At 47.3% G+C, this 57,671-nt stretch carries 48 protein-coding genes and 1 pseudogene (2 of these 49 cut by a window edge); 37 read left to right on the top strand and 12 right to left on the bottom strand.

Features of this window, described 5'->3' with window-relative positions:
- Positions 1-862, bottom strand: partial view of a ketoacyl-ACP synthase III gene (locus tag ACESLK_RS10965; protein ID WP_373229471.1) — the 5' portion only. It extends 107 nt beyond the left edge of the window; only the first 862 of its 969 coding nucleotides appear in the window; its start codon is at positions 860-862; its stop codon lies off the left edge, out of view.
- A gap of 302 nt (positions 863-1,164) precedes the next feature.
- On the opposite strand from ACESLK_RS10965, the gene ACESLK_RS10960 reads away from it, so the two are divergent.
- The 7 genes and pseudogenes from ACESLK_RS10960 (at position 1,165) to ACESLK_RS10930 (ending at position 12,545) form a co-directional block, all read left to right on the top strand.
- A complete protein-coding gene (locus ACESLK_RS10960; protein WP_373229470.1) occupies positions 1,165-7,254 on the top strand; it encodes a rhamnogalacturonan lyase family protein in 6,090 nt (2,029 codons plus the stop codon).
- Between the two features lie 222 nt (positions 7,255-7,476).
- Positions 7,477-8,055, top strand: a complete 579-nt coding sequence (locus ACESLK_RS10955; protein WP_373229469.1) for a YhcN/YlaJ family sporulation lipoprotein — start codon at positions 7,477-7,479, stop codon at positions 8,053-8,055.
- Between the two features lie 223 nt (positions 8,056-8,278).
- The gene (locus ACESLK_RS10950; RefSeq protein WP_019422432.1) at positions 8,279-8,503 is read left to right on the top strand and encodes a helix-turn-helix domain-containing protein; all 225 of its coding nucleotides are present in this window, start codon (positions 8,279-8,281) and stop codon (positions 8,501-8,503) included.
- Between the two features lie 308 nt (positions 8,504-8,811).
- Positions 8,812-9,270: a hypothetical protein gene (locus ACESLK_RS10945; RefSeq protein WP_373229468.1), complete on the top strand. Its 459-nt coding sequence runs from the start codon at positions 8,812-8,814 to the stop codon at positions 9,268-9,270.
- Positions 9,271-10,162: 892 nt separating this feature from the next.
- Positions 10,163-10,255: pseudogene (locus ACESLK_RS10940) on the top strand (LuxR C-terminal-related transcriptional regulator); the annotation flags it as partial.
- Between the two features lie 173 nt (positions 10,256-10,428).
- Positions 10,429-11,097 (top strand): hypothetical protein, encoded by a 669-nt coding sequence (locus tag ACESLK_RS10935; RefSeq protein ID WP_373229467.1) that lies wholly within the window; start codon positions 10,429-10,431, stop codon positions 11,095-11,097.
- A gap of 104 nt (positions 11,098-11,201) precedes the next feature.
- Positions 11,202-12,545 (top strand): DRTGG domain-containing protein, encoded by a 1,344-nt coding sequence (locus ACESLK_RS10930; RefSeq protein WP_373229466.1) that lies wholly within the window; start codon positions 11,202-11,204, stop codon positions 12,543-12,545.
- Between the two features lie 18 nt (positions 12,546-12,563).
- Here ACESLK_RS10930 and ACESLK_RS10925 read toward each other — a convergent pair whose 3' ends face one another.
- The 3 genes from ACESLK_RS10925 to ACESLK_RS10915 all read right to left on the bottom strand — a co-directional run bounded on the left by ACESLK_RS10925 (position 12,564) and on the right by ACESLK_RS10915 (position 13,815).
- A complete protein-coding gene (locus tag ACESLK_RS10925) occupies positions 12,564-12,857 on the bottom strand; it encodes a YtpI family protein (protein ID WP_373229465.1) in 294 nt (97 codons plus the stop codon).
- 127 nt (positions 12,858-12,984) lie between these two features.
- On the bottom strand, positions 12,985-13,479 hold the full coding sequence (locus tag ACESLK_RS10920; protein WP_373229464.1) for a sporulation membrane protein YtrI: 495 nt from the start codon (positions 13,477-13,479) through the stop codon (positions 12,985-12,987).
- A 9-nt stretch (positions 13,480-13,488) separates the two neighbouring features.
- A complete protein-coding gene (locus ACESLK_RS10915) occupies positions 13,489-13,815 on the bottom strand; it encodes a YtrH family sporulation protein (protein WP_373229463.1) in 327 nt (108 codons plus the stop codon).
- Positions 13,816-14,011: 196 nt separating this feature from the next.
- Here ACESLK_RS10915 and ACESLK_RS10910 point away from each other — a divergent pair, with 196 nt between their 5' ends.
- The 7 genes from ACESLK_RS10910 (at position 14,012) to ACESLK_RS10880 (ending at position 22,756) form a co-directional block, all read left to right on the top strand.
- The gene (locus tag ACESLK_RS10910) at positions 14,012-17,602 is read left to right on the top strand and encodes a DNA polymerase III subunit alpha (RefSeq protein ID WP_373229462.1); all 3,591 of its coding nucleotides are present in this window, start codon (positions 14,012-14,014) and stop codon (positions 17,600-17,602) included.
- Between the two features lie 162 nt (positions 17,603-17,764).
- On the top strand, positions 17,765-17,953 hold the full coding sequence (locus tag ACESLK_RS10905; protein ID WP_373229461.1) for a glutamate decarboxylase: 189 nt from the start codon (positions 17,765-17,767) through the stop codon (positions 17,951-17,953).
- 207 nt (positions 17,954-18,160) lie between these two features.
- A complete protein-coding gene (gene accD / locus ACESLK_RS10900; RefSeq protein WP_373229460.1) occupies positions 18,161-19,024 on the top strand; it encodes an acetyl-CoA carboxylase, carboxyltransferase subunit beta in 864 nt (287 codons plus the stop codon).
- The gene (locus ACESLK_RS10895) at positions 19,017-19,982 is read left to right on the top strand and encodes an acetyl-CoA carboxylase carboxyltransferase subunit alpha (RefSeq protein WP_373229459.1); all 966 of its coding nucleotides are present in this window, start codon (positions 19,017-19,019) and stop codon (positions 19,980-19,982) included. Before accD ends, ACESLK_RS10895 begins: the two co-directional genes overlap by 8 nt.
- Positions 19,983-20,032: 50 nt before the next feature.
- Positions 20,033-21,787: a pyruvate kinase gene (pyk, locus tag ACESLK_RS10890; RefSeq protein ID WP_373229458.1), complete on the top strand. Its 1,755-nt coding sequence runs from the start codon at positions 20,033-20,035 to the stop codon at positions 21,785-21,787.
- Between the two features lie 95 nt (positions 21,788-21,882).
- Positions 21,883-22,347 (top strand): acyl-CoA thioesterase, encoded by a 465-nt coding sequence (locus ACESLK_RS10885; RefSeq protein WP_373229457.1) that lies wholly within the window; start codon positions 21,883-21,885, stop codon positions 22,345-22,347.
- Between the two features lies 1 nt (position 22,348).
- On the top strand, positions 22,349-22,756 hold the full coding sequence (locus ACESLK_RS10880; RefSeq protein ID WP_373229456.1) for an FxsA family protein: 408 nt from the start codon (positions 22,349-22,351) through the stop codon (positions 22,754-22,756).
- A gap of 2 nt (positions 22,757-22,758) precedes the next feature.
- Here ACESLK_RS10880 and ytvI read toward each other — a convergent pair whose 3' ends face one another.
- Positions 22,759-23,877 carry a sporulation integral membrane protein YtvI gene (gene ytvI / locus ACESLK_RS10875; RefSeq protein ID WP_373229455.1) on the bottom strand — a complete coding sequence of 373 codons (1,119 nt, stop codon included), beginning with the start codon at positions 23,875-23,877 and terminating at the stop codon, positions 22,759-22,761.
- A gap of 214 nt (positions 23,878-24,091) precedes the next feature.
- On the opposite strand from ytvI, the gene ppk1 reads away from it, so the two are divergent.
- Positions 24,092-26,179, top strand: a complete 2,088-nt coding sequence (gene ppk1, locus ACESLK_RS10870; protein WP_373229454.1) for a polyphosphate kinase 1 — start codon at positions 24,092-24,094, stop codon at positions 26,177-26,179.
- Positions 26,180-26,185: 6 nt separating this feature from the next.
- On the opposite strand, the gene ACESLK_RS10865 is transcribed toward ppk1, so the two are convergent.
- Positions 26,186-27,721: a Ppx/GppA phosphatase family protein gene (locus ACESLK_RS10865; protein WP_373229453.1), complete on the bottom strand. Its 1,536-nt coding sequence runs from the start codon at positions 27,719-27,721 to the stop codon at positions 26,186-26,188.
- Between the two features lie 385 nt (positions 27,722-28,106).
- On the opposite strand from ACESLK_RS10865, the gene citZ reads away from it, so the two are divergent.
- The 9 genes from citZ to ACESLK_RS10820 all read left to right on the top strand — a co-directional run bounded on the left by citZ (position 28,107) and on the right by ACESLK_RS10820 (position 38,033).
- Complete coding sequence (citZ, locus tag ACESLK_RS10860) at positions 28,107-29,222, top strand: citrate synthase (RefSeq protein WP_373229452.1); 1,116 nt, start codon at positions 28,107-28,109, stop codon at positions 29,220-29,222.
- 103 nt (positions 29,223-29,325) lie between these two features.
- Positions 29,326-30,618, top strand: a complete 1,293-nt coding sequence (icd, locus tag ACESLK_RS10855) for an NADP-dependent isocitrate dehydrogenase (RefSeq protein WP_373229451.1) — start codon at positions 29,326-29,328, stop codon at positions 30,616-30,618.
- Positions 30,619-31,488: 870 nt separating this feature from the next.
- Complete coding sequence (gene mdh, locus ACESLK_RS10850; protein WP_373229450.1) at positions 31,489-32,433, top strand: malate dehydrogenase; 945 nt, start codon at positions 31,489-31,491, stop codon at positions 32,431-32,433.
- 148 nt (positions 32,434-32,581) lie between these two features.
- A complete protein-coding gene (locus tag ACESLK_RS10845; protein WP_373229449.1) occupies positions 32,582-33,007 on the top strand; it encodes a DUF2269 family protein in 426 nt (141 codons plus the stop codon).
- Positions 33,008-33,153: 146 nt separating this feature from the next.
- Positions 33,154-33,798 (top strand): LysE family translocator, encoded by a 645-nt coding sequence (locus tag ACESLK_RS10840; protein ID WP_373229448.1) that lies wholly within the window; start codon positions 33,154-33,156, stop codon positions 33,796-33,798.
- Between the two features lie 31 nt (positions 33,799-33,829).
- Entirely contained in the window at positions 33,830-35,065 is a 1,236-nt protein-coding gene (locus ACESLK_RS10835) for an MDR family MFS transporter (protein WP_373229446.1), read from the top strand.
- Positions 35,066-35,090: 25 nt separating this feature from the next.
- The gene (gene rbsK / locus ACESLK_RS10830; protein WP_373229445.1) at positions 35,091-35,999 is read left to right on the top strand and encodes a ribokinase; all 909 of its coding nucleotides are present in this window, start codon (positions 35,091-35,093) and stop codon (positions 35,997-35,999) included.
- A gap of 64 nt (positions 36,000-36,063) precedes the next feature.
- Positions 36,064-37,212 carry a glycerate kinase gene (locus ACESLK_RS10825; protein WP_373229444.1) on the top strand — a complete coding sequence of 383 codons (1,149 nt, stop codon included), beginning with the start codon at positions 36,064-36,066 and terminating at the stop codon, positions 37,210-37,212.
- A gap of 509 nt (positions 37,213-37,721) precedes the next feature.
- Complete coding sequence (locus ACESLK_RS10820) at positions 37,722-38,033, top strand: hypothetical protein (RefSeq protein ID WP_373229443.1); 312 nt, start codon at positions 37,722-37,724, stop codon at positions 38,031-38,033.
- Positions 38,034-38,124: 91 nt separating this feature from the next.
- Here ACESLK_RS10820 and yfbR read toward each other — a convergent pair whose 3' ends face one another.
- Positions 38,125-38,727: a 5'-deoxynucleotidase gene (gene yfbR / locus ACESLK_RS10815; RefSeq protein ID WP_373229442.1), complete on the bottom strand. Its 603-nt coding sequence runs from the start codon at positions 38,725-38,727 to the stop codon at positions 38,125-38,127.
- Between the two features lie 90 nt (positions 38,728-38,817).
- On the opposite strand from yfbR, the gene ACESLK_RS10810 reads away from it, so the two are divergent.
- The 3 genes from ACESLK_RS10810 to ACESLK_RS10800 all read left to right on the top strand — a co-directional run bounded on the left by ACESLK_RS10810 (position 38,818) and on the right by ACESLK_RS10800 (position 43,045).
- The gene (locus ACESLK_RS10810; protein WP_373229441.1) at positions 38,818-40,362 is read left to right on the top strand and encodes a fumarate hydratase; all 1,545 of its coding nucleotides are present in this window, start codon (positions 38,818-38,820) and stop codon (positions 40,360-40,362) included.
- A 34-nt stretch (positions 40,363-40,396) separates the two neighbouring features.
- On the top strand, positions 40,397-42,196 hold the full coding sequence (gene pnpS / locus ACESLK_RS10805; protein WP_373229440.1) for a two-component system histidine kinase PnpS: 1,800 nt from the start codon (positions 40,397-40,399) through the stop codon (positions 42,194-42,196).
- A 120-nt stretch (positions 42,197-42,316) separates the two neighbouring features.
- Entirely contained in the window at positions 42,317-43,045 is a 729-nt protein-coding gene (locus tag ACESLK_RS10800) for a response regulator transcription factor (RefSeq protein ID WP_373229439.1), read from the top strand.
- Between the two features lie 310 nt (positions 43,046-43,355).
- On the opposite strand, the gene ACESLK_RS10795 is transcribed toward ACESLK_RS10800, so the two are convergent.
- Together ACESLK_RS10795 and ACESLK_RS10790 are read right to left on the bottom strand one after the other, a co-directional pair.
- Complete coding sequence (locus tag ACESLK_RS10795) at positions 43,356-44,063, bottom strand: DNA-binding response regulator (RefSeq protein ID WP_373229438.1); 708 nt, start codon at positions 44,061-44,063, stop codon at positions 43,356-43,358.
- Positions 44,064-44,256: 193 nt separating this feature from the next.
- The gene (locus ACESLK_RS10790) at positions 44,257-45,129 is read right to left on the bottom strand and encodes a helix-turn-helix domain-containing protein (RefSeq protein ID WP_373229437.1); all 873 of its coding nucleotides are present in this window, start codon (positions 45,127-45,129) and stop codon (positions 44,257-44,259) included.
- Between the two features lie 147 nt (positions 45,130-45,276).
- Here ACESLK_RS10790 and ACESLK_RS10785 point away from each other — a divergent pair, with 147 nt between their 5' ends.
- The 6 genes from ACESLK_RS10785 to tatC all read left to right on the top strand — a co-directional run bounded on the left by ACESLK_RS10785 (position 45,277) and on the right by tatC (position 51,534).
- Positions 45,277-46,329: a Gfo/Idh/MocA family protein gene (locus ACESLK_RS10785; RefSeq protein ID WP_373229500.1), complete on the top strand. Its 1,053-nt coding sequence runs from the start codon at positions 45,277-45,279 to the stop codon at positions 46,327-46,329.
- A gap of 173 nt (positions 46,330-46,502) precedes the next feature.
- Entirely contained in the window at positions 46,503-47,465 is a 963-nt protein-coding gene (locus ACESLK_RS10780; protein ID WP_373229436.1) for a sugar phosphate isomerase/epimerase family protein, read from the top strand.
- 20 nt (positions 47,466-47,485) lie between these two features.
- The gene (locus ACESLK_RS10775) at positions 47,486-48,622 is read left to right on the top strand and encodes a Gfo/Idh/MocA family protein (protein ID WP_373229435.1); all 1,137 of its coding nucleotides are present in this window, start codon (positions 47,486-47,488) and stop codon (positions 48,620-48,622) included.
- 165 nt (positions 48,623-48,787) lie between these two features.
- Positions 48,788-50,461 (top strand): PhoX family protein, encoded by a 1,674-nt coding sequence (locus ACESLK_RS10770; RefSeq protein WP_373229434.1) that lies wholly within the window; start codon positions 48,788-48,790, stop codon positions 50,459-50,461.
- A 36-nt stretch (positions 50,462-50,497) separates the two neighbouring features.
- Positions 50,498-50,758, top strand: coding sequence for a twin-arginine translocase TatA/TatE family subunit (gene tatA / locus ACESLK_RS10765; protein ID WP_373229433.1), 261 nt, complete (start codon positions 50,498-50,500; stop codon positions 50,756-50,758).
- Between the two features lie 41 nt (positions 50,759-50,799).
- Entirely contained in the window at positions 50,800-51,534 is a 735-nt protein-coding gene (gene tatC / locus ACESLK_RS10760; RefSeq protein WP_373229499.1) for a twin-arginine translocase subunit TatC, read from the top strand.
- Between the two features lie 157 nt (positions 51,535-51,691).
- Here the strand turns inward: tatC and ACESLK_RS10755 are convergent, their stop codons facing one another.
- The 3 genes from ACESLK_RS10755 to ACESLK_RS10745 all read right to left on the bottom strand — a co-directional run bounded on the left by ACESLK_RS10755 (position 51,692) and on the right by ACESLK_RS10745 (position 53,745).
- Complete coding sequence (locus ACESLK_RS10755) at positions 51,692-52,297, bottom strand: type 2 periplasmic-binding domain-containing protein (protein WP_373229432.1); 606 nt, start codon at positions 52,295-52,297, stop codon at positions 51,692-51,694.
- Between the two features lie 84 nt (positions 52,298-52,381).
- On the bottom strand, positions 52,382-53,266 hold the full coding sequence (locus ACESLK_RS10750) for a PstS family phosphate ABC transporter substrate-binding protein (RefSeq protein WP_373229498.1): 885 nt from the start codon (positions 53,264-53,266) through the stop codon (positions 52,382-52,384).
- Positions 53,267-53,334: 68 nt separating this feature from the next.
- Positions 53,335-53,745 carry a stalk domain-containing protein gene (locus ACESLK_RS10745; RefSeq protein ID WP_373229431.1) on the bottom strand — a complete coding sequence of 137 codons (411 nt, stop codon included), beginning with the start codon at positions 53,743-53,745 and terminating at the stop codon, positions 53,335-53,337.
- A 302-nt stretch (positions 53,746-54,047) separates the two neighbouring features.
- Here ACESLK_RS10745 and ACESLK_RS10740 point away from each other — a divergent pair, with 302 nt between their 5' ends.
- The 4 genes from ACESLK_RS10740 to pstA all read left to right on the top strand — a co-directional run.
- A complete protein-coding gene (locus ACESLK_RS10740) occupies positions 54,048-55,229 on the top strand; it encodes a methyl-accepting chemotaxis protein (RefSeq protein WP_373229430.1) in 1,182 nt (393 codons plus the stop codon).
- A gap of 112 nt (positions 55,230-55,341) precedes the next feature.
- On the top strand, positions 55,342-56,298 hold the full coding sequence (locus ACESLK_RS10735) for a PstS family phosphate ABC transporter substrate-binding protein (RefSeq protein WP_373229497.1): 957 nt from the start codon (positions 55,342-55,344) through the stop codon (positions 56,296-56,298).
- 138 nt (positions 56,299-56,436) lie between these two features.
- Complete coding sequence (pstC, locus tag ACESLK_RS10730) at positions 56,437-57,390, top strand: phosphate ABC transporter permease subunit PstC (RefSeq protein ID WP_373229429.1); 954 nt, start codon at positions 56,437-56,439, stop codon at positions 57,388-57,390.
- 2 nt (positions 57,391-57,392) lie between these two features.
- Positions 57,393-57,671: the 5' end (the start) of a phosphate ABC transporter permease PstA gene (gene pstA / locus ACESLK_RS10725; RefSeq protein WP_373229428.1), read on the top strand. It continues 597 nt past the right edge of the window; the window shows 279 of its 876 coding nt (coding positions 1-279); the start codon lies at positions 57,393-57,395; the stop codon falls past the right edge of the window.

The following is a 57,671-nucleotide window of genomic DNA, read 5'->3' as shown; positions in this document are numbered from 1 at the left end:
CCAGAGCGAGCGGAATGGATGCTGCCGATGTATTGCCATTAATCACAACGCTTTGCAGCACTTTCTCGGAAGGGAGCTCCAGCCGCTCGCAGATGGCCTCGATCATCCGCAGATTCGCGCTGTGCGGAACAAACCAATCCAAGTCACTCAGCTCTAAGCCTGTTTTCTTAAGAAGATCGCGCACGCCGTCGGGAACCGTCGATAGGGCCCATTTGTATACCTCTCTCCCATTCTGAAAGATATTGCCGTTATGTTGACAATAAACCTGCATACCGCCCTTACCGTCCGTTGTGGCATTGGAGGCGAGAAAAGCGCCTTTCTCATTCGCTTCCACCAGAACGGCACCTGCGCCGTCACCGAACAGAATGCAAGTTGAGCGGTCTGTATAATCGGTTATTTTGGTAATTGTCTCCGCCCCGATTACGATGATTTTACGGTATGCACCCGTCAGAATTAATCCATTGGCCAGCTGGAGAGCGGATACGAAGCCAGCGCACGCGGCACTGACATCGATTGCAAAACAGTTTGCCGGTCCAATCGCTTGTTGGACTTGAGAAGCGACAGAAGGAAAGGGCATATCCGGAGTCGATGTCGCGACAAGGATGGCATCAACATCATCTGTTCTAATTGGAAAGCTATTTAATAAATCCTGAACGGCAGCAATGGCCAGATGGCTGGTAAGCTGCTCATTGGCGGCTTGGTGTCTCTGCTCAATACCGGTACGCCTAATGATCCATTCATTGTCAGTATCAACCAACTTCTCAAGGTCTGCGTTAGTGATGATTTGTTGGGGTACATAACTGCCGATTGCAGTAATCTGCGCCGTAGAAACAAATGCGGGAAGCGCGGCTGCTAAGGTCAAGGTAATCCCTCCATTTATCGAAATTTTTTATTAGAACTAAGTATTAGTACCTGGTATTAATATTATTATCATCATACTACTTCCCCGTCTTTGCATTGTCAAGGATGAAGTCATATTCGTTTGCCCGAACAGGTCTGATTTTTATACGGAATACACGGAAAAGTTGAAGGTGGAGGAGAAAAAGAATTGGTACAATATGTATTGTAAGGGCTTACATTTGTAGAGGAGGTTATTTAGGAGCTTAGTTGGAGGAACCGTCGGTGATTGTAGATGGAAAATAACGATGAAAGCGGGAGGTATTCATGAAGAAGTTAACGCAAAGAGGACAACGCGGCATTGCCGCCTTGTTGAGTGTGCTCATGCTCTTCTATGCAGTGGTGACAGGAGTTACGATGGGAGCGTTGCCGGTACAAGCACAAGGGCAGACGCTCAAGTTCGACTTCGGCACGGAAACAAGCCCGGTTATGGAAGGTTTCCAGCAGGTTCACAACAACTTGCTGTATACCCCTGAAAGAGGGTACGGGCTGACATCTCCGACAAATGCGAGAGACCGTTCGGGCGGGGACGCGCTTACGAATGACTTCATCATCCCAGCCGCAACCAACCCGTATACGTTTCTAGCGAATGTGCCAAACGGGAATTATGATGTTACCGTGTACTCCGGCGATCTGCTTGTCGGAACAAGCACAACCAAAACATCAGTTACGATCGAAGGCGAGCTGAAAGGAACAATCCAGACGAGACAGGCCGTAACGTCAGCCCAATACCGCGCGACCGTGGCTGATGGGCAAATGACGATCGACCTCGGCACGAACGGATACTTGAATGGCGTCATCATCGAACCGGTAATTGATGCGCCTCCGGCCGTACCCGAAGGGCTAGAGGTAACCGGCGTGAATGCATCTGAGAACACACCGAGCGTGTCCCTGAAGTGGAACAGCGTAACGGATGCGGTTGCTTATGATTTGTACCGCAATACGGTCAGCGAATCGACGTACGGGGTGATCGCACGCTTGCCGGGGACAGACTACACCGATACGGGTGTCCTGCTTGGAAGCAGCTATGAATACCGGGTCGCTTCCGTAAGCGCCTCCGGCTTGTCCTCCGAGCTCAGCGCACCGGTCATTGCACAAGTGAAACTGCCTGATGCCCCGCCTGCCGCGCCGACCAATCTTACGGTAAGCAGCGTTGGTGCCCAGTCGGTTACATTGCAATGGACGGCAACCGAAGGGGCCGATGGCTATACGCTGCTTCGCTCGGCGTCCGAGGATGGAGCTTACTCGGTAATCGATACCGTCATTTCCGGATCAACGACGAGCTATACGGACACAACAGCGGATACATCCGCATTACAGTACTATCGGGTGCAGGCTTTCAACGCATTTGGTGTGTCGGCCATGTCCACCACATCGGCGAGCCCGGTGTATACGCCTCCTCAGCCTCTGCCGGACGGAGACACCTATCGCTTTGACTTCGGATCTGGTGCGTTGGCAGACGGATACATAAGGGTTGGGGCATCCAGCCCGTACAGTTCTGAACTAAAGTACGGATTTGCTGATATCTCAAAGGTTGTCGCAATAGATCGCGGAACGGCTGATCCGCTGAAATCCGACTTCGTCTCACCGGTTGGGACCTCCTTCGCGATTGACCTGCCGAATGGTGATTATGCGATTTCACTTATCTCTGGTGATGAGGCGGAAGCTGCGCAAACGGCGGTTAAGGTTGAATCCATACCTAAGGTGCTGCTGACGGATAAACCGGCCGGCCAATACTTGGAAATTAACTTTGAAATTGCCCTTGTGGACGGTCAATTGAATTTCGATTTCTCGGGTGATGCGCCGAAGATCAACGCGCTGGTTATTATTAGGAAACCAGATAAGACGCCCGGCGAACTGCCGACCGTCTATCTTGCCGGAGATTCCACCGTTCAGACATACGACGAATATTGGAAGCCCGAGGCGGGATGGGGTCAAATGATCCCGCGCTTCTTCACCGACCAAGTGATTTTCAAAAATCATGCGATCGGAGGCCGCAGCTCGAAGACGTTCATTACAGAGGGCCGTCTGGACGAGGTGCTTCGGGCGATTATGCCCGGCGATTATTTCATGGTGCAATTCGGACATAACGATGCAACGATCAGCGTGCCGGAGCGATATGCTTCCGTTCCAGATTACAAAAACTATCTCAAAACGTATGTCAATGGCGTACGCCAAAGAGGGGCTACACCGATTTTGGTTACTCCTATGGGACGCCGCAGCTTCGATGCTGCAACAGGTAAGTTCAACGTCAGCTTCGCTGAATATGTTCAGGGTATGAAGGAAGTGGCGCAGGAGCTGAACGTCAGCTTAGTCGATCTGTCGACTTTGAGTATCGCCTACTACGATTCTATCGGGCCGGAAGCGGCTAAATCCGTATTCCTGCATGTGGAGCCAGGCATTTATAACGCATGGCCGAATGGGGTTGCAGACGATACGCACTTCCAAGAATACGGCGCGATCCAATTGGCAAGAATGCTGTCGGGCGCGATTGAAGAGCTTAATCTGCCGATATCGGCCTATGTGAAGGATGCGGAATTGCCGCCTTCCGTACCCGCGAAGCCGACTGGCTTGACTGCTGGCAGCGTAAGTAATGCGGGAGCGGTGCTCAGCTGGGATGCCGTGGAAACGGCAGAGATTTATAAGATTTACCGCAAACTGTCCACTGATACAGACTATGCGATGGCGGGTACTGCAAGAGTCCCGACATTCAGCGCGGGCGGCATGCAGGAAGGGCAATCCTACGACCTGTATGTAACGGCGGTGAACGGGCGCGGAGAGTCCGAGCCTTCCGATTCCGTTACGATTACAACCAAAGCCGCGCAATATCGGTATGACTTTGGACCGGTTGGAAGCCCGGTTGAGGAGGGTTATACCGGTGTCTATCTAACATCGCTATATACGCCTGAACAAGGCTACGGGATTAAATCGAATGCTAACATGATCACCCGCGACAGGGGATCAGCTGGAACGGACCTCACTCGCGATTGGCTCGGTTACTTCAATGCCGGCTGGGAATTCATGATCGATCTTCCGAACGGTGCATATGCTGTCAAGCTCTATGTCGGCGACTTGCTTGGTACAGCAAGAACGGACGTGACGATCGAAGGTACAGGTTATGGTACTGTAAACGCCGGCCGGAATGCGGTCGCGGAGAAGTCGATCAATCAAATTCAAGTCAAGGACGGTCAGATGAACCTGTTCTTCGGCGGATCCACCGGGATCGTGAACGGCTTGGAAATAACACCGATTCTGCAGGCACCGCTGCATCTGAAGGTCGACGACATGAATTTGGAGCTTGACCAGCCTTACGTGAAACTGTCTTGGTCGCCTGCGGATAATGCGGTTCATTATCGCGTATATCGCCGTGCTGCCGAGGCAAGCAAAGCTGAACTTATGGGAACGGCAGCGTCAACCGAGTTTACAGACAGCACGGTTGATGTCGGGATCGATTACGAATATTCCGTATCTTCTCTCGATAGCAGCGGCTTCGAAACCGTGCCGTCTATACCCCTGAACGTCTCAATGATTGATCCGACAGTACCTGTGACGGCAGCGCCGGGCAATCTTACGCTGGGTGCTGTCAACAAGCATGACATCTCCTTCTCGTGGGATACTGTTGCGGAGGCCAGAAAGTATAACGTCTATCGTGCCGAAGATGCGGCGGGTCCGTACGAGTTAATCGGCAAATCAAGCGCGGCCTCGTATACCGATGCAGCCGTTCTGACGACGATTCCTTATTATTACAAAGTGGCTGCCATTAACGCCGGCGGAATCTCGCAGAAGTCGGAAACGTTGGCTACGCCTGCAGTGACGAAGCTGGTGCGGCAGATGGAGTATATTGACCGTGCGCCGGTTGCAATCGAAACGGATGCAGGCATCTATATCGGTTGGAGACTGTTGGGGCTCGATCAGGAGAACATTACGTTCAACCTCTATCGGGATGGCGTGAAATTGAATGCGTCTCCGATTCGGGACAGCACCAACTTCACGGATGCGGAAGGCACGCCGCAATCGACATACAAGGTGTTCGCCGTTCTTGACGGAGTAGAGAAAGCAGCATCGAGCGAGTTCGGCGTGTGGCAGCAGAATCATCTGTCGGTTCCGCTGCGGAAACCGGCGGATGACGTGACCAAGGATGGTCAGCCATACACGTACAGCGCGGGTGACGCAAGCGTCGCCGATCTGGACGGCGATGGCAAGTATGAAATCGTCATGCTGTGGAATCCGTCCAATGCGAAGGATAATTCACAGGGCGGCTATACCGGAATTGTCTACATGGATGCCTATAAGCTGGATGGAACAAGGCTGTGGCGCATAAATATGGGGCCGAACATCCGGGCGGGGGCGCATTATACCCAGTTCATGGCCTATGACCTGGACGGCGACGGCAAAGCGGAAATCGCTTTCAAGACGGCGGACGGGACCGTGGACGGACAGGGCAATGTCATTGGGAAAGCGGATGTCGATTACCGGAACAGCGGCGGTTACGTCCTTCTCGGGAACGAATATTTGACTGTCTTTGACGGCATGACCGGCAAGGCGCTGGCTACGACGGACTATGATCCGCCACGCGGCGATGTGGGCGCATGGGGCGACGCATACGGAAACCGCGTCGACCGTTTCTTAGCGACAGTCGCATACTTGGATGGGGAACGCCCGAGCTTGGTTATGAGCCGGGGTTATTACACCCGCACCGTGCTCGCGGCTTACAACTATCGGGATGGTCAGTTGACGAAGGTATGGCGTTTCGATACGAATGATGAAGGCAACGCAAGCTACGCCGGTCAAGGAAATCACAACTTGTCGGTCGGCGATGTTGACGGCGACGGCAAGGACGAGATCAACTTCGGCGCCATGGCGTTAGACGATGATGGAACCATTCTGTACAACACCGGTCTCGGACATGGTGACGCCTTGCATTTCGGTGATTTGGATCCGGCTCGTCCGGGACTGGAGTTATTCGATGTGCACGAGCATACCGATTCGCCGTATGGCTACGAGATGCGCGATGCCAAGACAGGGCAAATTCTATGGGGCGTTCATACGGGACTCGATACCGGCCGAGGCATGTCGGCGGATATCGATCCGAATCATCTGGGAGAAGAAGTCTGGTCAGCCAATATCACGGACGCGCAGCATATCCCAGTTAGCGCTCTGCACAACGCTCAAGGGGAAGTCATAAGCAGCAAGATTCCAACCTCCACGAACTTCGGCGTATGGTGGGACGGAGACCTGCTGCGCGAGCTTCAGGATTATAACCGGATCGACAAGTGGGATTACGTGAATGAGACGACTATGAACCTCTTCACAGCTGAAGGAAGCTCATCCAACAATTCGACCAAAGCGAATTCCATGCTGCAAGCCGATCTATTCGGTGACTGGCGGGAGGAAGTGATGTGGCGGGCAGACGACAGCTCGGAGCTGCGGATCTACTCGACGACGATTCCGACCGAGTATCGTATTCGCACGCTGATGCACGACCCGAATTATCGACTCGCGGTCGCCTGGCAGAACGTTAGCTATAACCAACCGCCCCATCCGGGCTTCTACTTAGGGGAGGGCATGGTGACGCCGCCGAAGCCAAGCATCTATCTGACGACTCAACCCGATGAGAACGCTCCGACCACAACACATACGGTTGTCGGCGAGGAACAGAACGGTTGGTATAAAGCGCCGGTTATGGTTAGCTTCACTGCGGTTGATGACGTATCGGGCGTGGCATCGACGTACTATCGAGTTAGTGACAGTGCCGTACAATCCGGTATGTCAGTTGAACTGCAAGACGAAGGCCGGCACACGATCGGGTACTGGAGCGTAGATCAAGCTGGCAACACGGAGAATGAACGAACAGTGGCGATTAACCTGGACCTCACGGCACCCGTTATCTCGTTCTCCGTAGCTGATGGAGCACAGATTGTTGTAGATCAGCTGCTGGAAATCTCATGTGAAGCATCGGATGCGTTATCCGGTATTGAAACCTCCACGTGTGAGAACATCGCGAAGCCTGCTTACGAGCTTGGACTCGGGGCTCACGTGTTCTCGGCGGAGGCAGCAGACCAAGCCGGTCACATTACGAATGTATCGGTGACGATTCAGGTTGGCGTTGATTATGAAAGCTTAAGCCGCTTGACTAGCCAATTCATTGATTCGAATAAGGGTGACAGCGGGATCGCACAATCCTTAATCAACAAACTTAACGCAGCCCATGCTTCCGAAAAGAAAGGCGATGAGAAAGCAAAGAACGGGCAGCTTGGCGCCTATATCAATCAAGTGCAAGCGCAGAGCGGCAAGGCGCTTACCGTTCTACAGGCTGAGATCCTTATCGGATTGGCGCAAGCGTTGAAGGGCGAATAATAATTATAATACGGACTTATGGAAAGGCTGTTTTTCGCTTCGAGCGAGAAGCAGCTTTTCTTTTTAAGATAGGGGGAAAGATTATATTTGCTAAGATCGCGTAAAAGTGGTTTTTTTCTTTTGTTCTTTCATCCCATTATTAGTATAAGTTAACAACCCTTGGCTAATCCTACCTTTTGCGGAACCTCGATTATCCAACAAACAAAAAGGGGCGTTATTCTCATGCGCAAAAGGTTAATTCTAACGACCATTTTACTGTCTTCAGCAATTACTTTAACGGGCTGTATGGAAAAAACGGGGGATGTCGGGAATAAGAATATTCGACCGAACTCTATCAACAACAACAGGACGAGATTTGCTAATGATCAGGACAATGAGCAGAATCGAATGTACGGGGAAAGAAGAGAAAACAACAATATAATCGGGATGCACGGGAATTCACATATTGAGCTTAGTGACGAGGTTGCTGAGCAAATATCCTCGCTGCCTGAGGTCGATTCCGCATTTGTAGCAATAACAGACCATAACGCTTATGTAGCGGTCATTCTGGACAATAAAGCAATGACTAGCAATAGTATGGAGATTCCGGATATGCAAAAGGACAAAATAGCGGACCGAATTAAATCGCTGTCGCCGTCTACAGAGAATGTATACGTGTCGACAAACCCTGACTTCGTAAGCCGGATGCAAGGTTACGCGAACGTTGTACAGCAAGGACATCCTATACAAGGCTTGATTGTTGAATTTAATGCGTTAGTCGAGCGGGTTTTCCCAGCGCCATCCGGAACAAGAGCACGGTAACCTTCAAACATAAAACAAGCTGAGTGCAGTCTCCTAGAATATTGCACTCAGCCTTTTTTTATTTTAGACTCGACAATGGCGTGCGACAGTGCACTAACCTGGTGTTTCCTCGCCTATTTTCTCCATCCTCCGCACCACACGAAAAGCCCTTTCATATGATAAAGTTGACTGTATCCCTATACCTTGTAATCACACATTCCCGGGCAAGGAGGGGTGACAAACGTTGAAAGGCAGCGACCATAAAAGTAAATTCCTTCTCACAAATCGGGAACGCGAAGTCTTCGAACTGCTTGTGCAGGATAAGACGACCCGCGACATTGCGCAGCAGTTGTTTATCAGCGAGAAAACGGTACGCAACCACATCTCAAACGTGATGCAAAAGCTGAATGTCAAAGGTCGTTCGCAAGCGGTTGTCGAGCTAATTAAGCTCGGGGAGCTCAAGATTTAAATCAGCTCTTCTGCAGGTCATTGTTGCCGAATCATTTGGCGCAAGCCTTCTTTTTCGCTTCCAAGTCGGGTGCGGGGGAGAAGGCTTTTTGATGTTAAAAATTTTAAAAAAACAATCGTGAGTAGTCACGGCATACCTCTTCCTTACCTAGAGGTCAAATAATGACATAAAAAATATTCTTTTTAAGAAATATACCTACATAATCAATTAAACTAATTTTTTTACAAATTTTTCTTGACAATACGACAAAGTATAACATAAAATTTGTATTGTTAATACACAATTTACCATTTTAGGGGGAGTTAAGAATGAATCAAGTGAGCGCAGGCGTAGGCGGCAGTTCTTCTGCCAAAAGCATAACAAATCAGTCATATAACAACCTAAGCACTCTTATTAAAAATCAAAAAAGTTTATCTACTCAGGTTGCAAGTAATCCCGTGGTAAAAGCAACGGCAGCTGCCACTGTGGCAATTGCCCCCATCAGTAAGCCTGTTGCTGCGGTAGTGGCTGCTACCGATGCATCAACGAAAGCTACTGCAGCAAAGGTTGCAGGTTCATGGGGAGTAAGTTATGCAACAGTGGCTGCTGGACAAGCGGTGCAAGGAGATGTTACCAAACAGATGATTAGCAATGCATATAACTCTGTAGCTACAAGTGTTAAGACCACTGCTACCAACATTTCCAATAATATTTCCAATAGTGTAAATTCGGCTATTAAGACAGTGAACAATCTAACAAATCCGAAAACATGGGGAATTCATTGGTAAAAATTAATGATCGAGATTATAAGTTCATCAGATTGTGGAATATTTACAAATTTTGATTCAGAAGGTAATCCAGAGCCGATTACAAAAATATACAGTGAGACAATCAATATTCCTCAAGCATATTTGAGTAGTAGATTCTTTAAGAGTAACGATTTTATTGGTTTATATATTTTTATTGATCGAAGTTTTTTAGATTGCGTTCATTTTAGAATTGATGATGAGATTTTGAAACACAAATTTATCTATACACCGCTGCTTTCTTCATCGCACATGGTTTCAAAATCGGGGTCATTAAAGTCACTTTATTCATGTGCTATCGGGATTACAAGGAATACATTGCAAATTGGAAAAATTGAGTTTAATATTGAACAAAAGATTAATGTATATAAAAGGTAAAGACTACTTACCCGGATATTTCGGGTTTCTTTTTTTATTCATATTTCGTAAATGGGTGATTAAACTTTGAATGTAAAATACAAGATCAAAATGAATGCAATTTACATAATCTATTTACTAATTTTCCTTTTTCCCTCAGCGTTGTTTATTTCAAATGGGGTTGATAGTAATAATTACATTATTCTCTTTGTTATATTTTTCGTTGCACTCATTAGATTAAATTTTGAATTAATGCACAAGCATAGGTTTATTTATACTAAAAAGGATATTATATATGGCTGTTTAATAATTCTTTTTCTTATGATATACCTTATCATTTCTTATGATTTGAATTGGTTAAAAGCTTTGATCACAATCGTTTATAATGTTATCGGGTTTTTCATATTAGCCTACATATTAAAAAAATACAATAAAGATAATATTTGACTTTGAGATTATTATTCAATAATAACGGCAACCGCTTTTTTTGCCGGGCTAATGTTTTTTGTGTGCTTAAAACCACATCTCAAACGTGATGCAAAAGCTGAATGTCAAAGGTCGTTCGCAAGCGGTTGTCGAGCTAATTAAGCTCGGGGAGCTCAAGATTTAAATCAGCTCTTCTGCAGGTCATTGTTGCCGATTCATTTGGCGCAAGCCTTCTTTTTCGCTTCCAAGTCGGGTGCGGGGGAGAAGGCTTTTTGATTTGCACTGCTTGCGTCTAGTGAAACATAATGAATTTAGTTTGCGTCAGGAGGTTGTAAGGATAAGAAGGAGATGAGGATATTGATTAAGAATTCAATTAAGATCGCTTATATTGGTTTAGCGGTATTCGTAAGTGGTTGCGGTACTGCTAATATGGATGAATTGCAGGGTGCAACGCAGCAATCCGAGCAATCGCAGACATTACAGCCAACCCAGTTATCACCGAAGGTTAGTCCTAGTCCAACCGTTATACCCAAAGGGCAATCATTCTTGCCAGATGGCCATCTGATATCCGAGGAGCAGGAGGGAGATTTCGTTCTGCAGATCGTTGCGGACAAGAGCGACTACACTATAGATGAGCCGGTTAAGCTGAAGGCGCGCTTGAAGTATGTCGGCGAGCTTCCCGAAGTGAATATTTCCCATGCAGCATCCGCATTTTCATTTCTCATTACTGAAACGACTCACGATATCGGAATCGGGTACGTCATGAACCAGCCCTTAATTCACACGCAGCTTAAAAAAGGGGAATGGCTAGAGGAGACTTATACTAAAACAGGCGGATATGGAGAAACGGATCCGCATAAAGAATTCATAATGAAGTTTCTGCATGGAGAGGCTTTTCCTGAAGGGGCCTACAATATAGTCGGGCAAGCCGATTTCACCTTCTACCAAGGCGAGCCGGAGCAACCAGAAACGAAGGAAATGGATATTCATTTTTCTACTAAGCCAATACACATCGAAGTGAAGTGAGAAATCGGAGTTAAGGTTGCCCATAATCTTGACAAGGGCGACCAACTTTATCTAGGATTCGAGTAGCAGCATATCCGCAAAAATGAAGATGGAGGGGCATCCGAATGACTGGGAATGATAATAACCCGAACGATTCCACAAAACACGAGCAGCTGCTCCAGCACATTCGCGAGCTCCCGATCGGCATGAAGGTATCGGTTCGTCAGATGGCCAAGGACCGCGGGGTATCGGATGGAACGGCATACCGGGCATTGAAGGAAGCAGAACAATTAGGTTTGGTTAGCACGAAGGAGAGAATTGGTACCGTTCGTGTGGATAAGAAAAAGCGTAATAATCCGGAGCAGCTAACGTTTGCGGAGGTTTTGGAAATCGTTCAGGGGAGCTTGCTTGGCGGAGAAGATGGACTGGAGAAATCCCTTCACAAGTTAGTCATCGGAGCTATGGAGCTGGATGAAATGATGGCTTATATCGATGCAGGCAGCTTACTCATCGTAGGTAATCGGGAAAATGCGCATAAACGTGCGTTGGAGTACGGAGCGGGTGTGCTTGTAACGGGGGGCTTCGGGACCAGTGAAGAGGTCAAGCGGCTGGCTAACGAACGCCAGCTTCCCATTCTGAATTGCCGCCACGATACGTTTACCGTCGCTTCGATGATTAACCGCGCGATGTACGATAGGCTGATCAAACGAAAAATTATGATCATTGCCGATTTAATAGAGCCATCCTCCCGAAACAGAGTACTGAAGCAGTCAACAGAGGTTGCGGATTTCCTGAAACTAAGCGCAGAGACGGGGAGCAGCAGATTTCCTGTTACCGATGAGTGGAACCGAGTGGTTGGAATGGTTACATCGAAGGATGTAATCGGGTCTCCGTCCGGTCAGGCGCTGGACAAGCTGATGACGCGCCGTCCGATGACCGTCACGTTGAATACGCCTGTCGCTTCTGCAGCACATCGGATGGTATCAGAAGGAATTGAGCTGCTTCCTGTGGTTGATCGTCAGCGTAAGCTAGTCGGAACGATTAGCAGAAGCGAGGTGCTTCGGGCTATGCAATTCGCGAATCGGCCTGCTCATTTAGGAGAGACATTCGATGCATTGATGTGGGGTGGATTTGCGGAGCAGAGAGACAGCGAGGGCAGATTATACTTCACTGGACTAGCAACGCCCCAGATGTCAGGAACGCTGGGGACAATATCCGAGGGTGTGCTGACAGCACTCATGCAGCAGGCGGCGAGCCGATCGGTTGAGGATTTGCGCAAGAGGGAGCACGTACTGGACAATATGACCACGTATTTCCTGCGTACGGTGCCTATCGATGCGGGAATCTCGATTGTCCCTTATATTATTGAGGCAAGCAGGCGATATGTGAAGGTAGAGGTCCAGGTTGTTCAAGAGGGTGACGTTGTTGCAAAAGCGATGCTTACCGCGCAAACTATCGACCCTTCGTAAGCAGATTGCATAAAATGGCTATTGCAAACGGGTGAAATGAGAATGATTGCGCAGACCTGCGAACAGGTTAAACAAGCCGAGCAAGATAAATAATGCGCCGACGACAACTCTAAGGCTCGATCCGCTGAACATAAACATTTGGATCAAAGCAATGAAAATAAGCATAATGCCCATGCTAATATTCATTCTCGAGGTATATAAGCCGCGGAGTTTGGCATTAGTTTCACGGCGGGCTCGGAAGCTATAGAGAGCAGAGAAGACGGAAGACAGCATAATGATGACGCCAAACACCCATTGCAATAGATTGACCATGTAAAATAAACAGCTCCTTTGACAGTCAGTAACGTTCCCCATTGTACCATAAACGAAGGGAGTTGCTTAGTCGGAGGGTCTCTTTACTTCTTTGTGACGATATCCCCTTCGCTCAGCATCGATCCGTCTACTTCGGACGATGAATCTTTGCTTCTACCCAGACCTGCAGCACTCCGTCAACCACGAGTATGGTTTTGACGTTGACCTCGTAATCGTTATCTCCGATATGGTCGTAGATTTTATGCTCTAATAGGTTCCGAGCGATCATCGACTCCGAGCCAATCTTATAAATACTTCGACCGATGAATATTTTCAAATCATCCTTCAGCCTCTTCTTAAGCTCCTTTTGTGTCACAACATCAATTACAGCTTCACCTTGCGGCTCCTCGATAAACGGAACAATATTTCGAATGACATTCCGATTGCGAAGCTCCTGAATCTGCTCCAAGTCTTTCTTAGTCGTCGACAATTGATCTTTAAGTCCGTAATTCTCGTGAATAAGCCGGTCAACCTCATCATTCTCTAAAGCGCTATACACAGCACTTCCTACGACCATCCCGCATACGAAAAAAGCGATCACCTGCATGAACCGCCCAAAGCGTTCAAACGAAGGAATTCGCATAAATGTGTTTCACCCCCCGGTTCGGTTCATCCACTGAATGAGCTCCGTGCCCATATGCGCGCCAAGGAAAGCAAATAAAATGTAACCGATTTGTTGGACGGCAGGGGAGAAATACCCGGCTGACAAGTGGGATTCAATTACTCTGATGGGATCGATCGTTCCGCCGACGGCAGCGACGAGCGCCCAAATTTTCAAATTACTCGCAACCTGTATCATCTTCTCTTTGGGCGGAGTCATCAGAAACACCGATCCTATCCCGGCCAGCAACGTACCGCCGAGCACGACTCCGAATGCGATAAAGAAGCTGAAGGCGGCCTTCGTATAAAAATCACCCATGAAACATCCCTCACAGTGCAGTGAATTGTCAAAAACGCAAACATTTGTTCCCTTATTTGTGATATACTTAACGCGATCAGCGAATTCCTGCGCTCAATCAAACAAGTTCTCGTACTACCATATGTATGGGACGGGTCCACCCCCTTATGATACAATTAGAGAAAGAGATTTTTACCGGAAAAGAAGGGATATGCGTATGTGCGATTTCGTTCATCTTCACGTTCATAGCGAATACAGCTTGTTGGACGGCGCGGCTCGCATTAAGGAGATGGCAGCCAGAGCAGCAGAGCTTGGCATGAAGTCTCTTGCCCTTACGGATCACGGCGTGATGTATGGGGCGATACCTTTCTATAAAGCGTGCCGAGAGCACGGCATTAAACCTATTATTGGAATGGAAGCCTATATTACTGCCGGCTCGCGTCATGAGAAGCATTCACGCAAGGAGCAGCCTATCTATCATCTGACGCTCCTCGCCAAGAATGAGATCGGCTACCGGAACCTGATGAAGCTGAGCTCGATCGGTCATTTGGAGGGCTTCTATTATCGTCCTCGTATTGATTTTGAAGCGCTGACTGAGCACGCAGAAGGACTGGTTTGTCTCAGCGGCTGTATGAGCAGCGAACTTTCCCGGCAATTGCTAGACGATAACTATGATGCCGCCAAAGCGACGGCTTTGCGATACAAGGAAATATTCGGGACTGACTATTACTTAGAACTTCAGGATCATGGCATTTTGGAACAGAAGAAGGTATCCGCCGGTGTACTGAGATTATCCGAGGAAATCGGGATTCCGCTGGCGGCTACGAATGACTCTCACTATATGTGCGAGGATGACAATTCCCTGCAAGACGTCCTTATTTGTATCGGAACAGGGAAAACGATAGATGATCCGGATCGATTGAAAATGTCCACGAACCAGCTCTATCTCAAAAGCGGCGAGGATATGAGTGCACTATTCCGGCATGTGCCGGAAGCGATTGCCAATACGGTCAAGATTGCGGACAGCTGCGTTCTGGAGCTAGAGTTCGGACGACATATTTTACCGGCGTTTTCACCTTTGCCTGAGGGAAGCTCTGCTGCGCACTATTTAAGAAAGCTGTGCGAGCAAGGCTTGCAGGACCGGTTTGCTGGACGAGAGGATTGGGACGATGAGGGCTTCCGCCGGACGGCCGAGGACCGGCTTAATTATGAGCTGAAGGTCATCGGAGTAATGGGCTTCGACGACTATTTCCTGATCGTTTGGGACTTTATCCGTTTTGCCCATGAAGAAGCGATTGTAACGGGGCCGGGGCGCGGCTCTTCTGCGGGAAGTCTAGTCGCATATGTACTGAAAATTACGGACGTAGACCCCTTAAAGCATAAGCTGCTGTTCGAACGGTTTCTGAATCCGGAGCGGGTCAGCATGCCCGATATCGATATCGACTTCAGCGACGAACGACGAGATGAGGTCATCCGTTACGTTGTTCAAAAGTACGGTTCGGAGCATGTGGCACAGATCATAACATTCGGGACATTGGCAGCGCGTGCGGCGGTTCGAGACGTCGGCAGAGTACTCAACCTCCCTTATGGGGAAGTGGATAAGACAGCGAAGCTTATTCCTGCTTCACCGGGGATGTCCATTGACAGAGCGATGAAGGAAAGCTCTGAATTCCGGGTATTGGCGGAGGGCGGCACGGGTGCGGCAGCGCTTGTTGCGATGGCCAAACGGGTTGAAGGGATGCCCCGTCATGCATCCACACATGCGGCGGGTGTAGTGATATCATCCAATCCGCTAACGGATTATGTTCCTTTGCAGGAGGGAACCGATGGCGTTCCCCTGACCCAATATTCCATGGAGCATCTTGAAGCGGTGGGACTGCTGAAGATGGACTTTCTTGGTTTGCGCACTTTATCCATTATCGAACGAACCTTGGCTTCTATTCGGGAACAGACTAGCCAGGAATTCCGTTGGGAAGAAGTGTCTTACGCGGATGGGCCGACTTATGAGTTGATGGGCCGCGGGGAAACAACGGGGATTTTCCAGCTGGAATCTCCAGGCATGCGGCGAGTGCTGAAGGAGATGAAGCCTACCGAATTCGAGGATATCGTCTCCGTTGTCGCGTTGTACAGGCCGGGACCTATGGAATTCATACCACAGTTCATCAAAGCCAAGCATGGCATAGTGGCCGTAGAATATCCTCATAGGAAGCTGGAGCCGATTCTGGCCGATACGTACGGTATCATCGTTTACCAAGAACAAATTATGCAGATCGCCTCCACGATGGCAGGCTTTACGTTGGGCGAAGCCGATCTGTTGCGGCGCGCGGTGAGCAAGAAAAAGCGGGAGGTGCTGGACGAGCAAAGGAAGTTTTTCGTCCAAGGCAGTCTAAAGCAAGGATATGCGGATGAGGAAGCTAACCGTGTATATGATTTGATCGTCAGATTCGCGGATTACGGATTTTGCCGGGCTCACGCTGCGGCTTATGCGGTGCTGGCTTTCCAGACGGCCTATCTCAAGGCGCATTATCCCATCGAATTCATGGCATCGATGTTAACGGCGGTCGTCGGCAATCAGCGGAAAACAGCGGAATACGTAGATGAATGCCGACGAATGAGTATCAACGTACTGCCGCCGGACGTCAACGAGAGCGGCATATTGTTTACTCCGATCGCAGGAGATGGTGCTGATGCACCGGGTGCGATCCGCTTCGGCTTGGCCGGAGTCAAGAACGTAGGTACGCAAGCAATAGATAGCATATTGCGGGAGAGGAAGGAACGTCCCTTCGAGAGCTTAAGCGATTTCTGCAGGCGCATAGATCCGAGGGTGTGCAACAAAAGAGTGATTGAGTCTTTGGTTCAGTCAGGTGCGCTGGAGTCTCTGCCCGGACACCGCTCGCAGCAGCTTGCGGCGCTCGAGCCAACCTTGGAAGCGTCCGCTCTATGGCGGAAGGAGCGGGAGGAGCTTCAGATCGAGCTGTTTGATTTCGCTGAATCTCCGAATTGGAGCGTTGATCTGCCTGTTGTTCCTCCCTATAGCCAGACCCAAATGCTAGACCTCGAACGGGAGCTCATGGGCTTGTACTTATCCGGTCATCCCTTAGATGCCTTCGACGGCATGATGGATGAGTTGAAGCTCGATAGGTTAGTCGATATAGCGGATGCGGCGGATGGCTCAACAGTTTTCACAGCGGGGATGATCGTATCGCTTAAGCCTTTTGTAACGCGGAAAGGGCAGTCGATGGCCTTTCTCGAAATAGAGGATCGGATTATGGGGACGGAGCTCGTTGCTTTCCCGACCGTGTGGAAGAATGCCGCTTCCATCGTGAAGAAAGGTTCACTTGTGTTCGTGCGGGCTAAGGTGCAGCAGGGAGACGAGGATTATAAGCTGCTGGCGGACGATATTCTGCCGCTCGATTTGGCGGATTTGAGCCGACAGGTCGAGCGACTGCGGAGAATCGGTCAGCAGCCGCGTAATAGCGGGGGTGGAGGAAGTTCCGCAGGCAATCGCGTGCCATATAAAGCTTCGGATAAGGTTGAACCAATAGCTAACGCAACTCCTTCAGCGATTACTAGTGCTGCAGCACAGCGTGTCTACATTCTCATAGCGGCTCCTCATGAGCAGCCGGCAACGCTAATTCGATTGAAGCTATTATTAAAGGCTCATTCAGGCGGGATTACAACGGTGCTCCGTTACGAAAGGGAACGTCGAACGGTCGCTCTTAGCGACGAATATAGAATAAAGGAATCACCAGAGCTGTTCAATGAAATCGAAAAGCTGCTTGGTCCCGGAAGCGTTCGAATAAAGTAAGAAAAAAGATAGAGCTAAGACAACATCCGATATCGAGTCCATTGCTTTTTGAACGCGTTATAGATTGGTTTGGTTGCTAGTCTTAAGGCATCTGTGCTATGATTTCTTTATTGCGCCAACTAACTCATTCATTGAATCATTACAAATTGGGGGTACACCTTCATGTGGACGGTCATCTACATTGCGCCGACCGCGAAGATCGCCGAACGAATTCATAAGCGTCTCACTGACGAAGGATTTCTCGTACAGATACGCCCCATTAACCTGACCAAACCACAGTACGAAATATTAGTTCCATCCGGCGAAGTGCGGGAAGTTCAAGAGGTACTAGGAAGTATTTTGCACCTTTAAGTCAACCCTAACCCCCGCTATTATTCGTACAGAAAGTACAAGCAATGCGCCTCTACTTTTCTGACTCGTCTCCCCAACCAGGTGCAACAAACGTTGCGGCGCTTTGCGCTCGCAGGTTTGTTGCACGAAGACGGCTGCGCCGTTTTACTTGAGTCGGCGAAGCCGGAAGGCTTGACGGTCGCCATTTAACGCTTGTGAGGTGTCGCTGTGTTCAAGGATTTATTTCAGAAGAAAAAATATGCTGTTGTTCCAACGGAACGCACGAAAAGAGATATTCCCGAAGGTTTAATGAACCGTTGCCCGAAATGCGGGACTATTCAGTTTAGCAAAGAGCTGGAGAAGAACCTGAAGGTTTGCTCCTCCTGCGGGCACCATTTCCGTCTGAACGCCTGGGAGCGCATCGCAATGACGCTCGATGAGGGGCGTCTTTTTGAGATTGATGAGCATCTGATCTCTGAAGACCCGCTTACTTTCCCTGGATATGCAGCAAAGCTAGAGCAACAGAAGCTAAGCTCAGGCTTAAAGGATGCGGTCATTACAGGAGAAGGCGAGATTGGCGGATTTCCGGTCATTGTCGGGGTTATGAGCTTCGACTTCTTTAGCGGCAGCATGGGCTCCGTCGTCGGAGAGAAGGTTACCCGGGCGATCGAGAGGGCAACAGAGAAGAAACAGCCGTTGGTCTTTTTCTCAACTTCGGGCGGTGCTCGCATGCAAGAGAGTATTCTAAGTCTTATGCAGATGGCCAAAACAAGCTCGGCGCTTGCGAGATTTCAGGAACAGGGAGGCTTGTTCATCTCGGTGTTCACTGATCCGACGCTTGGCGGAGTGTCCGCAAGCTTCGCAAGTCTCGGCGATTATAATTTAGCCGAGCCAGGGGCGATTGTCGGATTTGCAGGTCGAATCGTTATTGAACAGACGATCCGTCAGAAGCTGCCGGAAAATTTCCAGACAGCCGAATTTAACCTTAAGCATGGTCAGCTTGATAAAGTCGTTCACCGCAAAGATATGAAGAATATACTTACGAAGCTGCTCGACATGCATGCAGGGAAAGGAGAGCCGTCCGATGTCTAGTGAATTGCCATTTGAACGGCCTCTCTCCGAATTGCGCAAGAAAATTGACGAGCTAAAGCATTTCGGTACCGAGAAAGAAATTGATTTTACCGATGAAATCGGAAGGCTTGAAGAGCGGTTTAAGCAGTTGGAATTAGAGATTTATAACAATATGAGCGCGGCTCAGATCATGCATATGGCCCGTCATCATCAGCGTCCGACCTCTCTTGATTACATAAATGTAGTATTTACCGATTTTATCGAGCTTCATGGCGACCGTTTGTTTGCAGATGATCTTGCGATCGTTGGAGGGCTTGCAAAGCTCAACGGTATCCCGGTAACTATAGTTGGCCACCAGCGCGGTAAAGATACGAAAGATAATATCCAACGTTTTTTTGGAAGTCCTCACCCGGAAGGTTTCCGGAAGGCTCTCCGATTCATGCAGCAGGCAAACAAATTCGGTCGGCCGATTATTACGTTTATTGACACCAAAGGCGCTTATCCTGGCGATACTGCAGAAGAACGCGGACAGTCGGAAGCGATTGCCCGTAATTTGCGAGAAATGGCGATTTTCGGTGTTCCGATCATCTGTGTCGTTATTGGCGAGGGTGGAAGCGGCGGCGCGTTGGCGTTAGGCGTAGGGAATCGCGTGCTTATGCTAGAAAATTCGATATACTCCGTTATCTCACCGAATGGAGCGGCATCGATTTTGTGGAAGGATGCTTCAAAAGCCGATCAAGCAGCAGAAGCGATGAAAATAACCGCCAAGGATTTGTTGGCATTTGGCGTTATCGAAGATATTATACCTGAGCCTCTAGGCGGCGCACACCGTGATAAGGCTATGCAGGCTGAAGCAATCAGAGAAGCATTATGGCGTCATCTGCAACAATTACTACAGATGTCACCGGATCAATTGAGGGAAGACCGGTATCAGAAGTTCCGCAAAGTCGGACAATTTGGTACTGCAGAGCTTGAATAGCTCTTCATAGTAAAGACAAACACGGATGGATAAACGGAGGAAAAGAAATCATGCGTAAAACAAAAATCGTTTGTACGATCGGACCTGCCAGCGAATCGTTGGAGAATATCAAGAAGCTTATTATGGCCGGAATGAACGTCGCTCGTCTGAACTTCTCGCACGGCGACTTCGAGGAGCATGGCAACCGGATGAAAATCATTCGCCAAGCTTGCCAAGAATTGAACAAAACGGTAGCGATTCTTCTCGATACCAAAGGCCCAGAAATTCGTTTAGGCAAATTGAAAGAAGAGCCGATCGAACTTGTTCAAGGCGAATACATTACCTTAACAACAGAAGAAATCTTAGGCGACCTGAATCGAATTCCTGTTACTTATAAGGATTTGCCTAGTGATGTTCACGTAGGTTCGACTATTCTAATTGATGATGGCTTAATCGGGATGACAGTCGTAGACATTCAAGGAACCGAAATCAAATGTCAGATCGTCAACAGCGGTCAAATCAAGAGCAAAAAAGGCGTTAACGTTCCCGGCGTTGCGATCTCAATGCCTGGTATGACAGAGAAGGATGCTGGCGACATCAGGTTCGGAATCGAGATGGGAGTAGACTTTATTGCCGCTTCCTTCGTGCGCCGCGCCAGCGATGTATTGGAAATTCGCGAGCTGCTTGAGCGCCATGATGCCCGTCAAATTCAAATCATCTCCAAAATCGAGAATCAGCAAGGTGTAGATAACCTTGACGAAATACTTGAAGTATCGGACGGTCTTATGGTTGCCCGCGGTGACCTCGGTGTGGAAATACCAGCAGAAGAAGTTCCGCTGGTACAGAAGCAAATGATCGAGAAATGCAACCGTGCTGGCAAGCCGGTTATTACCGCAACACAAATGCTGGATTCCATGCAACGTTTCCCCCGTCCAACACGTGCTGAAGCGTCTGACGTAGCTAACGCCATCTTCGATGGTACGGATGCAATCATGCTGTCCGGCGAAACGGCTGCAGGTAAGTATCCAGTGGAATCCGTTCTGACGATGTCCCGTATTGCGCAACGCGCGGAATCCGCATTGCACTACCGTGAAATCTTCGTCAAACAGGCTAAAGCTCAACAAACATCCGTGACGGAAGCGATCAGCCAAGCCGTTGCCAACTCCGCTTTGGATTTGGATGCGAAAGCAATCGTAACCTCCACAGAGAGTGGCTATACGGCGCGTATGATATCCAAGTACAAGCCCAAATCACCAATTATCGCTGTTACGCCTATTGATCAAGTCTTGCGCCGTTTGCAGCTTGTCTGGGGTGTTACCGCCGTTAAAGGGACGATGGCTACAACAACGGATGAAATGTTCGAGATCGCTGTAAAAGGCGCAATCGATTCAGGTATCGTTAAGCTTGGGGATACGATCATCATTACTGCGGGTGTTCCAGTCGGACGCTCCGGTACGACAAACCTTATTAAGATCCACAATGTCGGCGAGCTGATCGCTAAAGGACAAGGCATAGGTTCTCAAAGCGCGACAGGTAAAGTCGTTATTGCGAACACACCGGAAGAAGCCATTCGTAAAATGACGAACGGAGCTATTCTTGTTGCACCATCGACCGACAAAGAATATATGCCTGCTTTCGAGAAAGCAGCGGCAGTCATTACGGAATGCGGCGGCATCACATGCCATGCAGCGGTTGTTGGACTTAATCTGGGTATCCCGGTTATCGTAGGTGTTGACGATGCCCTTACTCAGCTGAAGGATGGCATGGAAGTAACGTTGTATTCCGAGCATGGTGTCATCTATTCCGGACAAGCTAAAGTGATGTAATCGTTAGGCTGAATGTAATGAATGAATGAATGGTTCCCCGCAGCTTTGCTGTGGGGTATTATTTTTATATACGGAGATGAAAGAGGGTTCTGCTGTTGAAGCCATGGTTTTTGTTCCCCCTTAGGGTAAGGTATCAGGAGACGGACCAGATGGGGGTTGTCTATCATGCGAATTACTTGAACTGGTTCGAGATTGGACGAACGGAATGGGTACGACAGGCCGGCATATCTTATAAAGAGATGGAGGCTAGGGGTTTATTGCTGCCCGTGACAGATTTGGAGGCTTCCTTTAAGCAGCCTGCCTTCTACGATGAATGGATAACGGTATGTACCCAGGCAGCGGAAATGTCTGCTGTTCGCGTTCGTTTTGAATCGAGAGTGATGAGCGGAAATTTAACGGACACTTTGGGAGAAAGCTTTCTGGGAGAGGAGCCTCGAGGGTCCTTGATAGTCCGTGGAAGCACCCGTCATGTATGGGTGAACAAGAATTGGAAGCCTGTACGATTTGATCGTGAAGCACCGGATTGGTATAAACAAATGACTAAGCTTGGAGGGATTTAGCATGCAGAAAAGGTTACTCGCGCTCCTTATCATCATACCCGCATTCGAGTTATGGGGGATCATCGTAATGGGACAACAGATAGGAGGCTTGGCAACCTTTGGTTTGTTACTGTTGACGGGTTTTCTTGGGGCGTGGTTTATACGCGTTGAAGGACGTAAGGTGTGGCAGCAGGCCCAGCGTCAATTACAAGCAGGCCAGGTTCCGGGGCATACGCTGTTGGAAGGCTTGTGCGTGTTAGCAGGCGGAATTATGCTGATAGTTCCGGGTTTCATTTCCGATATTATCGGTATTTCCTTGCTGCTTTCAATAACTCGTCCTTTCTATCGTATATTGTTGTATCGTTGGCTGGAACGGAAAGTCCGCAATGGTTCTTTCACAATTGGCTCTGGTCGTAATCGAAGGTTTTAGCCTCACTGCCGCGTACCATATTTAATGTATTTGCCGATATCCCGAAAGACGTTAGCCCGGTGACATGCCATTAGGATGACAACGATAATAGGACCTATGATAAGCCCGAATATTCCCAGCAGCTTAAGTCCGACGAACATGGCAATTAAAGTGGGTAAAGGATCTAGACCTACGCTTGAGGCAAGTACCTTAGGCTCTATAAATTGTCGTGCAACAAGCACGATCCCGTATAAGATAGAAAGTCCTGTACCGAGCTGCCATTCACCGATTAGGAATGAATAAGCAAGCCAAGGAATCATCACGGCGCCTACACCCAGGTACGGAAGAAAATCAACTAAGCCAATGAGGAGCCCGATGGATAGGGCATTAGCAACCTTAAGAATAAGCAGTCCAATAATGACTACCACAGTGGTTATGGAGATCATAATAAACTGAGCACGAATATATCCGAACAAAGCATACTGCAAGTCCTTCCATACTGAACCAACCCTTGTGATCATTCCTTTGGGAAACCAATCCCGCGACTTAAGCATATAGCGATTCCAATCCTTGCTGATAAAGAAGGATGCAAGCAACACGACGATCGCAATGGTTGCAACAGCAGGCAGGGAGGAAAGGATGTTCACGATTCCATTCAGGAATAGGCTGATTAAGTTGGTACCGGCTTGTGTAACTGCTTGAGCGGTATCTGAAATTCGACTATTTATCGTTTCTTGATAGTTCGGATTTTCTTTGTAGAAGTCATTGATCCGGTTGATTAAATCTTGGATATCCGGTCTAACAAGTAAGGAGTCGAACGATTTCTGCACCCAGGTGACCAGGTCCTGCAGAGTACCGGATAGATTCATAACCTCTCCCGCTAATCTCATGACTAGGGCGGAAATAATCGTTAGCATGGCGATTGTAAATAACAACAACGTAACGGTGACTGCGAGCCAACGCGGGAATTGGGCTCTTCGGTGCAATAGATTGACGAATGGATTTAAGGAATATGCGAGAAGCCAGCCAAGCAAGAAGGGATAGATAAGCGGAAAAGCCCACCATGAGAGTATACCTCCACCTACCAAAACAGCCAAAATGAGCAGTAGACGCAACAATTGTCCTACTATTTTTCGATCCAAACACTCGTCCCCCTTGGCATTTCTCTTCTTCAGCTGGACTCTATTACCATTATAAACTACGCAGCCCAGTATTCGCGAAGGTTGTTCGAGTCATAAGTTGTTTTTACCCTGCGTTAATAATAAATTAACTCTGTCTTTACAATTGACAAACATAATGAAGGAGACAAGCTGGAAGTATAGGGTAAGCTTGGATTGCAGAATAGGGGGAAGCAGCATGTCAAGCGCCAAAAAATATATAAACCGAGATTTGAGCTGGTTGGAATTCAATAGACGTGTCTTGGAGGAAGCTGAGGATTCTGATACTCCGCTTCTCGAACGGATTCAATTTTTGGCTATTGTATCGAGCAATTTAGACGAATTTATGAGCGTCAGAGTAGCAGGATTACAAGCTCAGAACAGGGCCAAGTATACTAAAAGCGATTTTACGGGTTATACGCCGCAGGGCTTGATCAAAAGGCTTACGAAAAGAACGACTGGGATGGTTCGGGAGCAATATCGGACCTATCGCGATCTTCAGCGTCTGTTAGCAAAGGAAGGTGTCTCGCTGACGACATTCCATGAATTGAATGGTGATCAGAAAGCTCTGATGACAACTTACTTTCAGAATATAATATATCCAGTCTTAACGCCGATGGCTGTTGACCAGAGTCGACCTTTTCCGCTTGTGCACAGTAAAGAGCTGTATTTAGCCGTCGTCCTGAGTGAGGATGAAGCTGTAATCTATGAGGAGGAAGGGAGGAAGACCTTCTGTGCGATCGTCCAAGTTCCTTCCATTCTTGCGCGTACCGTTCCTGTGCCAGGGCGCAAAGGCAGCAGGAAGTTGTCCTATTTATTGCTTGAGGATTTAATCAAAGAGCATATCGGATTGTTATTCAGCGGATATACGACGGAGGCCGCGCACGCTTTCCGCGTGACGCGAAATTCAGATTTAACTCTTAACGAAGAAGGTTCCGAGGATCTTCTGCAGGAAATCGAGAAGGAGCTGCGCAGACGTAGACGAGGCTTACCCGTACGACTAGAAGTGGAGAAAGGGATACACGATCATGCTATGGAGCTCCTGCAGGATGAGCTGGAAATGGAGGGAGGCTTACTTGAGGAGATCGACGGTCCTTTAGACCTCGGCTTCTTGTCTAAGTTTGTAAGCACGCTTCCCAACTATGATCACCTTAGATATCCTAAGGTTGAACCTGTCTACCCAACCGAATTCGATGAAGCCGACGATATGTTATCGGTACTGAGGGAAAAGGATGTTCTAGTCTATCATCCATATGAATCCTTCGAGGTTGTAAATGACTTCATATTGGAAGCTGCTGTTGATCCGGATGTATTGGCGATTAAGATGACGCTATATCGGGTTAGTGTGAATTCTGTGCTTGTTCAAGCGCTGGCGAGCGCAGCGGAATCCGGTAAGCAGGTTACTGTTGTTGTGGAGATCAAAGCCAGGTTCGATGAGGCAAGAAATATCGCCTGGGCGCGCCAGCTTGAGAAAGCGGGATGCCACGTCGTATACGGCTTGGTTGGACTGAAGACACATGCCAAGATCACCTTAGTCGTTCGGAGGGAAGCAGGCTCCTTGCGGAGATATGTGCATGTGGGTACAGGGAATTATAATGAAAATACGGCTCGTCTCTATACCGATGCGGGATTGTTCACAAGTCATCCGGATATTGGGGCGGACGCAACCGCGTTGTTTAACGAGATGACAGGTTATTCTGCACCCCACCTTTGGTCGTCCTTCGCCGTTGCGCCAATCGGCTTGAAGCCCAAGCTGTTCGAGCTTATCGAAAGGGAAATCAATCATGCGCAAGCGGGGAGGCCCGCACGTATTGTGGCTAAGATGAATTCGTTATCGAATCAATCGATGATCGATAAGCTCTACGAGGCTTCGCAAGCGGGTGTAACCATTGAATTAATCGTCCGCGGGGTATGCTGCTTGCGACCTGGCGTAGAGGGCTTAAGCGACAATATTAGGGTTATAAGTATCGTGGACCGTTACCTAGAGCATGCGAGAATACTTGCAGTGGCAGGCGGCGGAGAGGAAGAGGTTTATATCTCCAGCGCAGATTGGATGACACGTAATCTTATTCGCAGGGTGGAATTGATGTGTCCTGTTAAAGATATCGGACTCAGGCAAATGCTAATGAATCTGCTGCAAATGAATTTGCGGGATAATGTTAAAGCCCGCGAGCTTCGCTCTACGGGCAACTATGAGCGGGTGTATAATGACGATGCCCCGCTGAGAAGTCAATTCGAGGCTGCCGACATCCCGCTCTGGAAATCAACGGCTTCATCGCTTAAATAGGGGAGATCACTTTAACCTAACGGAAAGTTGGGGGGTAATCCCCCAATTTTTTTTTATTTCCTTGGAAATCGTATCTACTTCCATATGCTCAACGGGCAGAGGATGATCAGCATGGGCGGTTATGTTTAATTTATTGGCAGCAATGGACAGTTCAAGCTCCGTTATAGCTTGGGACTCGCTGCGGTCAAGAGCGGCTGCGAGCTGCAGTATGGAACCGAGCTTCGCAACCGCTTCGATATCCCCTTCTTCTAACATAGATCGATAGGGTGCCAGCTTTCGTTTCAATGTATTAGCTCCGCGATAGGAAGCGATAGCTGCCGTTAATACGATTTCGCGGTGGGTTAGGCCGTTCCAATGCGTATGGAGCAGTATATAGAACGTATGGTCTGCGCTGTCGTTAAAGTCAATGACGGCTCCGATTCGGAACAGCCGAGCTGCCGTATCTAACAAACGGCGCGAGTAATCAGGCAATTGTTGAGCGGAGGATAGTTGGTCAAACAGGGATATGGCTAACTTCCGAACCTGATTCAGATGACTCACCGGAGCGACTGGATATAAGGCATTCAAATTGCGTATGCTTTCCTCCAGTAAAGAATCCTGAGAGCTTGGTTGAAATTGAGGAAGACAGGTTTCGAAGAAGAGTCCATCCCGCAAGCCTGCCCCGCAGACGACCAGACGATCGGATTTCATTTGTAAGGTAACACCAAGCAGAATGGCTAAACCAGGGACAATAACGTCACCGCGATCCTTGGATAGTCCAGGCAGCTTGCGTATTTGTTCGACGGAAATATTTGCTAATCTATTCAAGATTAACCTTAAATCAAGGTTACTCATTTCATAACCATGCAGAAGGGTAAAGGGATAATCGTTTTCCCTTTGATGAAGCTTGGCGAGCGCACGGACTGTCCCTCCAAGGCCGATCAAGGGAAGATCAGGATGTTTGGCTATCCAATTCTCCTGGCTCAGAAGTTTGCTAACCTCGAATTGAATATCCATCAGGACAGCAGGGGGTACGGGGCCGTTTCCAAGCGCAAAACGCGCAGAAGTATTCACACAGCCAATGGGGAAGGAAACAGCCGAAACCACACGCCTATTTTTTATTAATGTAACCTCAGTGCTGCCGCCTCCGATGTCCACAACAAAACAATCCGAAGGACTAAGACTGTTCAGCATAGCTCGACTCCCAATTCGGGCTTCGTCCTCGCCCGATAGAATCTCTATTTTAAGTCCGGTTAAGTCGAACAATCTTTTAATAAGCTGTTCACGATTGACGGCTTGGCGAATGGCAGCTGTTGCAACCGCGCGGATGCTCTGTACCTCATGTTTATCGCAAATTCTAAGAAAATGCTGCAATACTTCCGCGAGCTCTTCCACGGCTTGATCGGGCATACGGCCCTGTGGATCCATGCGTTGGCTTAGACGGGCAGGCCATCGGCCTTGATCTAAGACGCGATAAGCGCCGTTTTCTGTTAGTTGATAGACGGAGAGACGAACGGTGTTGGAGCCGATGTCTATAATTCCGATACTTTGATTTGTTGTCATCCATTAACCTCCGTCGTACATCCGCTTTCGCATCATTGTATCATAAATAAAACTTTTGATTGAATCCGAGCTCTATAAAATGAACATTTTCGAATATTTACAGAGTTTAAGCAAATGACTAATGTTGCCATGAATTCAGAAAACAGAATCCAAGAACGAATGCTTATGATTCCGATAAAGCATTTTTATGCCTTGTTCGGTTCCATTCCCTGTAAAAATCGATTATCATTAAAAAAGGTCAATAAATGTTAAGTTATTCGTGGTTTGCGCAAGTTTTTGAGTCGGCAGAGCCTTATGCTCACGCGCAGGCTAATCTTGGCGTCATTCGAGTTGTCATTAGTCAACCCGAAAGATCTGAATTTTATGGATGAAGGAGAGAGAAAATATGACAGCAACTAAAGGTCTTGAGGGCATTGTCGCGGCTGCATCGTCAATCAGCTCCATCATTGACGGCGTATTGACATACCGTGGCATAAACATCGATGAATTGGCAGAGCAAGCGACTTTTGAAGAAGTTGTATACTTATTATGGCACGGCAAGCTTCCAACTCAAGAAGAGCTGAATGGGCTTATCGCTAAGCTAGGAGAATACGCTGCGGTTCCTGCTGATGTCATTGCCGGCTTACGTTTATACCCGAAGGATAGCAACTCGATGGCTGCTTTACGTACAGCTGTGTCCAGTCTGGCCTTATATGATGGCGAAGCAAACGAGATGAGTCGTGAATCGAACTTCCGTAAAGCGGTTAAGCTGCAAGCACAACTGCCAACTGTTGTCGCTGCTTACGCCCGTATCCGCGAAGGTAAAGAGCCAATTGCACCTAAGCAAGGCGTTGGAATTGCTCATAACTTCCTATACATGCTAACGGGTAAAGAGCCTGCTAAAGTGGCTATTGAAGCGATGGACAAAGCACTTGTCCTGCATGCAGACCACGAACTGAACGCTTCAACGTTCGCTGCACGCGTAACGGTAGCGACTTTGTCGGATATATACTCCGGTGTGACGTCTGCGATCGGAGCTTTGAAGGGTCCTCTGCACGGTGGAGCCAACGAAGCCGTTATGGTTATGCTCGATGAAATCGGTTCTGTGGATAATGTAGATTCATTTATACAGAATAAGCTGAACAACAAAGAAAAGGTAATGGGCTTTGGACACCGAGTGTACAAGAATGGCGATCCTCGCGCGAAGCACTTGATGCAAATGTCCCGCCAGCTCGGTGAGCTGAATGGCGATATGACTCTTTATGACATGTCCATCAAGATCGATGATCTAATAACAGGTCAAAAAGGGCTGAAGCCGAACGTAGACTTTTACTCCGCTTCCTGTTACACGATGCTAGGAATTCCACGCGACCTATTCACACCGATTTTTGCAATTAGTCGGGTATCCGGCTGGACTGCGCATATCCTTGAGCAGTTCGAAGATAACCGGTTAATTCGTCCGCGTGCCGAGTATGTTGGTCCGGTGAATCAGCATTATGTCTCCATTGCGGAGCGCAGCTAAAAGTTCATATTTTGCCGGCGGATCGCCTCCTACACCTTGGTAAGGGAGTGTGATCCGCCGGTTCTTTGCGAAAATAAACGTGAAAATCAGGAGGAAAACAAACATGAAACTCGAAAAATTTGCAGCGCCGACAGCAGGGCAACCCATTAAGGTAGATAATGGTGTTCTGAATGTACCTAATAACCCGATAATTCCATTCATCGAAGGCGACGGTACAGGCCGCGATATCTGGAAAGCATCTAAGCGCGTGCTCGATGCAGCAGTTAAGAAAGCATACAATGGCGAGAAAGAAATCGCTTGGTATGAGGTTTTTGCCGGACAAAAGGCATTCGATGCTTACGGCGAATGGTTGCCTAACGATACGCTTACAGCAATCCGTGAAATGATCATTGCAATCAAAGGGCCTCTTACAACGCCAATCGGCGGCGGTATCCGTTCCTTGAACGTTGCTCTTCGCCAAGAGCTGGATTTATATACATGCTTACGCCCGGTTCGTTACTTCACAGGCGTACCTTCCCCGGTTAAGCGTCCTGAGCTGGTTGACATGGTTATTTTCCGTGAAAATACAGAGGACATCTATGCAGGTATTGAGTATCAATCCGGATCGGATGAAGTGAAGAAGCTGCTTAACTTCTTGCAAACAGAACTCGGAGTAAACAAAATCCGTTTCCCTGAAACCTCCGGTCTTGGTATCAAACCTGTATCTGAGGAAGGCTCCAAGCGTCTTGTTCGCGCAGCAATCGAATATGCAATCAAGCATGGCCGCAAGTCCGTAACGCTTGTTCATAAAGGCAACATCATGAAGTACACAGAAGGCGCGTTCAAAAACTGGGGTTATGAAGTTGCTGAAGCAGAATTCGCTGCTCAAACCTTCACTTGGTCCGAATACGACCGTGTCAAGGAAGCTCAAGGTGAAGAAGCGGCTAACGCGGCTCAGAAAGCAGCTCTTGATTCCGGTAAAATCCTTATCAAGGATGCTATCGCGGATATCGCTCTACAACAAGTACTTACGCGTCCGACAGACTTTGACGTTATCGCAACGTTGAACCTGAACGGTGATTACCTGTCCGATGCTTTGGCTGCGCAAGTTGGCGGTATCGGTATTGCTCCGGGTGCTAACATCAACTACTTAACAGGACATGCTATCTTCGAAGCTACTCATGGTACTGCACCGAAGTACGCCGATAAAGACGTCGTGAACCCTGGTTCGGTAATTCTCTCCGGCGTTATGATGCTTGAGCATCTTGGCTGGCTGGAAGCAGCAAGCCTGATCTACAAAGGCATGGAAACATCGATCAACAACAAAAAAGTAACCTACGACTTTGCTCGTCTCATGGAAGGCGCTACTGAAGTTAAGTGTTCGGCTTTCGCTGACGAAATAATCTCCAATATGTAACTCGATCCCCCTAAGTCCCCCTTTCCAAGGGGGATCCCGAGGGCCTGCTGCCCTCTGGACACCCGCTTTTCTCGTGGGAGGGACAGAGGCGGAGGTTGAGCGGGGCTTGAGCGTGGTATCGCTGCCTTTCCGTGATTCAGATCCGGCCCACTATTGGGCGATCTGACCGGAAAGACAAGCTTACTGCGAGATTTGTGCCTTGCTGTGCGGCGCATTAGATGGGATTCCCCATCTAAATGTAAGTGCTTAAGTGCCTTATGCCTTGCTGTGCGGAGCATTAGATGGGATTCCCCATCTAAATGTAAGTGCTTAAGTGCTTTGTGCCTTGCTGTGCGGCGCATTAGATGGGATCCCATCTAAATGTAAGTGCTTAAGTGCTTTGTGCCTTGCTGTGCGGCGCATTAGATGGGATTCCCCATCTAAATGTAAGTGCTTAAGTGCTTTGTGCCTTGCTGTGCGGCGCATTAGATGGGATTCCCCATCTAAATGTAAGTGCTTAAGTGCCTTATGCCTTGCTGTGCGGCGCATTAGATGGGATTCCCCATCTAAATGTAAGTGCTTAAGTGCTTTGTGCCTTGCTGCGCGGCAGAAATAGGTGCGTATTTACATCTATTTTTAAGGGAATTGGCAGAATAGTTAATAATAAATGCAAAAGTACAATTAATTTGTTTGTATTCGAGTATTTAAGCTTGTTGTTGTGAATTTAGATGTAGTTTTGCAGTTAATTCGGTTTATTGATGGGATTTGGCGGAATTAGTTGTACTTTTACACTTAAAGTGCAAGTGCCCCTTTATTTCTATCTAATCCGATTATGACTACCTAAACCTAGTGCACACAGAACCGGTTTTCAGGAACAAGGAGGAATAAAAAGTGGCGATCAAACGTGCGAAGATTACGGTGGTAGGCGCTGGTTTCACGGGCGCAACAACTGCGCTTATGCTGGCGCAGAAGGAGCTTGGGGACGTTGTTCTTCTCGATATCCCTCAGCTTGAGAATCCTACTAAAGGTAAAGCGCTCGACATGATGGAATCCACGCCGGTTCAAGGCATTGATTCCAACATCGTGGGAACCTCCAATTATGAAGATTCCGCTAATTCCGACGTTGTTATCATTACTGCAGGTATCGCCCGCAAACCGGGTATGAGCCGTGATGACCTCGTGAACACGAATGCGGGTATCGTTAAGTCCGTGTGCGAGAACATCAAAGCTACTAGCCCTAACGCGTATGTCATCATCTTATCCAACCCGGTTGATGCGATGACCTATGTGGCTAATAAGGCGCTTGGATTCCCTAAAAACCGCGTTATCGGTCAATCCGGTGTACTTGATACGGCTCGCTACAACACGTTCCTTGCTCAAGAGCTGAATGTATCCGTAGAAGACGTTCGCGGCGTTGTTATGGGCGGACACGGCGATGACATGGTACCTCTTGTGCGCTACACGACAATTGGTGGAATTCCAGTCGAGAAGCTGCTTCCTAAAGAGCGTATCGATGCAATCGTTCAACGTACGCGTGTTGGCGGCGGCGAGATCGTTAACCTGCTTGGTAATGGCAGCGCGTATTATGCGCCCGCAGCATCCCTCGTGCAAATGACAGAAGCGATTCTAAAGGATAAGAAGCGTATTCTTCCAATCATCGCACTGCTCGAAGGCGAATATGGCTATGACAACCTGTTCATGGGCGTGCTGGCTGTTCTGGGCGGAGACGGAATCGAGAAGGTTATGGAAATCGAGCTGACGGATGAAGAGAAAACAGCGCTTGAGAAATCTGCGCAATCCGTTCGCAATGTCATCAAGATTGTTGATAATGCATAATAGTCACAAATAGATGAATTGATATGAAAAGCCTTGCCCGGTCAATAATACGGGTCAAGGCTTTTAGATATGCTGCGGTTTTTATTCGTATTCGTTTTTGTGTATACTGAGGTTGTCTTAGTATGTTAACTATTGGAGGGATCGTTGGATGTTGACTGCAATGTTGTTTTTGCACATAGTCGGTGCGGTAGGGATGGGAATTTACGCAATCATGCCGTTTGTGGCGGGGAAATTCAAACAGCTTTCGGGCTCCGCGCAAGAAGGATTAGCAAGCGGACTCGTAACAGCAGGTCGGTTTGGCCAGTACGCGCTTGTGTTACAGCTGCTAACGGGAGGATACTTGATCACGGGTACCAACAGTGATTATTCCGTATCTTGGATGATTACAACTGTTGTAATATTCATCGCTTTAGGAGCATTATCCGGAATCGTGCAAGCGCCGCTTAAGCGAATTGCAGCAGCCTCCGTAAAAGGTGAAAATGCCAGCTCATCGATATCCAGAGTTCAGACTCTAAGTACAATAACCTTTGTTTTGTTCATGGTTATCATCTGGATCATGCAATCTCCATGGTAAATGATTATTACGAAAGCTCAAAAATTGTGAACTACCTCCAAATACCACACTCACTCAGGTGAGTATGGTATTTTTTTTGCTTAAGATCGTCTATATTTCCTGTGATATAATACGTGAATAGTTTTCAAGCTGCTGGAGGTTGCATCGTGGAGCCGGTTGTATATGCATTTATCAAAGGGTTTTTATTTTCAATAGCGTTATGCTTAGATCTGGGTGTCGTCAACATCGCCATTATGAAAACAGGATTAGATCGAGGTTTCGCTGCATCCTTCCGTATTGGCCTCGGCTCATGCTTCGGCGATGTATTCTATATGTCGCTGGCACTGCTTGGATGGACAGCTGTCTTTCACTATTTGGCTGTTCAATGGATACTGTGGATTGGTGGAACGATGGTACTGCTATGGCTTACATTCAATATGCTTCGGGATACGATCAAACCTAAGAAGCTTAATACAGTTGGTGAAGCTGTGAAGAGCCGCAGTGCATGGAGCGACTTGCTCGTGGGGGCAGGATTAGCATTATCCTCTCCAACACTGATTTTGTCCTTTGTCGCTATTGCGGGTCCTGTAGTCGCAGATTTGAATATCCAGAATATGGAAGTTCTTATGGCTTTCGTAGCTGGATTCGTATCAGCGGGAGTTCTCTGGTCCCTCATGATCGCGTTATTAGGAAGCCAATCCAGGCGGGTAGGAACATCTGCACTGCGAATTCTATCGCTATTGTCTGCGCTGCTATTCCTCGGATTTGCCGTTAGCTTGTTCTGGGACGGCCTGCATTCATTGATTTTATAATCATTATAGAATAAATACTGGGGTCAAGACGATGAATAGATATTTTAATAATTTGCTTAGCCGTTATGACAGCGGGATATGGATTCGAGTTCTGGGAGCTGCATTAACGACCATAACAGGATTTATGATTCGGCCTTTCCTTGTACTTTATCTCTATGATCAAATGGACGGATCCGTTATGCTGCCCATGATTATCGTAGGTTTACAGCCTTTATGCGGGATGTTCATAAGCTGGTACGGAGGAGGCTGGAGCGATCGTTATGGCCGTAAGCCCTTGATGTTCGTGGCTCTGATCCTTCAGATGTTCTGTATGATAGGTTATGTTTTTGCCGAGGATGTCTGGCAATATGCATTAATTTCCATTATTAACGGCATTGGGTTTGCGCTCTATATGCCGGCAGCGAATGCGCAAATTACCGATTTGGTTCCGGAAGACCGCCGGGCTGAGGTGTTTGCTCTCATGCATACAGCCTTTAATGTCGGGGCGGCAGTGGGTCCCGTACTGGGGCTGCTCATGTTCAGATGGAATCCGTCAGCTGTATTCCTGCTATCTGCGGCGTCCTTTTTACTATACGCTATACTCGTATGGTTCAAGCTTCCGGAGACAACTCCGCTGAAGGAAAAGGATACCGTTGTATCGCTTTGGCCCGGTAAAACTCGAATAGCCTGGAAAATACATAAGCCGTTATTGTTATTAACCCTGTATGGCTTGCCAGTCGGATTCCTGTACGCTCAGGTTGAAACGACACTTCCTCTGCATCTGAAGACGAATTTTGAAGACTACCTGACAATTCTAACCTCATTGCTGACTTTTAACGGTATTATGGTCATTGCTCTGCAGATTTGGATTGCACGACGGACGGAATCGATTCTGTCACACTATGTGATTGGTGCTTCCTATGTCTTGTTCGCGGTCGTGTCGATCGGTTATGGTTATTCGAACTTGATTCTCTGGCTCTTCGTTGCGGAGTTCATTTTTACAATCGGAGAGATGATCTTCGGACCGCATACCCAGAAGGCGATCTCAGTGATGGCACCGAAGGAGCAACGCGGCTTCTACTTCTCGGTATATGGAGCAAGTCACTTGCTTTCGCGCGGTCTCGGCCCGATCCTGGGAGGCTTGCTGCTTAGCTGGAGCGGCGGGGAAGTTTTGTTTACTGTACTTGCTGTCCTGCTCATTGTCGCTGGAATCGCACAATATCGAATGATGCGCAATGTTATAACTTTACGAAAAATAAGAAAAAGTGTAGCCCCACCTTCCGTATGAGTTAAATCACTTTGGAGGAATTCATTTGGCAAAGATTATAGTTGTAGGCAGTATTAATATGGATGTTGTCATTCGAGTGCCGCATATCCCTACAGAGGGTGAGACCATAATGGCAAGCAGCGTGAACTATTATGGAGGGGGTAAAGGTGCGAATCAGGCCATTGCGGTTGGTCGTCTTGGCGGCGACGTGAGCATGATCGGTCGTATCGGGGAAGATGATTACGGCAAGATTCTTTATGATAATTTAGTTGAATCAGGTATTCATACGCAAGGTATAGAATATGACGCGGATTATCCCTCTGGAACAGCTTATATCAATGTCTCGGATTCAGGAGAGAACAACATAGTCGTTTATTCAGGGGCTAACAGTAGACTTGATCCCGTGCAAATCCAAAGCTATGAATATTTATTTGATGAAGCTGATTATTGCCTAATCCAAATGGAAATTCCTTTTGAAACCATCGAACATGTTGTAAGGGTTTGCAAAACAAAGGGTGTCAAAATTATACTAAATCCCGCCCCGGCACAACCATTGCCATTCACGGTCCTGCAAGGTCTTTATGCCATAATTCCCAACGAATCGGAGCTTGATCTGCTGTGCCCCGATCCAAGCAGTCTGGAGGAAAAGGCTAGAAGCCTTTTCGAATTTGGGGTGGATAACATCATTGTCACTCTCGGCTCCAAAGGAAGTATGTTAATGAATGAGGATGGCATTCAATACTTTGGTGCGATTCCAGTTAAATCCGTCGATACGACCGCAGCAGGCGACTCCTTTATAGGCGGGTTGGCAGTAGGGTTATCGGAGAAAAAGGGAATAAAGGAAGCGATCCGATTCGCCGCAATCGTTGCGGGTATAGCGGTGAGCAGGGAAGGTGCGCAATCGTCGATACCCGATAGGATAACTGTAGAGGACTATTTAAAAAGTAGCAGTTGATTGCAATGAAATACGTGAGCGATGAAGTGAAAGTTCAAGTGCTTCCGGAACAGGAGGAGATTGAATGCGCATTCTGATTGCACCGGATTCTTTCAAAGGATCGATATCCGCTAAAGATGTAGGCTTAGCAATAGAAGATGGAATACGAAAAGTCATTCCGGATGCCGATGTGGTTCACCTGCCCCTGGCTGACGGCGGGGAAGGGACGATCGAAAGCATGGTGTTCGCTCTTGGCGGAAGTGTGGGAGAAGCAATTGTTCATGATCCGTTAGGACGTGAGATTAAGGCTTCATTCGGAGTGCTGAAGGATGGTAATACGGTCATTATTGAAATGGCCCAGGCGTCGGGACTTCCTCTGTTGCAGGAATACGAAAGGAATCCATTAATAACGTCTACCGTTGGCACCGGAGAGTTGATTCGCCATTGCCTAGACAAGGGTTATCGCCATTTTCTGCTCGGACTGGGCGGCAGTGCAACAAACGACGCCGGTATGGGAATGTTGAAGGCGCTGGGGGTTCAATTCCTTGATAGCGGGGGAAATAATCTGCCTGAAGGCGGGGCCAGCTTAAACAAACTTGAGCGGATAGATACATCCAATATCGATACACGATTGAAAGAATCAAGCTTTATTGCCGTTAGCGATGTCAGAAATATTTTGTGTGGTGAGCATGGGGCGTCTCATATTTTCGGACCGCAGAAGGGCGCTAACGCTCAAGAAGCAGCGCTGCTGGACCAAGCGCTAAGAAGGTTTGGGGATGTTGTGAACGAGCAGCTTAACATAGATATCATCACCTTGCCGGGGTCTGGAGCAGCAGGAGGAATAGGAGCCGCGGCAGTCGCCTTTCTGCAGGCCGAAATACGTTCGGGGATCGATCTGATCCTTGAATATTATCACTTCGACGATCGTATCATCGGTGCCGATTTACTGATCACAGGCGAAGGAAAGCTGGATTCGCAAACCTTATCAGGTAAAGTGATCTCCGGAGTATGTAAGAAAGCGAGTCTTTACAACATTCCAGTAGTCGCGTTATGCGGCTCGGTGCAGCTTTCTACTTCATCGATGGATGACTTGGGGTTAACTGCATGCTTGCCAATCGTCAATGGTCCTTGCCGGTTGGAAGAAGCAATCGCTAACTCTTACGAATGGACGAGAGACCGTGCGGAGCAAATGATGAGGCTAGCCGTACTCGCTTTCCCGAAGCAGCAACGATAATTGTTTAGAAAAAGCAATGACCCTACGATCTGATTATCGTAGGGTTTTTTGATTTGTAGTGGGAAGCCGCAAATCATAGTGCAGTATAATTCAGAACATTTTTTCATGCCATTAGCTTTTTATATGAAAAGATTTGCCGTAGAACTCTTAAGCTCTTGCTTTTTTTTAGATATAACATGGTAGATCAACCTTTCGGAGTACCTAATCCTTAATGTGGATTTTGTTTTTCCGGTGCTTGATGCTTCCCACTACTCCTATTTACCCTTTTACATCGGATTGAAACAGCTTTCCGACTACGCTTTTTTATCATTTAGATTAGAATGGAATTTCTTTCTTTCGAAAGAATTGGACACTTTGATGTACTATTGTGTCATTTATTAGTATGATAAAGAAGTATGACTTACGTAAATGCTTAAATTGGAGCAAAGAAAGCACCTTTTCTATATAACCAAGCAACCAGAAACAAATTTCGACGATCATATAGGTTAAAAGAATAGGGGATATGCAAAGTGAAAATAAAAATTATTTTTACCACTAAAGGGAAAGTCGCCATCGAGAATTTCTCGAATGAAGAATTAATCGAAATCTTCATCAGATATTCAAATACACTAAGAAAAAAGTATGAGTTTAACATTTCCGTACCGCTTGAAGAGAATCAGAACATTGTTGAAGACGGCGTTATGAAGGTTACGGTGACCAACGTGAATTGTGACATTGAGGCATTCTTTAAAGAACTTGGCAGAGATATCAAAGTTCCTTTTAAGAAGCGGCTTAACGGAACTTTAGATAACGTATTTAAGATTGCTCAGGTTGAAGTTTAAGTGGAAAATATAATAAATGGTTGAGCGAAGGGTCACTTACGCTCAGCCATTTTTTTTGAGATAAGTGATCTATTTGAATAAAATAAGACTGTTATTTGTTTCTCTGTTCGTCTTCCGACAGCTCATCGATCGTTCTCTCGAAGCTAGGCGCAAGATGCTGTAAAAACCACTCCACCTCGGGCATATTCAGGTTCCGCAGCTTTTCCTCGCTCTGACGACGGGCCGTTGCAAATTCACGATTTCCCGCGGATATCTCGCTTATACACTTCAGATAGGCATCAAGAAGGTCAGCGGCTTTCAATATTTTCTCCAAATCCGGATTGACCGGCTTCCGATCTAACAGAGGACGATAGGTTTCTTGAAGCTCATCGGGTACGGTTGCAAGCAATCGTTCTGCAGCTAACGCCTCTATCTCGCGGAAGTTTGCTAATATTTGCGGGTTGTGGTGTTTAACGGGCGTGGGAATATCTCCAGTAAAAACTTCTGTTGCATCATGGAAAAGAGCATAAGTCACAGCCTCGTCGGGATTCACGTCGCGTTTGAATATTTCCCGTGCAATAGACCCCAACGCATGGGCAATAAGCGCAACATGATACGAGTGCTCAGCGACATTCTCGGGAGTTGTGCTCCGCATAAGGCTCCAACGTTCTATGTATTGCAGTCGATATAAATAGGCCAAATAATGATTTGTCATGAACTTGACTCCTTTTTTCACCAACTTAATCTATATGCTATTATATAATTATTGATCAACAACGAACAGAGAGGGGTTTTTGAACTCATCATGTCTACTTTTGAAGAAAGCATGTACAAGCTTATTGTAGAGACTTCCACCAACCTTCCGGCAGATGTTCGCCGTACAATAGCCGCTGCAAGGGAGGCTGAGGATCGTGCAACCCGCGCCGGCTTGTCTCTGACGACAATAGCCCAAAACATCGAGATGGCGGAGAGCAACGTATCTCCTATTTGCCAGGATACCGGTATGCCGACATTTGTCGTACATACCCCTGTAGGCGCCAACCAGATTATGATGAAAAAAGAGATTAAAAATGCGATTGCGAGAGCGACGAAGGACGGCAAGCTTCGGACGAACTCCGTAGATTCCTTAACAGGAACGAATACGGGGGATAATCTCGGGCCAGGCACGCCGGTCATCCATTTCGAGCAATGGGAGCGCGACGAAGTAGACGTCCGTCTTATTCTAAAAGGCGGTGGCTGCGAGAATAAAAACATTCAGTACAGCTTGCCTTGTGAGCTTGAAGCTTTAGGCAAGGCAGGACGGGATCTAGATGGAATACGCAAATGTGTGCTTCATGCGGTGTATCAAGCGCAAGGCCAGGGCTGCAGCGCAGGATTCATCGGCGTTGGAATCGGTGGAGATCGGACAACAGGTTACGAGCTCGCCAAGCAGCAATTATTCCGTCCAGTGGATGACGTTAATCCTGTTCCTGAGCTCCGTCAGCTTGAGGATTATATATTGGACAAAGCAAATCAGCTTGGAATCGGAACGATGGGCTTTGGCGGTAATGTAACGTTGTTAGGCTGTAAGGTTGGAGTCAACAATCGTCTTCCGGCTAGCTTCTTCGTCTCCGTTGCCTATAATTGCTGGGCTTACCGTCGCCAAGGTGTCGTACTTGATGGCACAACACATGAAATTAAAAGCTGGGTCTACGAGGGAGGAAGCTCTGTTCGGATGAATGCGGCTTCAGAAGACAAATCCTTTGAAGAAGCGGCAGAGGAAGCGCCTCGTAAGGAAATTGTTCTTCAGATGCCTCTATCTGAGGAAGACGTTCGCAGCTTGAAGGTCGGCGATGTGGTCATCCTGAATGGCGAGATGCATACCGGTAGAGATGCTTTGCACAAGCATTTGATAGACCACGATTCACCGATTGATCTGAGTGGCGGAGTTATCTATCACTGCGGGCCGGTTATGCTGAAAGACGAAGCGGGCTGGCATGTTAAAGGCGCGGGTCCCACAACGAGTATTCGCGAAGAGCCATACCAAGGCGATATTATGAAAAAATTCGGACTCCGCGCGGTGATTGGTAAAGGCGGTATGGGTCCCAAAACACTTGCAGCTTTGCAAGAGCATGGGGGCGTGTATCTTAACGCCGTCGGCGGAGCAGCTCAATACTATGCGGAATGCATCAAACGAGTTAACGGAGTCGACTTCATGGAATTCGGTATTCCGGAGGCTATGTGGCATCTAGATGTTGAAGGCTTCGCTGCAATCGTCACAATGGACTCACATGGCAATAGTTTGCATGCCGACGTAGATAAGGATTCCAAAGCTAAGCTTGCTCAGTTCAAAGATCCTGTCTTTGTATAGAAAAAGAACAGCGTGAAGGAGTACCTTCCCTTATATGACTAAATTCCGTTGGAAATTGACAGCCCTCTTTATGCTATTGATTGGTTTATCTGTTCTAGCTGCAGGTCTCTTAATGGTTAATACGTATCAGAAAAATCATCAAGCTGCCCTGCGTGACCATATGATTCGAGAGCTCCATGTGTTGAATGCCGCCGCACCATGGCCAGTCATGGAGGATCAAGCAGAGCAGAGCGAGTATTTGCAGCGGCAAGCCAAGCGATTTAAGGAAATTGCAGGCATGCGCGTTACCTATATTCGTCTTGACGGCAGGGTTATGGGCGATTCGGACCATGATCCCGCGACAATGAACAACCATATTGATCGTGAGGAAGTGAAGGAAGCTCTTGCTGCGAATACGGGAAGCAGCATAAGGCACAGTGATACCTTAAATCAGAATATGATATACGTAGCGACCTCGGTCATAGAGGGTAAAGGTACGCAAGCTCGGGGAATCATTCGTTTAGCCATGAGTCTTAGCGATGTTGAACGCAGCCTCAGCAATATGTGGATCGCTTTGATTTTCGGATTATTATTGTTGTTTGCGCTAGCTGCTCTTGTAAGCTACCGCGTTGCGCTTAGCGTCACCCGTCCATTGGAGAGAATGACTTCTGCCGCTAAACGGATGGCAAATATGGATTATGCGATACGGGTGCCGGAAGGCGGCCGGGATGAGGTCGGCGATCTGGCTCGTACACTCAATGCAATGGCGGGGAGTCTTCAGGAGCGATTGGATGAAATTCGCGAAAATGGCACGCGTCTGCAGAGTGTACTCGATAATATGACGAGCGGTGTCGTTATGATCGCCCATGATGGGCGAATTACGATATACAACCGTCAGGCGGAGAAACTGCTGGGAAGCTCTACTCGTGAGCGGGTCGGGCGCAGCTTTGCAGAAATTCGCCATCATTTCGAATTGGTTGGGCTTATTCGCGAAGGGTTGGACAATCGGATGCCCATTCGTGATGAATTAACCGTGTATTATCCGGAGGAACGGTTATTGGAAATGAGCATCGTTCCGATGGAGATGAGCGGCGATGAAGAATCCGGATTATTACTTGTTTTGCAGGATGTCTCGGCGATACGACGGTTGGAGCAAATGCGGAGTGAATTCGTCGCGAACGTATCTCATGAATTGAAAACACCTGTTGCAGCCGTCAAAGGCTTTGCCGAAACGCTATTGTCGGGTGCAATGGATGAGCCGGAAACGGCTAGATCCTTCTTAACGATCATCCATGATGAGAGTGAGCGATTAAATCGTCTCATCGGCGACATTCTGGAATTATCTAAGATTGAATCCCGCCGTTCTCCGCTTCAGTTCTCGCCAGTTGAATTGCCTGTGTTTCTTGGACGTATGGGGGAAATTCTTTCCGCGGAAGCCGCAAAAAAGAAAATCACGCTGGATATTCAGGCTGATGAGGAATTATTCCTCGAGGCTGATGAGGATCGATTAGGACAAATTCTGATTAATTTAATGCAGAACGGAATCAATTACACGCCTGAAGGCGGTAAAGTCAAGGTTAGGGCTGAATTAATCATTCAAGAGATTGGGGAAGAAGAAATCGTTAGAATCACAGTTTCAGATACGGGAATCGGCATTCCGAGGAAAGACATTCCCCGAATTTTCGAGAGATTCTATCGGGTAGATAAAGCACGTTCCCGAAGCTCAGGCGGTACGGGACTTGGGTTATCTATCGTTAAGCATTTGATAGAGCTGCATCATGGCACGATTAGGGTTGAGAGTACAATCGGCGTGGGCTCGCAATTTATTTTGGAGCTCCCGTTATTGCAGCCGTAGTGTAGTTGATGTCTATTTTACAATACGTTAACAAATGAATGATGCTCCCTTTACATTGGTATGATAAAACTAACATGTAGAGCCAATTAGGCAGGATTGCCTGCTGGACCGGAGGAAACCATGTCGGACAAAGTATTGATTATCGAGGATGAACCGACCTTAGCGCGTCTAGTAACTTATAACCTCTCACAAGAGGGGTATGAGACGGAAGTAGTCGGTAACGGTGCAGAAGGCCTTCACAAGGCCATTCATGATCAGTACGCCATTATTTTTCTGGATTTAATGCTGCCGGGCATGAATGGATTCGAGGTTCTACAGAAGCTGCGTCAGAACGGAGTTAAAACCCCGGTTATTATCCTTACTGCGAGGAACGCGGAGGAGGAAGTGGTACAGGGACTGAAGCTCGGTGCCGATGATTATATTACTAAGCCATTCGGCGTAGCGGAGTTACTCGCGAGAACGTCTGCCGTGTTGCGGCGTTCACGTAACGAAGATAACAAGTCTTCTAAAGCCGATGGCGGAGATAAAGTAATCGCGCTGGGTGATCTTCAGATTTTCCCGGACAAATATGAGGTGTTCTCGAATGGGCAATGGATCACGTTGCGACCGAAGGAATTCGAGGTTCTTCTTTACTTAGCTGAACGTCCTGGAATTGTCGTCACGCGTGATGATCTGATGAACGTCGTATGGGGCTTCGATTATATTGGCGGACAGCGAACAGTCGACGTACACGTAAGCTCGCTTCGCAAAAAGCTGGAGCTAAACCAACAAACTGTCCAGATCGACTCCATCCGCGGAGTGGGCTACAAGCTATTCATAAACCGCAAAACAATCTCGCCAAGCCGCTAAGCTCTGGCAAGTTTTTTTATCGCATACTCCGAAAGCCGGCTTAAACACCGTTCAAAGTCCCAAGAGAATACTTAGACTAATAGTACCGAACCCCGTAACCTGCGCCCCCATTGTCGCAAAACAAAACAATGAGAGCGCCGAAAGCGAGAGCCCGCCCCCCATTGTCGTAAAACGCAACAATGAGAGCGCTCAACCGCAGAGCCTGCCCCCCATTGTCGCATAACACGACAATGAGAGCGCGGGAAGCGAGAGCCTGCCCCCCATTGTCGCAAAATGCAACAATGAGAGGGGAGATACCGCTTCAGGACCCTTAATCGAGTAAATTGGGCAATAATGCTCTATTGATACGATAGCTGCATATTCGTTTGACATCGGCTCGAGAGGGAATTAACAAACCTTTACTCACTAATGATTGAAGATGTTTAGTTACAGTTGTACGATGTAAGCCTAATTGCGCGGTTGCATACTGGGGCGTAATCGGATTCGGATGGGATACAGCTAATCTCATGATTACTTGTTCTGAAGGAGTTAGGTTTTCAAATGATGTTGTCTTCACCACACCTAACCTCCCCATAATCTGTTGTAATATTTGTTGGCAAATACGCGGTTTTTCCACGATGTCGTCATACGAGAAACGCAATATGAGCCAGCCATCGATTACAAGATGGTTTTGACGCATTAAATGATCGGAGAATTGTGTTCTGTTCAAGTCTCTCCAATGCGTCCCAAATCCATCAATTTCGATACATAGCTTGAAGCCCGCCGCTGTAATAGCAAAATCAAGGTATCTCCAACCATCTTTAAAATCCCGAACCTCATACTCGGCCTGTAAACCGATGAATTGCCCAAATGCGGGCCACCAAACGTTCTTGATAAACATTTTTTCTGCATAGTATGAATGGCTCAGTAATCTTCTTCTGCGTTCCCCTTTGCTGTCTTTACGTTGTTTGCCCATCCAAGCCTCATAAGCATGACTGACCTCTTCATCCATTTGAACATCCTTAACTGCATTTACCATATCATCAGATCCTCTCAACTGGTTTAAAAGACAAAAGCCGCCTCAACCGAATGAACTCGGTAAGAGCGGCGTGTGCTTCACGACCACATATTCAACATAGGATAAAAATAGCATGATTTATTTTTAATTTCAACATCCGAGTTTAAGTTAGCTCCAACAAATAAAACCTGGCAACAACTTTAGATCCAACAAATCAAACCCTACCCCAGGCGAGCATCTTGCGTTGGAATTCTTTGGGGGAGCAGCCATTGAAGCGTTTGAACATTTTGTAGAAATGGGCCATGTTAGCCATGCCGATCTGATCGCCTATTTCGCTGACGCTTAAATCACGGGTGAGCAACAGCTGCTCGGCACGTTTGATTTTGCGGAAATTGACGTATTCGGTAAAAGAAAGACCCATTATTTTCTTGAAAAATTTCACGAAATAATAATAACTCATATTAGCAAGCTTACTCGCATCCTCGACGGCAATCCGATCGTCAATACGTGACTCGACAAAATCCAGCACGGGTTTAAGCCGAATCCGTTCGACACGGTCTTGATTGGCAAGCAACCCCTTTTTGTCATTACGAATAAGAATAAGTAACAGCTTTTTAATCAACATATTAACAGCCAGCTCGTACCCGCTCTCCTTCATCAATGCTTCCTTATGGATTTGACGGATACATTCTGCAGCCTCATTGCGTGCTTCGGTATTTTCCCGGAAAATATAATTCATGGCACTCAGCGGCACTTTGGTTTCATTGAAATATTGCAAATAGGGAATCGTACTTTGGTCAAAGAAGGTGTTCAGATCAAATTGCAGCACAATGTAATCAAGTAATCCACCTTCTGTTCGGTCGCGATGTAATTGTGAATTGCCGAGAATAACGACGTCTCCATCCTCCATGGAGTAGGATTCGTCACTGTAGTCAATCTCAAGCCTCCCTCTCTGGACGAGAAGCAGCTCACACTCGGGATGATAATGCCAGGTGATGTGGCCTGGCCCTACATCACGTGTGACTTGCCAAATTTTCAAAGAAAGCAATGGGTTCTCATATTCGATCTTTTCTCTTACTGGCTGCACGGGTTCATCCCCCCTTAAATGACAAAATCACATAAAATTCTCCGCCTGGACAGATGGGATTTCTATTAAGTTATGGTAAACTAATTGTAAATTGAATAGAGTAAACCTGCAAGGAGGACAAGCATTTTGACAAAAGTTAATGTAGGTATGATCGGATGCGGCGGTATCGCTATGGGTAAACATTTACCAGCACTCGCCAAAATCCCGGAAGCACAGGCAGTTGCATTTTTCGACGTGGCTCTGGATAGAGGGCATGAAGCCAAGAATAAGTTTGGTACCCATGATGCCAGAGTATACTCCGATGTCTATGAGCTGCTTCGTGATCCAGAAGTTCATGTCGTTCATGTATGTACGCCGAACGATACGCATGCGGAAATTTCTATAGCAGCTTTAGAGGCAGGGAAACATGTTCTCTGTGAAAAGCCAATGGCCAAAAGCGCAGCAGATGCGCGTCGGATGATGGAAACCGCAGAAAGAACAGGGAAGAAGCTGAGCATTGCCTACCAGAACCGTTTTCGTGCGGATAGCCGTTGGCTGCACCAAGCATGCCGTGCAGGCGATCTTGGAGAGATTTATGTTGCCAAAGCGCATGCGGTTCGTCGTCGTGCCGTACCGACATGGGGCGTATTCCTCGATCTGGAGAAGCAGGGTGGAGGACCGCTTATCGATATCGGAACGCATGCGCTTGATCTTGCTCTGTGGATGATGGACAACTACGAGCCTAAGACAGTATTAGGCAGCTCTTACCGGAAGCTTGCGGAACAAGGCAGTGATGCGAACCTATGGGGCAAGTGGGATCCGAGTAAATTTACAGTTGAAGATTCCGCTTTCGCTATGATTACAATGAAGAGCGGAGCTACAGTCTGGCTGGAATCCAGCTGGGCGCTTAATACGCTTGATACAGATGAGGCGAAGGTTTCCTTAATGGGTACCAAAGCTGGAGCGGATATGAAGAATGGTCTGCGCGTCAACGGTGAAGAGCATGGCCGTCTCTATACCCAAGAAATTCAAATGTCCGGGGATTTCGGCGGAAACGCTGGCCCTGATGACGCGGCTGAGCATGAAGCCCGCTCATGGATTAATTCGATTCTAGAGGAAAGAGAACCTGTTGTCACAGCTAAGCAAGCTCTAGTGGTTCAAGAAATCCTAGAAGCGATCTACGAGTCTGCGAATAAAGGACAAGCGATTAGCTTTATTTAGGTTTAGATTACATAAGGCGAGTTGTTGTTGCTGGGGGGCTCGTCTTTCAAGTTGAAGAAAAAGGCTGGAAACACGGATAGGTTTTCATGTAGAATGTATTTAGCTTATGAATGAACACGCGTACACTTTATGGATCGTTATCTATTTACAAGGAAAGGTTTGGTGGGGAATAAGTGAAATCAGGAGTATTTCTAGTTTTGTTCAGCCAGCAAGCGTTTGAACAGGCGCTGGACACCGCTAAAGCCGCAGGACTTCAATCAGTTGAAATCGGAACCGGAGCTTATCCGGGAACCGCACACATCAATGCCCAGGAAGTTTTGAATGATGATGCAGCCATTCAGCGAATCCGCGATGCTGTAGATTCCCGAGGATTAACGATCAGCGCATTGAGCTGTCACGGTAATCCGTTACATCCAGACAAATCTACAGCTAAATCCCATCACGATGATTTCGTGGCTACAGTTCTATTAGCAGAGAAGCTAGGGGTAGATACAGTAATCACATTCTCTGGGTGCCCAGGTGAATCGGAGAACTCCAAATACCCATCCTGGGTTACTTGTCCTTGGCCGCCCGATTTTCTGACGGTACTAGAATGGCAATGGAATGAAATCGCGATCCCTTATTGGAAGGAACAATCGGCATTTCTCCGCAAGCATAACGTGAGAGTCGCGATCGAAGCTCATCCTGGTTTCTTGGTTTACAACACCGAGACGGCATTGCGTCTGCGTGAGGAAGCGGGCGATAATATTGGCGTTAACTTCGATCCTTCCCACTTGTTCTGGCAAGGGATGGACCCGATCGAATGCGTTAAGGCGCTTGGCAGCTCCATCTACCACGTGCACGCGAAGGATACCAAAATTGACAAGCGTAATACAGCAATTAACGGAGTGCTCGATAATAAGAACTATGGTGACATCCTCCAGCGTTCATGGGTATTCCGTACGGTAGGTTATGGCCATGATGATGAGTTCTGGAAGGATCTCGTCAGCACATTGCGGCTCGTCGGCTATGACGGAACGATCAGTATCGAGCATGAAGACGGCTTGATGAGTGTTAATGAGGGCTTCAATAAAGCAGCTAACTTCCTCAACGGGCTCATTCTGAACGAGAGCGCAGGTGAGATGTGGTGGGCTTAGACAAGAAAATAAATGTCGGCATGGTTGGCTATAAGTTCATGGGTAAAGCTCACAGCCATGCATATAAAGACGTTGGAATGTTCTTCGACACGAACGCTAAAGTTGTCATGAAGGCGATTTGCGGGCGTGATGAGGAGGGCGTGAAGGCAGCGGCCGAGAAATTTGGCTGGGAATCCTATGAGACCGACTGGCGCAAGATGATTGAACGGGAAGACATCGACTTCATCGATATTAATGCTCCAAGCGATGCGCATAAAGAAATTACTTTGGCGGCAATTGCTGCAGGTAAGCATGTATTCTGTGAAAAACCGCTTGCTTTGAATCTCACGGATGCACGAGAAATGCTAGCGGCGGCGGAGAATGCAGGCGTTAAGCACGCGATCTGCTTCAACTACCGTTTCCTGCCTGCCGTTCAACTGGCTAAACAGATTATCGATGAAGGAAAACTCGGAGAAATCCACCATTATCGCGCGACATACTTACAAGATTGGTTAGTTGATCCAAATACACCGCTTGCTTGGCGTCTTAAGAAAGAAGTGGCTGGCTCCGGTGCACACGGAGATATAAATGCACACAGCATTGATCTGGCTCGTTTCCTTATCGGCGAATTCGATCGTGTCGTTGGTCACAATCGTACGTTCGTAAAGGAACGTCCGTTAATGACTTCATCTGCAGGACTTTCCGGTGTTGCATCCGTTACGGAGAAAGGTGAAGTAACCGTCGACGATGCGACGGGTTTCCTAGCTGATTTCAAGAATGGGGCAATGGGCATGTTCATTGCTTCCCGGTTCGCGGCAGGCCGCAAAAATCACAACACCTTTGAAATTCATGGCAGCAAGGGCACGATTCGTTGGGATCTTGAAAAGCTGAACGAGCTGGAGGTATACTTCCGTGAGGACGAGCCAAACCTGGCTGGCTTCCGCCGGATTTTAGCCACTGAGCCTTCGCACAAATATGCAGGCAATTGGTGGCCGACAGGACATATTATTGGTTATGAGCATGCATTCGTTCATATTGTCTACGAGTTCGTACAGCACATGACAGCAGACACACCATTCACTCCTACGTTCCTTGATGGCGTGAAGTGTCAAGAAGTACTGGAAGCCGTTGATTTATCCATCGAACGCGGCGCATGGGTAAGTGTTCACGAGGTATAATCTAATCAGAACAAGGCTTGTCGATCTTTAGTGATCGATAAGCCTTGTTTTTTTGTCCCTTTGCTCTGGAATCATTTACAAAACAGAACGTTTAAGCAAATTTTCCATTAACAAAGTAGAAGTATGATTGTCCATGAACAATCTTTTCTATAAAGGAGCGAGAAAATGGAGAAGCAAATGGATCGTCGTACTTTTTTGTCGTATTTAGGTACTGGTGCAGCCGCGCTTGCGGCGGCATCCACAGGCTTGGGTGTGCTTGAGGGGAAAGCGTCAGCTCAATCACCAGCGGCCGACCATCTTTTTGGGTTCAAAACGAACAAAGTAAGTGGATTTTTCGAACCCATCGCTCCATCGAAAGAAGACTTGCTAATACTTCCTAAAGGATTCAAGTACGATGTCGTAGCAGCTTTTGATGATGTAATCAATCAAGCTGGCGAAAAATTCGGACAAGGGGCTGATTATAACGCCTATTTTCCAATTAACGGCTCTAACACGCGGGGACTCTTGGTTACCAACCATGAGTATACGAACATTTTTTCACTCGGTCCAATCACTGACGGGAAGATGACTCCAGAACAAATTCAAAAGGATTTGTACTATCAAGGCATGTCCGTTATCGAAGTGTTTCAGGATAAAGACGGTGTATGGAAAATGGATACATCCTCTAAATACGCTCGTCGGATTAACGGGTTCAGCAAATTTTTTGTGACCGGTCCAGCAAAAGCATCCGCTGCGTTGGAAATTGCAACAGTCATTGAAGGAACTTGGGCAAACTGCTCTGGAGGCGTTACGCTTTGGAACACGGTGCTCTCCTGCGAAGAAAATTTCGCAGATACAGCAGAGATGACAAAACGGAATGTCAATCATTACGGTTGGGTTGTAGAGATCGATCCTTTTGACGGATCTTACTTGCGCAAGCATACGGCACTCGGTCGTTTCAACCATGAGAATACGGCAATGGGCTTGACGAAAGATGGACGTGTCGTTGTTTATATGGGAGATGACAAGAAAGACGCATGCATTTATAAATTTATTAGCAAGGGCAAGTTCGACGCTGCCAAAGGTCGTTCTAATTCCGCGCTTCTGGAAGATGGAACGCTTTATGTTGCTAATTTGAAGAGCGGCGCCTGGATTGCTGTCACTTATGATGCGGTAAATAAAGCATTATCCAAAACAAGCTTCAAGACACCTGCCGGAGTAAAAGGTACTCGGGAAGAACTGCAGAAAATGTTCCAAAACCAAGCGGATGTTGTAACGAACTGTCACCAAGCGGCGTTAATTCTTGGCGGGATGCCTACTGATCGTCCGGAAGACATCGAAATCTCTCCTTTCGATAACACAGTGTTTATCTGCCATACGAACAATGACGCTCACGGCAATATTCATGGGCATCTCACCCGAATTTTCGAAACCGATAACGATTTGGGCGCCCTTTCGTTCGATTTTGAAATATTCGCTGCGGGCGGACGACAATCCGGGTTCAGCTCACCGGATAACCTGGCTTTTGACTCCAACGGCAGTCTTTGGGTGGTGACGGACATTTCCACGAGCAGCCACAACAAAGGAGTATATAAATCCTTCATGAATAACGGACTGTTCGTCATCCCTACTTCCGGTCCTAGCCAAGGCGTTGCACTGCAGTTCGCGTCCGGTCCTACAGACAGCGAGTTGACGGGGCCGTACTTTACTCCGGATGAACGGACATTGTTCTTGTCTGTTCAGCATCCCGGAGAGATGACGACGGACCTTAGTAATCCAACAGGCTTGTGGCCGCATCGTAAAGGTGATAAGATTGCCCGTTGCGGCGTAGTTGCCATTAGCGGGTTCAAACTAGGTTAACGACTGTTAACCATCTGATCTAAAGGAGATGCTCATATGCCATTTGGAAATATAGGAATAGGCGGACTTATTCTGATCTTAATCATCGCTCTCATTATTTTTGGGCCTTCAAAGCTTCCGGAGCTCGGGCGCGCATTCGGTCGCACTCTTAGCGAATTCAAGACCGCTACCCGCGAATTGGTCGGCGGCGGATCCGATGACAAGGGCAAAGAGGACAAAGAAGCGAGCCCAGCCGCTCAAGTGATTGATGGCGATGCTTCCCCCCGTCTGTCCGTCGTCGAAAAAACGAATGGGTAGGTTGATAACGTATGAATACGTTACAGGATACACCACTTGATATGCAAGGGATAAAGAGCTCGGTCGGACATGGAAAAAGCTTTGTCGGGCATCTGGACGAATTAAGGCGCCGTATCATCTTTACCATGGTCGCCTTTATCGTCTCCCTCTGCGGTGCCTTCGTGTACGTTAAAGAGATGTATCGTTGGCTGGTAAGGGATCTTGACCAGAAACTCGCGATCTTAGCTCCATCCGATATCATTTGGGTTTATCTGATGCTAGCAGGAGTCGTCGCCATAGCGGTGACGATTCCCGTTGCTGGCTTGCAGCTATGGCGATTCGTCAAACCTGCATTGTCGGCCAAAGAACAGAAGACGACGCTCGCGTATATCCCCGCGCTTGCCATGTTATTCCTAATCGGCATTTCCTTCGGTTATTTCGTCATCTATCCGATGGTACTGGGCTTCTTGGAGAAAATGTCGGACGACTTCGAGACCGTTTACACCGCACAGAAGTATTTCGCCTTCATGCTGAACATGACAGTGCCCTTCGGCTTTCTGTTCGAGATGCCGGCAATCGTGATGTTCCTTACCTCGCTTGGTATCCTTAACCCTAAGCGGCTTGCCAAAGCGCGAAAGCTGGCCTATTTCGCCCTCACGGTTACGGCAGTCATGATCACACCGCCGGATATTGTCTCGGATATCCTTGTGATCCTGCCTTTACTGCTGCTCTATGAGATTAGCGTAACTTTATCTAAGTGGGTATTTCGCAAACAATTGAAAAAGGCTGTCGTATAAGTTTAGTGAAGAAAACAGTCATTAACCAAAATAGAAAAATGGTGGTGCAGACCCTCTGCACCACCATTTTTCCGTTATGATCATGATTTTTTGATCAAGTAAGCAGTTATTGATAAATGTTGAATTATGAACAAAAAGTTCTCTACGCTACTAAACCTTATTCGTCTAGCTTCATTAGACCTTCGTCATAAGTTGCTTGAGGCAAGGGGGTGTATCCCAATTGCTCGGCCAGCTTAGGCGCTTCCTGCAAATATAAGCTGACAAATTCGTAACCTTCCATTCCTGAGAGGGCATCTAGACTGACATAAAGATAAAGCGGCTGAGAAGTGCCGTCCTTGCCGCCGGCAACCTCGAGTTCTTTATATTCAATCATATTTTCCTCGCATGACGGCTTTTCTTCTTCTTTGATTACACGCGCAGCTTGGTGGAAGGAGGTCTCTCCAGAACAAAAGGGTTCAAAACCTTCTTCATTGGAGCTGCTAACAGAAATTTTTACATTCGTATAGGTCTGGCCGAACTGCTCCACTACGGCTTCCGTTAAGGGAGATAATATATTCGACCCGCTTATCTCAAAGGTTTCATTAGCCTGTATAGTGACGGATTCCCCTTCTGCTTCCAAGCTCTCGTCTGCCATAACTTCCTCAGCAGCTGTTTCCTCATTAACCGGACTGTCAGTGTTTTCACCAGTTGAACCACCGCATGCACTAATAAGCAACATCATTAAAACAACTAGAATGCCAAGCCATTTTTTGTCGATCACCATTATGCTCTCCTTATATATAAAGTGAAATAAAAAAGCGCCCTAGTTCCCTTTGAGAGAAAAGTAGGGCGCTCATCTAGAAAAAAGTTATTTAATGCGTTTGAGCTGCGTTTTGTACCAGTTGCTGGAGAGAGGTATAAATCCGATTTCTGTGGAGAGCTTGCTTGCGTTTTGCAAATAGAATTTAACATATGCTTTTACTTCAGGGCGGCTCATCGCTTTTTTCTGAACATAAATGAACAACGGTCTGGACAATGGGGCGTAAGTACCGTTTGCAATCGTCTTAGCATTAGGCGTAATCGCGCCTTTGCCGCCGTCGATCGGTACGACTTTCAGCTTATCTTTGTTCTCTACATAATAAGAATAACCGAAGTAACCAATCGCATTTTTATCGCCTGAAATACCGGATACGAGTGTATTGTCGTCTTCGCTAAACGTAATTTGCTTGTCATTGCGGCTAGCTTGGGCTTTGCCATTAATGACTTCCGTAAAGTAGTCGAACGTACCGGAGTCAGCGCCAGGGGAGTAAATTTTGATCGTTTCATTCGGCCAGCTGGAACGAACATCCTTCCAAGTTTTAACCGTGCTGTCCGGCTTGAAGATCGCGTTCAACTCAGCTACAGTCAGCTTGTCAACAAAGGTATTGCTTTTGTTAACTAGAACGGACAGGCCGTCATAAGCAACGGTAAATTCTAAGTACGAAATGCCTTTTTCCTTACAAGCTTTTTTCTCCGAGGCTTTAATCGGGCGGGAAGCGTTGCTGATTGCCGTTTCGCCTGCGCAGAAGCGTTTGAAGCCGCCGCCGGTTCCCGATACACCTACAGGTACGCGAACATCTTTGTTTGTTTTCAAGAACTCTTCCGCTACCGCTTCCGTTAACGGGAATACGGTGCTGGAGCCGTCGATGTCGATCGTGCCCGACAGACCTGCAGCATAGGTTGCTGTTCCAAACATAAGGCTTACTGCTGTCATAAGTAACAATGCTTTACCTGTCATTTTCTTAAACAAGATGATTCACTCCTCGAAAAATTATAGGGTAATTATTTTGCAGCTTCTTCTTCTTTAACGATTGTATATACGCCAGCAGTTTCCACTAGCTTCCCTTGAGCAACAGTCTCGATAAACTCAACGGAAACATTAATTTTTCCGGCCGCCTTTTTAATGGTGTCGCCTTCGAAGAAGAATTGCTTCCCGCCATAAAGGGCTGACTTATCCATCAAATCAACGATAATGCTCATGTCATCCCATTCAATAATCGCAGAGGAGGTTTCGTTGTCCCAATCGACCGTTGCTCCAAAATCGGTGAATACCTTTCTGAGTGGAACGAGCTGGACTGCTGAGCTTACCTGCTGAATACTTGCTTCACCGGGTTTAACCTCTGCTGCAGCTGCAGTGCTTACCGAAGATAATACGATGGCAGCGCCGAGAAGCAATGACAATTTGCTCTTCATTGAACATCCTACTTTCGTTGAGTTTGGTCGTTCAAACCAATCATGTTTGAACTCCTTGTCTCAGCTTAAAGCAGGAATGTTAAGCCAACATATGGATAATATTTTCCCAATATTTACTGAATGTAAATTTTGTAAAATGATTAAGGCGGATTCCACTATGGCTGGAAGTTTCTCTACTTCGTTGCGCGAAGAAAACAGATGTTCAGGCGTATTTTTACATTCCGTTTACACAAATAGAATAATGTCGAAACAACGCATTGCTAGATTAGTAACATAGTAGAAATAAAAAGGAGTGAGAAATCATGGCAGTAGATTTGTTGGTTCGAGAAACGATAACTGAATCGGTACAGTCAGAAGAACATTTGGTATCGGTGCGGGGTTCTTCATCTAAAGCAGTTGAGCTAGTTAATCAATCCTTTCATCTAAAGGATTGGATTAAGAGTTGTCCTGTCGTTGACTGGAAACTTCCGTGCCAAGAGCTCATTACTCTCTTCCGCCAAAGAACCGACGTAGAATGTGTGGTAGTGTGCCAAGAGAATAATAAGCCTATTGGATTAATTATGAAGCATGTATTTTTCCGCAAACTCGGTTCATTATACGGGGTGTCCTTGTACAGCGACAAGCAATCCTCCTTCCTTATGGATAATCATGCGCTTCAGGCGGAGGTGGACATTCAACCTCAGGAGCTGATCGACAACGCGCTTTCCAGGTCAGAAGATACCTTGTATGACGCCGTCATTATTACTGAAAACCAAAAATTTATTGGTGTGCTGACGGTAAACGACATGCTGAACGTTTCACGATTGCTGCAAAACCAAGCGATAGATAAACAAATTCAAACGGTAAGCAGCGCTGAATCGATGATCGGAGATATTCGGGAAACAGTAGACAGCGTTATGGAAAAGGCTCGATACACCTATTCCTGCACCGAGAAAATTAACTCCATGACGGAGCAAGGCAAAAATCAATTGGAACTCATGATGCAAGGGTTTCAAAAATGGACGGATTATGCGAACAAGCAAGAAACTTCTGTGGGAGATCTGCTTGATCGGATGAAGTCAGCGTCCGGGATTACAGGTCTGATTGGTGAAATAGCGGATCAAACGAACCTGCTTGCGGTTAACGCAACGATAGAAGCGGCAAGAGCCGGGGAGCATGGACGAGGCTTTGCGATTGTCGCGGATGAAATCAGATTATTGGCTGATCAAACGAAGAAATCCGTCGGGCAAATCCGTAAGCTGCTGCAAGCAATGGGAGAAGCGGCTGAAGTAACAGCACAACTGGTGATTGAAGGGAAAAAGGGCGCTTTGACGGGGATCCATCATGTTGAACAAGCTCGTCATAGCTTTGCCGAAATGTGGAACACTACGGAGGAGAATGCAAAGGCTGCGGAATTATTAACCCTAGCTTCTGCACATGCGTACGAGACAACGCTGCAGGTAAGCAAAGAATTCGACAAGCTCTCGACACAAATCCTGCGTTGATTTTTTTACACAGAGTTAACAAAAGTAGAATTTGAAGTTTACACAACACCTGTACCATAGTAAATGAGTTAAAAATATAGAGCAGATGAAGGAGTGGGTTTAATTGTTTAAAATGATGGGCCGCAAAAGTTTACTTATTCTCGTGGTGTTGTTAGTGGCGTTCATGACCGCTTGTGGTAACAATGGAAATAATGCAGCAGAAACCCCGAACGATAATGCTTCTCCTGCTGAAACAGCAGTACAGTTGTCAGGCAACATTGAAATTGACGGCTCCTCCACTGTATTTCCGATTACAGAAGCAGTAGCCGAGGAATATAAGGCAGTTCAACCTGACGTTAAACCTACGGTTGGCGTTTCCGGTACTGGCGGCGGCTTTAAGCGTTTCTGTGCCGGCGAAACGGCAATGAGCAACGCATCCCGTCCAATTAAGGATTCAGAGGCAGAGCTTTGCAAAGAAGCGGGAGTCGAATATACTGAACTTAAGGTTGCATTTGACGGATTGTCGGTCATTACGAGCAAGGATAATGATTTTATCGATCATTTGACGGTTGAAGAATTGACTAAAATTTTCAGTGCGGAAAGCACGGCGAAAACATGGAAAGAGGTTCGCGACACGTTCCCTGCTGAACCGATCATCATCTTCTCTCCGGGTGCTGATTCCGGTACATTCGACTACTTCAATGAAGAAATTTTGGACAAAAAAGGTGTTCGTAAAGACGCAACATTCAGTGAAGACGACAATACGCTTGTTACGGGTGTAGCGGGATCTAAAACCGCCATCGCGTTCTTCGGCTTCGCTTATTACGAGGAAAATCAAGATAAGCTGAAAGTTATTCCGATTGACGGTGGAAAAGGCGCGATTACACCTACGTTCGATACAATTAAAGACGGATCTTACGCTCCTCTATCCCGCCCGCTCTACGTCTACGTGAGCAAGAAAGAATATGAGCGCGCTGAAGTGAAAGATTTTGTGAAATTCTATATGGATCAAGCCAAAGCTTTGGTTGGCGAAGTAGGTTACATCCCTCTGCCGGACGACGCTTACGCAACTGAACAAGCAAAGCTTTAAGAATCAGCAGTTGGAACGTGTATTAGCTGATTAATAGGCGAAGCTCCCCAGACATACCGACACTCTGAATCAGAGTATCGGTATGTCTGGGGACGCGCCTTTTACAGCATAAAGTTGCGAAACAAGGAGCGAACAGCGATGCGGGAAGAGGTAGTCCCATCCGGGGAAACCGCAATAGAAGGCATTCAGAAGGACAAATTGGTGTTTAAGAATAATCGAAACAGCATTATGAACAAGGCCATGCCTGTTTTTTTGTTGTTCTGCGCTGTTATTTCCATTTTAACGACTATGGGCATCGTTTATATTTTGTTTACGGAGACCTATCACTTTTTTCAGAAAGTCCCCTTTAAAGAATTTATTACATCAGGCACATGGGCCCCTTTGTTCGAGCCGAAACAATTCGGCATTTGGCCGCTGCTAAGCGGTACTTTGCTGATTACCGTGATCGCTTGCTTGGTAGCGATTCCGCTTGGTCTGGCCGCCTCGATCTATCTAAGCGAATATGCGCCTAAAGCTGTCCGAAATGTGGTCAAGCCGATTTTGGAAGTGCTGGCGGGAGTCCCTACGATTGTTTACGGATATTTCGCTTTGACCTTTATGACGCCGATTATCCGCGAGTTATTTCCTGGTACAGGAATTTTTAACGCGCTTAGCGCCGGCATCGTTGTCGGTATAATGATTATTCCAATGGTATGTTCGTTAAGTGAAGACGCGATGTCCGCAGTTCCGCGCTCCCTTAGGGATGGAGCTTACGCTCTAGGCGCGACAAGATTCGAGGTAGCCTTGAAAATTGTCGTTCCTGCCGCTTTCTCTGGCATAGTAGCTTCATCGGTGCTGGCTTTTTCCCGGGCGATTGGGGAAACGATGATTGTTACAGTAGCCGCGGGTGCCACACCTAAGCTGACTGCCAATCCATTCGACAGCATTCAGACTATGACTGCTTATATTGTTCAGGTAAGCTTAGGAGACACACCGCATGGTACAGTTGAATACGGCTCCATCTTCGCAGTAGGAGCTACGCTGTTCCTAATCACGTTTATCTTGAACATTGCAGCACAATACTTTGCTAGACGCTTCCGGGAGGAGTATTAATTATGACGGGATGGAAGCAGGACGATCGCAAACGGGTAGCTAATCGACGTAGAACGGACACGGTATTAAAGCTTTTATTTCTAGTGGCTACTTCTATTGGCATTCTGGCGTTAATGGTCCTTATTATCGATATTGTAATGGATGGACTAAGCCACTTTAAACCTGAGCTGTTCATGAATTATCCTTCACGCAGACCTTCAATTGCCGGGATGAAATCAGCTATAATCGGTTCGATCTATATGCTTCTGATTATGCTTCCGGTTTCTTTCGTGTTCGGTGTA

This window comes from Cohnella sp., assembly GCF_041640265.1.
Taxonomy (GTDB): domain Bacteria; phylum Bacillota; class Bacilli; order Paenibacillales; family Paenibacillaceae; genus Cohnella.
The sequence above is the reverse complement of the archived record's forward strand: the minus strand, read 5'-3'. Positions and strand labels throughout refer to the sequence as shown.

Excerpts from the sequence above, each read along its gene's own strand:
- ACESLK_RS10960 (WP_373229470.1), top strand. The coding sequence starts at position 1,165 with ATGAAGAAGTTAACGCAAAGAGGACAACGCGGCATTGCCGCCTTGTTG.
- ACESLK_RS10955 (WP_373229469.1), top strand. The coding sequence starts at position 7,477 with ATGCGCAAAAGGTTAATTCTAACGACCATTTTACTGTCTTCAGCAATT.
- ACESLK_RS10945 (WP_373229468.1), top strand. The coding sequence starts at position 8,812 with ATGAATCAAGTGAGCGCAGGCGTAGGCGGCAGTTCTTCTGCCAAAAGC.
- ACESLK_RS10930 (WP_373229466.1), top strand. The coding sequence starts at position 11,202 with ATGACTGGGAATGATAATAACCCGAACGATTCCACAAAACACGAGCAG.
- ACESLK_RS10925 (WP_373229465.1), bottom strand. The coding sequence starts at position 12,857 with ATGGTCAATCTATTGCAATGGGTGTTTGGCGTCATCATTATGCTGTCT.
- ACESLK_RS10920 (WP_373229464.1), bottom strand. The coding sequence starts at position 13,479 with ATGCGAATTCCTTCGTTTGAACGCTTTGGGCGGTTCATGCAGGTGATC.
- ACESLK_RS10915 (WP_373229463.1), bottom strand. The coding sequence starts at position 13,815 with ATGGGTGATTTTTATACGAAGGCCGCCTTCAGCTTCTTTATCGCATTC.
- ACESLK_RS10910 (WP_373229462.1), top strand. The coding sequence starts at position 14,012 with ATGTGCGATTTCGTTCATCTTCACGTTCATAGCGAATACAGCTTGTTG.
- ACESLK_RS10905 (WP_373229461.1), top strand. The coding sequence starts at position 17,765 with ATGTGGACGGTCATCTACATTGCGCCGACCGCGAAGATCGCCGAACGA.
- ACESLK_RS10895 (WP_373229459.1), top strand. The coding sequence starts at position 19,017 with ATGTCTAGTGAATTGCCATTTGAACGGCCTCTCTCCGAATTGCGCAAG.
- pyk (WP_373229458.1), top strand. The coding sequence starts at position 20,033 with ATGCGTAAAACAAAAATCGTTTGTACGATCGGACCTGCCAGCGAATCG.
- ACESLK_RS10880 (WP_373229456.1), top strand. The coding sequence starts at position 22,349 with ATGCAGAAAAGGTTACTCGCGCTCCTTATCATCATACCCGCATTCGAG.
- ppk1 (WP_373229454.1), top strand. The coding sequence starts at position 24,092 with ATGTCAAGCGCCAAAAAATATATAAACCGAGATTTGAGCTGGTTGGAA.
- ACESLK_RS10865 (WP_373229453.1), bottom strand. The coding sequence starts at position 27,721 with ATGACAACAAATCAAAGTATCGGAATTATAGACATCGGCTCCAACACC.
- citZ (WP_373229452.1), top strand. The coding sequence starts at position 28,107 with ATGACAGCAACTAAAGGTCTTGAGGGCATTGTCGCGGCTGCATCGTCA.
- icd (WP_373229451.1), top strand. The coding sequence starts at position 29,326 with ATGAAACTCGAAAAATTTGCAGCGCCGACAGCAGGGCAACCCATTAAG.
- ACESLK_RS10845 (WP_373229449.1), top strand. The coding sequence starts at position 32,582 with ATGTTGACTGCAATGTTGTTTTTGCACATAGTCGGTGCGGTAGGGATG.
- ACESLK_RS10835 (WP_373229446.1), top strand. The coding sequence starts at position 33,830 with ATGAATAGATATTTTAATAATTTGCTTAGCCGTTATGACAGCGGGATA.
- ACESLK_RS10825 (WP_373229444.1), top strand. The coding sequence starts at position 36,064 with ATGCGCATTCTGATTGCACCGGATTCTTTCAAAGGATCGATATCCGCT.
- yfbR (WP_373229442.1), bottom strand. The coding sequence starts at position 38,727 with ATGACAAATCATTATTTGGCCTATTTATATCGACTGCAATACATAGAA.
- ACESLK_RS10810 (WP_373229441.1), top strand. The coding sequence starts at position 38,818 with ATGTCTACTTTTGAAGAAAGCATGTACAAGCTTATTGTAGAGACTTCC.
- pnpS (WP_373229440.1), top strand. The coding sequence starts at position 40,397 with ATGACTAAATTCCGTTGGAAATTGACAGCCCTCTTTATGCTATTGATT.
- ACESLK_RS10800 (WP_373229439.1), top strand. The coding sequence starts at position 42,317 with ATGTCGGACAAAGTATTGATTATCGAGGATGAACCGACCTTAGCGCGT.
- ACESLK_RS10795 (WP_373229438.1), bottom strand. The coding sequence starts at position 44,063 with ATGGTAAATGCAGTTAAGGATGTTCAAATGGATGAAGAGGTCAGTCAT.
- ACESLK_RS10785 (WP_373229500.1), top strand. The coding sequence starts at position 45,277 with ATGATCGGATGCGGCGGTATCGCTATGGGTAAACATTTACCAGCACTC.
- ACESLK_RS10775 (WP_373229435.1), top strand. The coding sequence starts at position 47,486 with ATGGTTGGCTATAAGTTCATGGGTAAAGCTCACAGCCATGCATATAAA.
- ACESLK_RS10770 (WP_373229434.1), top strand. The coding sequence starts at position 48,788 with ATGGAGAAGCAAATGGATCGTCGTACTTTTTTGTCGTATTTAGGTACT.
- tatA (WP_373229433.1), top strand. The coding sequence starts at position 50,498 with ATGCCATTTGGAAATATAGGAATAGGCGGACTTATTCTGATCTTAATC.
- tatC (WP_373229499.1), top strand. The coding sequence starts at position 50,800 with ATGCAAGGGATAAAGAGCTCGGTCGGACATGGAAAAAGCTTTGTCGGG.
- ACESLK_RS10755 (WP_373229432.1), bottom strand. The coding sequence starts at position 52,297 with ATGGTGATCGACAAAAAATGGCTTGGCATTCTAGTTGTTTTAATGATG.
- ACESLK_RS10750 (WP_373229498.1), bottom strand. The coding sequence starts at position 53,266 with ATGACAGCAGTAAGCCTTATGTTTGGAACAGCAACCTATGCTGCAGGT.
- ACESLK_RS10745 (WP_373229431.1), bottom strand. The coding sequence starts at position 53,745 with ATGAAGAGCAAATTGTCATTGCTTCTCGGCGCTGCCATCGTATTATCT.
- ACESLK_RS10740 (WP_373229430.1), top strand. The coding sequence starts at position 54,048 with ATGGCAGTAGATTTGTTGGTTCGAGAAACGATAACTGAATCGGTACAG.
- ACESLK_RS10735 (WP_373229497.1), top strand. The coding sequence starts at position 55,342 with ATGATGGGCCGCAAAAGTTTACTTATTCTCGTGGTGTTGTTAGTGGCG.
- pstC (WP_373229429.1), top strand. The coding sequence starts at position 56,437 with ATGCGGGAAGAGGTAGTCCCATCCGGGGAAACCGCAATAGAAGGCATT.